This window comes from Sandaracinobacteroides hominis, from assembly GCF_016464365.1.
Taxonomy (GTDB): Bacteria; Pseudomonadota; Alphaproteobacteria; order Sphingomonadales; family Sphingomonadaceae; genus Sandaracinobacteroides; species Sandaracinobacteroides hominis.
Genome location: NZ_JADCUC010000003.1, coordinates 390,851 through 447,721, shown reverse-complemented (window position 1 = coordinate 447,721; position 56,871 = coordinate 390,851). Strand labels below are relative to the sequence as shown.

General features: G+C 67.2%; 50 protein-coding genes and 1 pseudogene (2 of these 51 only partly in view). 30 read left to right on the top strand and 21 right to left on the bottom strand.

Translation table 11 applies throughout. The annotated features are described in order from the left end of the window. A protein-coding gene (locus IM784_RS09465; RefSeq protein WP_199555050.1) for a TonB-dependent receptor crosses the window boundary here: on the bottom strand, positions 1-1,698 show its 5' portion. It extends 558 nt beyond the left edge of the window; 1,698 of the gene's 2,256 nt are visible here — the first part of the coding sequence; it begins with the start codon at positions 1,696-1,698; its stop codon lies off the left edge, out of view. A gap of 204 nt (positions 1,699-1,902) precedes the next feature. Between IM784_RS09465 and IM784_RS09460 the strand changes: the two genes are divergently transcribed. Then, positions 1,903-2,571: a TetR/AcrR family transcriptional regulator gene (locus tag IM784_RS09460; RefSeq protein WP_199555049.1), complete on the top strand. Its 669-nt coding sequence runs from the start codon at positions 1,903-1,905 to the stop codon at positions 2,569-2,571. Here the strand turns inward: IM784_RS09460 and IM784_RS09455 are convergent. Both IM784_RS09455 and IM784_RS09450 read right to left on the bottom strand, forming a co-directional pair. Then, positions 2,568-3,587, bottom strand: coding sequence for a LysR substrate-binding domain-containing protein (locus IM784_RS09455; RefSeq protein WP_199555048.1), 1,020 nt, complete (start codon positions 3,585-3,587; stop codon positions 2,568-2,570). The two genes, IM784_RS09460 and IM784_RS09455, sit on opposite strands and share 4 nt — an antisense overlap. Positions 3,588-3,966: 379 nt before the next feature. Continuing rightward, complete coding sequence (locus IM784_RS09450; protein ID WP_199555047.1) at positions 3,967-4,632, bottom strand: TetR/AcrR family transcriptional regulator; 666 nt, start codon at positions 4,630-4,632, stop codon at positions 3,967-3,969. A 135-nt stretch (positions 4,633-4,767) separates the two neighbouring features. Here IM784_RS09450 and ampH point away from each other — a divergent pair, with 135 nt between their 5' ends. Together ampH and IM784_RS09440 are read left to right on the top strand one after the other, a co-directional pair. Further along, complete coding sequence (gene ampH, locus IM784_RS09445) at positions 4,768-5,889, top strand: D-alanyl-D-alanine-carboxypeptidase/endopeptidase AmpH (RefSeq protein WP_199555046.1); 1,122 nt, start codon at positions 4,768-4,770, stop codon at positions 5,887-5,889. 16 nt (positions 5,890-5,905) lie between these two features. Next, positions 5,906-12,007, top strand: coding sequence for an autotransporter outer membrane beta-barrel domain-containing protein (locus tag IM784_RS09440; protein ID WP_199555045.1), 6,102 nt, complete (start codon positions 5,906-5,908; stop codon positions 12,005-12,007). Positions 12,008-12,033: 26 nt separating this feature from the next. Here the strand turns inward: IM784_RS09440 and IM784_RS09435 are convergent, their stop codons facing one another. The 3 genes from IM784_RS09435 to IM784_RS09425 are packed head-to-tail and all read right to left on the bottom strand — an operon-like array spanning position 12,034 to position 17,415. Next, positions 12,034-15,255 (bottom strand): error-prone DNA polymerase, encoded by a 3,222-nt coding sequence (locus tag IM784_RS09435; protein WP_199555044.1) that lies wholly within the window; start codon positions 15,253-15,255, stop codon positions 12,034-12,036. After that, positions 15,252-16,772 (bottom strand): DUF6504 family protein, encoded by a 1,521-nt coding sequence (locus tag IM784_RS09430; protein ID WP_199555043.1) that lies wholly within the window; start codon positions 16,770-16,772, stop codon positions 15,252-15,254. Before IM784_RS09430 ends, IM784_RS09435 begins: the two co-directional genes overlap by 4 nt. Beyond that, positions 16,684-17,415, bottom strand: a complete 732-nt coding sequence (locus IM784_RS09425; protein ID WP_408015289.1) for an ImuA family protein — start codon at positions 17,413-17,415, stop codon at positions 16,684-16,686. The genes IM784_RS09430 and IM784_RS09425 overlap by 89 nt, the downstream gene beginning before the upstream one ends. Before the next feature lie 323 nt (positions 17,416-17,738). Here IM784_RS09425 and IM784_RS09420 point away from each other — a divergent pair, with 323 nt between their 5' ends. The 4 genes from IM784_RS09420 (at position 17,739) to IM784_RS09405 (ending at position 20,803) form a co-directional block, all read left to right on the top strand. Then, positions 17,739-18,395 carry a PepSY-associated TM helix domain-containing protein gene (locus IM784_RS09420; RefSeq protein ID WP_199555041.1) on the top strand — a complete coding sequence of 219 codons (657 nt, stop codon included), beginning with the start codon at positions 17,739-17,741 and terminating at the stop codon, positions 18,393-18,395. 8 nt (positions 18,396-18,403) lie between these two features. Continuing rightward, positions 18,404-18,916 carry a DUF2271 domain-containing protein gene (locus IM784_RS09415; RefSeq protein ID WP_199555040.1) on the top strand — a complete coding sequence of 171 codons (513 nt, stop codon included), beginning with the start codon at positions 18,404-18,406 and terminating at the stop codon, positions 18,914-18,916. Positions 18,917-18,930: 14 nt separating this feature from the next. Then, positions 18,931-19,743 (top strand): DUF4198 domain-containing protein, encoded by an 813-nt coding sequence (locus IM784_RS09410; RefSeq protein WP_199555039.1) that lies wholly within the window; start codon positions 18,931-18,933, stop codon positions 19,741-19,743. A 97-nt stretch (positions 19,744-19,840) separates the two neighbouring features. Next, positions 19,841-20,803: an FAD:protein FMN transferase gene (locus IM784_RS09405; RefSeq protein WP_328799496.1), complete on the top strand. Its 963-nt coding sequence runs from the start codon at positions 19,841-19,843 to the stop codon at positions 20,801-20,803. On the opposite strand, the gene IM784_RS09400 is transcribed toward IM784_RS09405, so the two are convergent. The 5 genes from IM784_RS09400 to IM784_RS09380 form a co-directional block, all read right to left on the bottom strand. Then, complete coding sequence (locus IM784_RS09400) at positions 20,800-21,483, bottom strand: Fe2+-dependent dioxygenase (RefSeq protein WP_199555038.1); 684 nt, start codon at positions 21,481-21,483, stop codon at positions 20,800-20,802. The two genes, IM784_RS09405 and IM784_RS09400, sit on opposite strands and share 4 nt — an antisense overlap. A gap of 13 nt (positions 21,484-21,496) precedes the next feature. Further along, complete coding sequence (locus tag IM784_RS09395; protein ID WP_199555037.1) at positions 21,497-22,171, bottom strand: energy transducer TonB; 675 nt, start codon at positions 22,169-22,171, stop codon at positions 21,497-21,499. A 210-nt stretch (positions 22,172-22,381) separates the two neighbouring features. After that, positions 22,382-24,697 carry a TonB-dependent receptor gene (locus IM784_RS09390; protein WP_199555036.1) on the bottom strand — a complete coding sequence of 772 codons (2,316 nt, stop codon included), beginning with the start codon at positions 24,695-24,697 and terminating at the stop codon, positions 22,382-22,384. A gap of 122 nt (positions 24,698-24,819) precedes the next feature. Continuing rightward, positions 24,820-25,197 carry an FAD-dependent oxidoreductase gene (locus IM784_RS09385; protein WP_235976775.1) on the bottom strand — a complete coding sequence of 126 codons (378 nt, stop codon included), beginning with the start codon at positions 25,195-25,197 and terminating at the stop codon, positions 24,820-24,822. Beyond that, complete coding sequence (locus tag IM784_RS09380; RefSeq protein ID WP_199555035.1) at positions 25,172-25,408, bottom strand: hypothetical protein; 237 nt, start codon at positions 25,406-25,408, stop codon at positions 25,172-25,174. Before IM784_RS09380 ends, IM784_RS09385 begins: the two co-directional genes overlap by 26 nt. Before the next feature lie 56 nt (positions 25,409-25,464). Between IM784_RS09380 and IM784_RS09375 the strand changes: the two genes are divergently transcribed. Next, the gene (locus tag IM784_RS09375; protein WP_199555034.1) at positions 25,465-26,478 is read left to right on the top strand and encodes a DUF3089 domain-containing protein; all 1,014 of its coding nucleotides are present in this window, start codon (positions 25,465-25,467) and stop codon (positions 26,476-26,478) included. 96 nt (positions 26,479-26,574) lie between these two features. Next, positions 26,575-27,573 carry a DUF1838 family protein gene (locus IM784_RS09370; protein WP_199555033.1) on the top strand — a complete coding sequence of 333 codons (999 nt, stop codon included), beginning with the start codon at positions 26,575-26,577 and terminating at the stop codon, positions 27,571-27,573. An 82-nt stretch (positions 27,574-27,655) separates the two neighbouring features. Here the strand turns inward: IM784_RS09370 and IM784_RS09365 are convergent, their stop codons facing one another. From IM784_RS09365 to IM784_RS09355, 3 genes are read right to left on the bottom strand one after another with little or no spacing between them, the layout of a single operon-like run. Beyond that, complete coding sequence (locus tag IM784_RS09365) at positions 27,656-28,675, bottom strand: zinc-dependent alcohol dehydrogenase family protein (RefSeq protein ID WP_199555032.1); 1,020 nt, start codon at positions 28,673-28,675, stop codon at positions 27,656-27,658. A 16-nt stretch (positions 28,676-28,691) separates the two neighbouring features. Continuing rightward, on the bottom strand, positions 28,692-29,684 hold the full coding sequence (locus IM784_RS09360) for a zinc-binding dehydrogenase (RefSeq protein ID WP_328799495.1): 993 nt from the start codon (positions 29,682-29,684) through the stop codon (positions 28,692-28,694). Further along, positions 29,681-31,243 carry an FAD-binding oxidoreductase gene (locus tag IM784_RS09355; RefSeq protein ID WP_199555031.1) on the bottom strand — a complete coding sequence of 521 codons (1,563 nt, stop codon included), beginning with the start codon at positions 31,241-31,243 and terminating at the stop codon, positions 29,681-29,683. Before IM784_RS09355 ends, IM784_RS09360 begins: the two co-directional genes overlap by 4 nt. Before the next feature lie 163 nt (positions 31,244-31,406). On the opposite strand from IM784_RS09355, the gene IM784_RS09350 reads away from it, so the two are divergent. The 6 genes and pseudogenes from IM784_RS09350 (at position 31,407) to IM784_RS09325 (ending at position 36,086) form a co-directional block, all read left to right on the top strand. Further along, positions 31,407-31,829 (top strand): RrF2 family transcriptional regulator, encoded by a 423-nt coding sequence (locus IM784_RS09350; RefSeq protein WP_199555030.1) that lies wholly within the window; start codon positions 31,407-31,409, stop codon positions 31,827-31,829. 115 nt (positions 31,830-31,944) lie between these two features. After that, positions 31,945-32,655 carry an RBBP9/YdeN family alpha/beta hydrolase gene (locus IM784_RS09345; protein ID WP_199555029.1) on the top strand — a complete coding sequence of 237 codons (711 nt, stop codon included), beginning with the start codon at positions 31,945-31,947 and terminating at the stop codon, positions 32,653-32,655. Then, complete coding sequence (locus IM784_RS09340) at positions 32,652-32,831, top strand: YezD family protein (protein WP_199555028.1); 180 nt, start codon at positions 32,652-32,654, stop codon at positions 32,829-32,831. Before IM784_RS09345 ends, IM784_RS09340 begins: the two co-directional genes overlap by 4 nt. Before the next feature lie 16 nt (positions 32,832-32,847). Next, positions 32,848-32,910 (top strand): annotated as a pseudogene (locus IM784_RS17725) (hypothetical protein); the annotation flags it as partial. A 49-nt stretch (positions 32,911-32,959) separates the two neighbouring features. Further along, positions 32,960-35,305 carry a TonB-dependent receptor gene (locus tag IM784_RS09330; protein ID WP_199555027.1) on the top strand — a complete coding sequence of 782 codons (2,346 nt, stop codon included), beginning with the start codon at positions 32,960-32,962 and terminating at the stop codon, positions 35,303-35,305. Positions 35,306-35,360: 55 nt separating this feature from the next. After that, a complete protein-coding gene (locus IM784_RS09325) occupies positions 35,361-36,086 on the top strand; it encodes a type I pantothenate kinase (protein WP_199555026.1) in 726 nt (241 codons plus the stop codon). On the opposite strand, the gene IM784_RS09320 is transcribed toward IM784_RS09325, so the two are convergent. Beyond that, on the bottom strand, positions 36,076-38,004 hold the full coding sequence (locus IM784_RS09320) for an alkyl/aryl-sulfatase (protein ID WP_235976773.1): 1,929 nt from the start codon (positions 38,002-38,004) through the stop codon (positions 36,076-36,078). The genes IM784_RS09325 and IM784_RS09320 overlap by 11 nt on opposite strands. A 117-nt stretch (positions 38,005-38,121) precedes the next feature. On the opposite strand from IM784_RS09320, the gene IM784_RS09315 reads away from it, so the two are divergent. The 5 genes from IM784_RS09315 to IM784_RS09295 all read left to right on the top strand — a co-directional run bounded on the left by IM784_RS09315 (position 38,122) and on the right by IM784_RS09295 (position 42,044). Beyond that, positions 38,122-38,718, top strand: a complete 597-nt coding sequence (locus IM784_RS09315; protein WP_199555025.1) for a beta/gamma crystallin-related protein — start codon at positions 38,122-38,124, stop codon at positions 38,716-38,718. Positions 38,719-38,726: 8 nt separating this feature from the next. Further along, on the top strand, positions 38,727-39,098 hold the full coding sequence (locus IM784_RS09310; RefSeq protein ID WP_199555024.1) for a beta/gamma crystallin-related protein: 372 nt from the start codon (positions 38,727-38,729) through the stop codon (positions 39,096-39,098). 134 nt (positions 39,099-39,232) lie between these two features. After that, complete coding sequence (locus IM784_RS09305; RefSeq protein ID WP_199555023.1) at positions 39,233-40,270, top strand: phosphotransferase family protein; 1,038 nt, start codon at positions 39,233-39,235, stop codon at positions 40,268-40,270. Continuing rightward, positions 40,267-41,505 (top strand): acyl-CoA dehydrogenase family protein, encoded by a 1,239-nt coding sequence (locus tag IM784_RS09300; RefSeq protein WP_199555022.1) that lies wholly within the window; start codon positions 40,267-40,269, stop codon positions 41,503-41,505. Before IM784_RS09305 ends, IM784_RS09300 begins: the two co-directional genes overlap by 4 nt. Then, positions 41,502-42,044: an NUDIX hydrolase gene (locus IM784_RS09295; protein WP_328799494.1), complete on the top strand. Its 543-nt coding sequence runs from the start codon at positions 41,502-41,504 to the stop codon at positions 42,042-42,044. The genes IM784_RS09300 and IM784_RS09295 overlap by 4 nt, the downstream gene beginning before the upstream one ends. Here the strand turns inward: IM784_RS09295 and IM784_RS09290 are convergent. From IM784_RS09290 to IM784_RS09265, 6 genes are all read right to left on the bottom strand, one after another. Further along, positions 42,022-42,273, bottom strand: coding sequence for a ribbon-helix-helix domain-containing protein (locus IM784_RS09290; RefSeq protein WP_235976765.1), 252 nt, complete (start codon positions 42,271-42,273; stop codon positions 42,022-42,024). The genes IM784_RS09295 and IM784_RS09290 overlap by 23 nt on opposite strands. Positions 42,274-42,494: 221 nt before the next feature. Then, positions 42,495-43,217 (bottom strand): acetoacetyl-CoA reductase, encoded by a 723-nt coding sequence (gene phbB, locus IM784_RS09285; RefSeq protein WP_199555090.1) that lies wholly within the window; start codon positions 43,215-43,217, stop codon positions 42,495-42,497. Positions 43,218-43,245: 28 nt separating this feature from the next. Then, on the bottom strand, positions 43,246-44,268 hold the full coding sequence (gene hemH, locus IM784_RS09280) for a ferrochelatase (protein ID WP_199555021.1): 1,023 nt from the start codon (positions 44,266-44,268) through the stop codon (positions 43,246-43,248). After that, a complete protein-coding gene (locus tag IM784_RS09275; RefSeq protein ID WP_199555020.1) occupies positions 44,268-46,517 on the bottom strand; it encodes a xanthine dehydrogenase family protein molybdopterin-binding subunit in 2,250 nt (749 codons plus the stop codon). The genes hemH and IM784_RS09275 overlap by 1 nt, the downstream gene beginning before the upstream one ends. A gap of 36 nt (positions 46,518-46,553) precedes the next feature. Continuing rightward, on the bottom strand, positions 46,554-47,048 hold the full coding sequence (locus IM784_RS09270) for a glycosyltransferase (RefSeq protein ID WP_199555019.1): 495 nt from the start codon (positions 47,046-47,048) through the stop codon (positions 46,554-46,556). Continuing rightward, positions 47,045-47,518, bottom strand: a complete 474-nt coding sequence (locus IM784_RS09265; protein WP_199555018.1) for a glycosyltransferase family protein — start codon at positions 47,516-47,518, stop codon at positions 47,045-47,047. The genes IM784_RS09270 and IM784_RS09265 overlap by 4 nt, the downstream gene beginning before the upstream one ends. A 116-nt stretch (positions 47,519-47,634) precedes the next feature. Here IM784_RS09265 and IM784_RS09260 point away from each other — a divergent pair, with 116 nt between their 5' ends. The 10 genes from IM784_RS09260 to IM784_RS09215 form a co-directional block, all read left to right on the top strand. Beyond that, positions 47,635-48,843 (top strand): multidrug effflux MFS transporter, encoded by a 1,209-nt coding sequence (locus tag IM784_RS09260; protein WP_199555017.1) that lies wholly within the window; start codon positions 47,635-47,637, stop codon positions 48,841-48,843. Further along, positions 48,831-49,280, top strand: coding sequence for an alternative ribosome rescue aminoacyl-tRNA hydrolase ArfB (arfB, locus tag IM784_RS09255; protein WP_199555016.1), 450 nt, complete (start codon positions 48,831-48,833; stop codon positions 49,278-49,280). Before IM784_RS09260 ends, arfB begins: the two co-directional genes overlap by 13 nt. A gap of 249 nt (positions 49,281-49,529) precedes the next feature. After that, positions 49,530-50,528 (top strand): sigma-54 interaction domain-containing protein, encoded by a 999-nt coding sequence (locus tag IM784_RS09250; protein ID WP_235976763.1) that lies wholly within the window; start codon positions 49,530-49,532, stop codon positions 50,526-50,528. After that, positions 50,525-50,869: a flagellar hook-basal body complex protein FliE gene (locus IM784_RS09245; protein ID WP_235976761.1), complete on the top strand. Its 345-nt coding sequence runs from the start codon at positions 50,525-50,527 to the stop codon at positions 50,867-50,869. Before IM784_RS09250 ends, IM784_RS09245 begins: the two co-directional genes overlap by 4 nt. Positions 50,870-50,872: 3 nt before the next feature. Next, positions 50,873-52,444 (top strand): flagellar basal-body MS-ring/collar protein FliF, encoded by a 1,572-nt coding sequence (gene fliF, locus IM784_RS09240; RefSeq protein WP_199555014.1) that lies wholly within the window; start codon positions 50,873-50,875, stop codon positions 52,442-52,444. After that, positions 52,444-53,430: a flagellar motor switch protein FliG gene (locus tag IM784_RS09235; protein ID WP_199555013.1), complete on the top strand. Its 987-nt coding sequence runs from the start codon at positions 52,444-52,446 to the stop codon at positions 53,428-53,430. Before fliF ends, IM784_RS09235 begins: the two co-directional genes overlap by 1 nt. Beyond that, positions 53,423-53,995: a FliH/SctL family protein gene (locus tag IM784_RS09230; protein WP_199555012.1), complete on the top strand. Its 573-nt coding sequence runs from the start codon at positions 53,423-53,425 to the stop codon at positions 53,993-53,995. The genes IM784_RS09235 and IM784_RS09230 overlap by 8 nt, the downstream gene beginning before the upstream one ends. Continuing rightward, positions 53,992-55,302, top strand: coding sequence for a FliI/YscN family ATPase (locus IM784_RS09225; RefSeq protein ID WP_199555011.1), 1,311 nt, complete (start codon positions 53,992-53,994; stop codon positions 55,300-55,302). Before IM784_RS09230 ends, IM784_RS09225 begins: the two co-directional genes overlap by 4 nt. Then, positions 55,299-55,706, top strand: coding sequence for a hypothetical protein (locus IM784_RS09220; RefSeq protein ID WP_199555010.1), 408 nt, complete (start codon positions 55,299-55,301; stop codon positions 55,704-55,706). Before IM784_RS09225 ends, IM784_RS09220 begins: the two co-directional genes overlap by 4 nt. Next, positions 55,703-56,871: the 5' portion of a hypothetical protein gene (locus IM784_RS09215; RefSeq protein WP_199555009.1), read on the top strand. 106 nt of this gene lie beyond the right edge of the window; the window shows 1,169 of its 1,275 coding nt (coding positions 1-1,169); its start codon is at positions 55,703-55,705; its stop codon lies off the right edge, out of view. The genes IM784_RS09220 and IM784_RS09215 overlap by 4 nt, the downstream gene beginning before the upstream one ends.

The window sequence follows — 56,871 nt, the reverse complement described above, 5'->3', positions numbered from 1 at the left end:
GCCCCGGATCTCGGCAGCGGCGATATTGGTGGTGATATTCTCTGCCCGAACCGCGCCCATCTTCGTCACCGCGCCTTGCAGGTCGCGATACTTGTTGATGAAGCCGGCGGCGTTCAGGCGCAGCATGCGGTCGAACAGGTCGGTCTTGGCGCCGATTTCATAGGCGTCCACATACTCCGGGTTAAACGGCCCGACATTCTCCGCAATCGTCCCGCGCGAGTTGAAGCCGCCCGCCTTGTAGCCCTCGGAATAGGTCGCATAGACCATCGCCGCCGGGGAGAAGCGATATTCGACGGTAAAGCGCGGCGTCAGTTCGGCCCAGCTCGCTTCCAGATCGGCCGTGAACGAGGAGGCAAGGCGGCCGTTCACCAGCGCCTGCGAGCCGATGTTGTAGTTCTTCTTGTCGTAGCTGTAGCGGGCGCCGACCGATAGCGTCAGCCCGTCCAGCGGACGCGCGTTTGCCATCACGAAGACGGCGTAGCTCTGCGTCTTCTGGTGCAGCTGCGACAATGTCGTGGTGGTGGGGTTCGCCAGAACGGTATTGTCCTGGCTCCAGGTGTCGGACTGGAAGTAGAGCCCGGCGACGAAATCGACCGGCTGGTCGGCGGGCGAGACATAGCGCAACTCGCCGCTGGTCGATTCACCGGAGAAGTCGCGGGTTACGTCCAGCTGCGGGGCGGGGGTGATAAGCCCGTCGAAGTCACCGCGCGTCAGGTAGGTGAGGTGGCGATAGCCGAGCACGGCCGCCACCGAGCCAAAGCCGACGTCGAGGTTGGTCGTCCACGAACCGCCATAGGTTTCGGTGTTGGCGATCGGATCGAACAGCACGGCCGACTTGCGAATGTCGGTCTTCACCACATCCGGCAGCCGGTCCCAGTTGGGGTCGCCATTGTCGAGCACATGCGGGGCGGGTCCGGTGGTATCCTGCTTCAGCCAGTCTACCACCAAGGTCGAATCGAGCGCGCCGCCGCGATCGAAGTTCAGCGCGCCGCGCACGGCGCGCACGCTGGTGCCGTTCAGCTTGTTGCCGGTGATGACGTTCTCGCTGTAGCCGCCATATTCGCGGATGTTCACCATCAGCTTGGCGGCGATGGCGTCGCCGATGCGGCCGCTGTTGATGCGGCCGCGGAACTGCCGTGCGCCAAAGGAGCCGACGGTGCCGCGCGCGTCGATGCCGAAATCCTCGGTGGGGCGCGCGGTGATCACGTTGATGGTACCGGCGAGGTTGTTCTTGCCGAACAGCACGCCCTGCGGGCCCTTCAGGATTTCCACCCGCTCGACGTCGAACATGTCCAGCATGGTGCTGGAAACAAAGGGGATATAGACGCCGTCGATGATCGTGCTCACCTTCGGGTCGGCATTCGGGTCAGGGTCGGCGCTGCTCATGCCGCGGATGGAGATCATCGGCACATTGGCGACCAGCCCCTGCGTCTGCAGCACCACGTTGGGCACCAATCCGTTCAGGCTGGTGATGTTGGTGTTGCCGCTGGCGGCGACTGTCGCCTCGTTCAGCACCGCGATGGAGATCGGCACGTCCTGCACGCTTTCCTGCCGGCGCTGTGCGGTAACGACGATGTCGGCAAAGGGATCGCCGGTTTCGGCAACTGCCGCGTCTGCCGGTGCATCTGCTTCCTGCGCATAAAGCGGCGAAGCGAACGCCAGCATTGCCGCCGAACAGAGCCAGATGTGTTTGTGCATATATCCTCCCACCGCTTCTTGGCGCCCGGCGTTTCCCCGCCTTGGGCTTTGGCCGGAGGATAGGCCGGGAGGCGGTGCAGGTAACGTCGCGATTGGCGAAGCGAGGCTTATCGATTGGGCAATCCGAACATCTCGCCTATTGGGCGGCGGACGGGCAATCTGTGCGCTGATCCAGGGCAGTTGCCCGATCGAGGAACGGGTAGAATGCGTATGACAGGCGAACAGGCAAAGGCCGGGGCAACGGCATCGCCGGAAGCCAGGCGCGGTCGGGAACGGGATGGGCGCAAGCGCATCCTGGCGGCTGCGGCGGAGCTGTTCGCCGAGCATGGCTTCGATTCCGTTTCCACGGCGGAGATCGCCAGGGCGGCAGGCAGCTCGCAATCGGTCGTGCTCTATCATTTCGAGACCAAGGACGAGCTGTGGCGTCAGGCGATGCGCGACCTGATTGGCCGCATCGACACCCGCCACACCCTGAACATGGATGAGTATAGCGACCTGCCGCTGGAAGCGCGCTTCAAGGTGCTGCTGCGCCGCTATGTGATTTCCTCGGCCAAGGTGCCGCAGCTGGGGCGGGTGATGTTCCGCGAGGGGCTATCCGGCGGCGAGCGGCTGAAGTGGCTGTTGCGCGAGCTGGGCAGCCCGCAATACAGCCCGCTGCGCCAGCTCATCAGCCAGCTGCAGGAACAGGGCAGGCTGAAGGAATGGGATCCCGTGGCGCTGACACTTTCGATCCACGGGGCAGGGGCGATGATCTACAACTCCCATCATATGATGCAGCAGATGGCGCATCGCGACCCCTTCAGCGACGAAGCCGTGCGGCAGCATGCCGACATGCTGGTCGCGGCCTTCGGCAGCCTGCTCGACAGGGATTAGCAGGCCAGCAGGCGGATGCGCGGCTCGGCTTGCGCCAGTTCGCTGTGCCGGATCAGATGCTGCACGAAAAGTCGCGCCGGCGATGTCATCCGGCCGTTGTTGCGCACGCACAGCTTCAGCGAGCGCCGCGCCCAGGGATCGCTCAGCTTGCGCACTTCCAGCGCTTCCTCGCGGGCAAAGGGATAAGCGGTGTTGGCGGGCAGGATCGACACCCCCAGCCCGGCACGCACGCACGACCGGACACCGCCGAAGCTCATCATATAGGCGCAGCTGTGCAGCGTGCGGTCGATGGCCGCCGCCTGCGTGCGAAACAGGTTAGTCAGGGCGCCATCGCGGCGGACGCTGATGAACGGATGGTCCAGCAAATCGGCAAAGCAGAGCTCCGGCTTCTGCGCCAGCGGCAGGTCCTGCGGCAGCACCGCCACCAGCTCGTCCTCCTGCCAGGGGATCAGCTCCAGCCCGCGCGCGTCGACATTGCCGGAAACCACGCCGATCTCGCAGGCGCCGGAGCTGACGGCGCTGACGATGTCGATGCTGGTGCATTCGTCCAGTTCCACCTCGATGCGCGGATGCGCGCGGCGGAATTCGGCGATCCGCATCGGCAGCGAAGCCGAGATCGAGGACGACATGTTGGACTGGATACGCACCAGCCCGGCGGCGCCGTCGCGTCGCTCCAGCAGCTCGTCGGCCACCGCTTCCAGCTGGTCGAGGATGGTGCGGATGCGTTGCAGCATCTGCGCCCCGTCGGGCGAGGGAAGGACGCCGCGATCGTGGCGGTCGAACATCTGCACGCCATAGCGCGCCTCGAAATCGGAAATACGGCGGCTGACCGCCGATGTCGCGATGTTATGCCGTTCGGAGACGCGGGCAAGGTTCCCCTCCTCCGCCGCGCAAACCAGCAGGCGAAGCGTCAGGATATCGAAACCGTTGAGCGACCGACCCAGCCGGCGGCCGCCTTCTCCGAGCCGGAGCGTGGGCTTTTCTACGGCCCGGATGCAACTTGCCTGCAGGTTCATCCCTTCCCCTCCCTCGTCGAACAGCGCCCGCATCGCGGCTTCGTGGAGACAGTCAGATTGTAGATAGTTAGTATTTTATCTATTAAACGATCAGGTAAACTGATTTCACGTTCTGCACAAGTGTTCGCATAAGTGTTCGTACAGGGGTTCGTCAGCGGATGGTTTCGCGGCGGGACAGATGGCGAACGTCGTTCGCCGGCCTGCGGGCGGGGGCACTGTGCGGCATGGCCGTTCGATCTCGCGCGATCGCAGATTCGTTCAGGCAGCACTGTCTGCAAATGAGCGCAAGGGCCTGGCGCCCGCCCCGGATCGGGGCGTTTCACCCAATTGGGTAGATCAGCGAAGTCCCTATCGTTGGGGGCGCAAGGATGCGGGCGGTCTAGGAGGCGGTAGCGAAGACCTTGCTCAGCCCGTCTATCAACTGCTCGTCGGAATAGAGAAGCGGATCGCCGAGCGATTCAACGAGCCCCTTCATGGTGAGTACCCCCAGGGCCGATACAAAGGCCAGGAAGCCCAGCAGGCGAGGTTCGACAACCCCGGGGCGATCGCTTTCGGAGAGCTTGGCGGTCGCTTCGCTCAGGATGAGGTTGTTGAGCGGGCGGATGCGCTCAAACTGTTCCTGAGAGACCTGGAGACCCGAGGGGCCGGAAATCTGGCTGACAAGGAAGGCGAGGCGGAAATCATCCATCTGCGGTGCGAAGCGCTCAACCGTGTTGCGGATGACTGCGGACAGGGCTTCCTGGCCGGTCTCGACAGCGTCGACGGCGCAACTGACGCGCTCGCCATGGCTTTGCCAGACGGCGAAGACCAGCTCGAAAACCAGCGCCTCCTTTGAGGCAAAATAATAATAGAGCCCGGTTTTCGACATGCCGGCCTCCCGCGAGACGGCATCGAGCGTGACCGCGCCGATGCCGTCGCGGAGCATCACCACACGGGCAGCCGCCAGAATATCCTCGCGGGATTGATCCCGGCGACGCTGCTGTCGGGCACGCCGTGCCAGCGTTGGATCAGGGAGCGGTTTCGAGCTGTTTTCTTTCTGCGACATTCGGTTGGACGATACCGACTATTAAAAAAAAGTCTATAGGTTGACAAATTTGAACATTGGTCGAAAAAGAGCACTCTATTTCCATTTGATGGATTCGATCCGACTCCGGGGGGCAGGCAATTGGACGAGGGGCAGATGGGTTTTCGCAGGTTTGCGCTGGGTGCGGCACTTCTGGCTGGTGCGCTTTCGGTTGGAACGGCGGCAGCGGCGGCCGCCGATCCTGTCGTTGGGGCAGCCGAGTTCGCCGGGGAGGTGCTGTTCCTGGAATCCGGCGCGCCGGGCATGGTCATGGTGGTCGTCCGCAACGGCCAGTCGACCGTCTATGGCTTTGGCGAAACCGCCAAGGGCAGCGGCAGGAAGCCGGACGGAAAATCGCTACTCCGGCTCAATTCCATCACCAAGGTTTTCGTCAGCGAAGTTGCTGCCTCGCTCGCCGCCGACGGCAAGCTGCGCCTCACCGACCCGCTGCAGATGTATGGCGGCGGCGCGAAAGTCCCCGCCTCCGGCCAGCGCCAGATCACGCTGCTCGATCTTGCCACCCATTCCGCCGCCATGCCGCGCGAAATGCCCGGCGCCCCCGATGGGGTGAACCCGCGCGCCTGGCCGGCGCGTGCCGACCGTTGGAAATGGCTCCCCGCGCAGGCGCTCCCATGGGCGCCCGGCAGCATCGCTTCCTATTCGAATGTCGGCTTCGATCTTTTGACCGACGCCACTGAAACTGCCGGCGGCATGCCCTATTCCGAGCTGCTGAAGGCGCGGATCACCCAGCCGCTCGGCATGCCGGACACGACGCTGAACCCGACCGCCGAGCAATGCGCCAGGCTGATGACCGGCTCCGGGCTCGGCGGCACTTTCCCTTGTGGTGACACCCGCGCAACCGGCGGCAGCGGCGGCCTCTACAGCACCGGCGACGACATGGCGCGCTGGATGATCCACAGCCTTGCCGACCCGGACGGAAGGCTTGGCATCGCCCACGCCGTCTATCGCGCGCGGCAGGGGCTCGATGCCGCCATCGGCTTCGATGAAGGCGCCTCCATGGCCGGGCTGGGCATGGGTTGGGTCTCGGTCGCTGCCGACGGCATCAAGCCGATGCTGCTTACCAAGAGCGGCGCCGGCCTCGGCTTCATGAGCTACGTGGCGATGGCTCCGGGGCGCGATGTCGCCGTGCTGGTCGTCGTCAACCGCGCCGATTTCGCCATGTTTGGCGACATCACCAGGACTGTGAACGGGCTGATCGCAAGTCTCGCGACCAGATAGGCATCGGGGGGAGCCCATGAACGAGATCGTTGAAACGCAGAGGCTTTCGGCCATGGATCGCCGCGCTCTGAAACCCTGTCTGCTGGCGCTGGGCGGCTTTGCCCTCGCAATGCTGGTCCCGACAACTGCACGCGCGGCGTGCAGCGAAGACCCCGCCGCCAGGCCGGGCGTTACCGCCAACTATGCCAACCAGAGCTTTGCTCCCGGTACGCCCTACGCCATCGCCAACAACGGCGCGCCCGGCTGCCGCGGGGCCGACGGCGGTCTCGACGACGATGGTTCGCCGGGTCTGCCCGGGCAAGGCGCGGGCGGCATCCACAGCGCAGGTACGAACGTCACCATCGCCGGCGCCTCCGATGGCAGCAACGCCTTGACCCTGCTCGCGAGAGGCGGGCGCGGCGGCGATGGCGGCGACGGGGGCATGCCGTTGTTCAACTATGTGACGGGCGGCGCCGGCGGCGCGGGCGGCGCATCCGCCGGCATCGATCTGGCTTTCACTGGCAGCATGGGTGTCGATTCCGGCGGCAACTACGCTACTTCTGGGATCGTCGCCGACGCCATCGGCGGCCGCGGCGGCGAAGGCGGCAGCACCTATCCCGGTTCCACCTTCGAGAAGGTAGGCGGCATCGGTGGCCTGGGCGGCCTGGGCGGCAGCATCGTCGTTACCGGCGCCGGCAATCTGACGGTCGGCTCGTTCGGCATCACCGCGCAGGCAGACGGCGGCGGTGGCGGCGGTGGTGGCTTCGTCACCACCGACCTTGAGATCAATGGTCTGACCGGCGGCCAGGGCGGCGACGGCGGCGACGGCGGCAGCGTCTCGATCCGCTGGGACAGCGGCCTCGTCTGGGCGGGCGGCAACGGCTGGTTCGCCACTGCATCCGGGGGCGCCGGAGGCAACGGCGGCGGCACCGGCTACTACACCAACACCAACCAGGGCGGCGATGCCGGCCACGGCGGCGACGCAGGCGCCGCCACGGCGCTGCTGGGTGGCGGCGGCATCCGGGTTTCAGGCGTCGAGCAGTCGCTTGACGGCGGCATGGTCGTGCTTGCGGTCGGCGGATCCGGCGGCACGGGCGGTACGCCCGGCGGCGGCATCAGCCAGCAGGGCGGCAAGGGCGGCAACGGGGGGGACGGCGGCACCGCCAGCGCAACCGTGTTGGGCAACATCGACATGACGAGCCGAGGCCTTGCGCCCTCTGCCTCCGTTTATGTGAACGCCAATGGCGGGGCAGGGGGCGTTGGCGGCAATGCCGATGCGCTGGAGGGCAGCGCCGGGGCCGGCGGCAAGGCCGGCGCTGGCGGCTCTGCGTCGCTTACCGTCGGAAATGCGGATCTTCTCGGCGAGTTGAAGGCCACGGGCGAGCTGGCCAGCGCGGCACTGGTGCAGAGCATCGGCGGGGGTGGCGGCAACGGTGGCCAGGCGGAATTCAACGCCCAAGGAGGGCGCGGCTCTGCGGGCGGCAATGCCGGCGCGGTCACGGCCGACATCGTCAACGGCCACCTGATCGCAAACGACGCCTATGGCAGCGCACTGGTCGCCCAGAGCATCGGCGGCAGCGGCGGGGTTGGCGGCAACGCAACGGGCGGCGGCGGCATCCTTGCCATCCGTATTGGCGGCGACGGAGCAACGGGGGGCGATGGCGGCACCGTGGATTTGAACCTGCTGCGCTCCAGCATCCTTGGATCACTCAATGCGCTGGGCAATGGCGGCGTGCTGGCGCAGAGCATCGGTGGCGCTGGCGGCGCCGGCGGCAGCGCCACCGTTGTCGGCGATGCGCTGTTTGCGATGGCAGTCGGCGGCAAAGGCGGCAGCGGCGGACTTGGCGGCAAGGTGAACGTCACCAGCGCCGCCCTCATCGGCAGCTATGGCGATCATGCGGCGGGCATCCAGGCGCAATCCATCGGCGGCGGCGGTGGTAAAGGTGGCGCGGCGACGATCTTCGGTCTCGGCCCCGTGCCGTCGGTTTCGGTGGCGGTTGGTGGCAATGGCGGGGTCGGCGGTGTCGGCGGCGATGTCAGCATCGTCAATTCCGGCGGGGTCAGCACCTTTGGCGCCGATGCCATCGGGCTGAAGGCGCAGTCCATCGGCGGCGGCGGCGGGAGCGGCGGCGCCGCAGTCGCCCGCACCCTCTCGCTCACGGTGGAGCCGATACCGGCCGTGTCGATCTCGGTTGCAATCGGCGGCAGCGGTGGGGCCGGCAACAGCGCCGGCCGCGCCTCCATCTCCAACTCCGGCCTCAGCGCCAACATCATGACCGCCAACCACGGTTCGCACGCGCTGCTGGCGCAATCCATCGGCGGCGGCGGCGGCGTTGGCGGAGACAGCACGGCTGCCTCCTATTCAGCGGGCGATCAGGGCGATCTCACCATTTCCGTATCCGTCGCCGTCGGCGGAAACGGCGGTGACGGTGGCCATGCGGGCGAGGCCGACGTCCTGAACAGTGGCCTGCTGGTGACGATGGGCGCCGATGCCTATGGCCTGGCAGTGCAGAGCATCGGCGGCGGTGGCGGCTTCGGCGGCGCGGGCGACGCGACGGCGACGGCAGGGACGGCCAAGGGCAGCTTCGGCGCCGATGTGGCCGTGGGCGGCAAGGGCCACGCCGGCGGCCATGGCTATCTGGCGCGCGGCGACAACGAGGGCGGCATCACCACCGGCGGCGACGGCTCCGACGGGATGTTCGTGCAGAGCGTGGGCGGCGGCGGCGGCGCGGGCGGCGGCGGCGTCGGTACCGCCAGCGGCGACAATCTTTCCATCAGCGTCGGTGTCGGCGGCAGCGGCGGCGCCGGCGGCGACGGGGGCGAGGCAACGGCCGTGAATGGCGGCGCCATCGTGACGCGCGGCACCGATGCGGCGGGGCTGTTTGCGCAGAGCATAGGCGGCGGCGGCGGAAAAGCCGGGAAAGCGGGTGCGACGTCCGGCGGCAACACCGAAGTCGATCTGGTCAAATCGCTGGTCGAGGCACTGGCGGGGGGGCTCAACCTCGATGTCTCCTCCAGCGAGGAATATGACATCATTTTCGAGATCGCCGGCATTTCGGAGGACATGCTTTCGTCGATCGAGGAAATGGAAAAGATCCTGAAGCAGCTGAAAGCCGGCCCGCCCTACAAGATCGGCCAGGTCGATAACCTCAGTGTCGGGGTAGCTGTGGGCGGCAACGGCGGCGCAGCCGGAGAGGGCGGACATACCATCGCCATCAACAACGGCGAAATCTCCACCTGGGGCGCCCAGTCCGATGGGATGTTCGTGCAGAGCGTGGGTGGCGGCGGCGGCAAGGGCGGTGCAGCCTCCTCTACCGGAAGCTCCAGCGACGATGCCAGCAACCAGAGCGCCATCGCCGTTGGGGGCAGCGGCGGCGCAGCCGGCGACGGCGGCGATGTCGATGCGAAGAACGCCGCAGGCGCGCAGATCCGCACATTTGGCGTGCTCGGCTTCGGGATCGCGGCGCAGTCGGTCGGCGGCGGCGGCGGCTCGGGCGGGATGGCCGGCGACGTCTCCGGATCGCTGTTCAGCCTGTCGGTCGGCGTCGGAGGCAGTGGCGGCACACAAGGGCATGGCGGCGGCGTGCTGGTGGAGAATGACGGGCGGATTTCCACCGGTGGCAAGCATGGTATCGGCATCCTGGCGCAATCGATCGGCGGCGGCGGCGGGCTTGTCCGCACGATGACGACGGACCAGACATTCGATCCGAATGACCTGGTCGAGAACCCGCAGGGCCGCGTGGCCGACATCCACGGCGTTTCCATCAACATAGGCGGCAGAAACAGCCCTGCCGGCGATGGCGGCGCGGTGCAGGTGAATGTCTCGGCGCGCATCGACACCTCGGGCCGCACAGCCCACGCCATCGTCGCGCAATCGATCGGCGGCGGCGGCGGCGCCGCCTTTGGTGGCCAACTGGTGGAGCTGCCGTCCGGCGCCGAAGGTGGTACGGGCATCGGCGGCGCGGTCGGCGTCCGCTTGACGAGAGGTGCCGTCGTCTCGACCATCGGTAACGGCTCCTATGCGATCCTCGCCCAGTCGATCGGGGGCGGCGGCGGCATCGCAGGCGATCTCGCCAGCGTAGAGGACGGCGAGATCGGCATCCTGAACGGCAATATCGTCCGCGGCACCGGCGACGGGGGCAAGGTCAGCGTCGATCTCTCCGGGGCGCGTGTCGGCACGTCCGGCGCATTCTCGCCCGCCATTTTCGCGCAGTCCATCGGCGGCGGCGGCGGCCTGCTTGGCCTCAACGACAAGCTGCTCTTCGGCAGTGCCGGCGGGGATGGCGCGGCCGGCGAAAGCATCACGATCCACATCGTCGACAGCTTCATCGCCACCACCGGCCCCCGCTCGCCCGCTGTCATGGCGCAGAATGACGGCGTGCTCAGCGGCACGACCATCCTCACCATCGACGCAACGAGCAGCGTGAAGGGCGGCCTGAACGACAGCGACACGGCCCCAACGATGACGGGCGCCATCCACATCCTGGGCGGCCGCAGCAACAGCATCACCAACGCCGGCCTGATCAGCGGCGTCGACGGCGACCATGAGACAATCGCCATCCATGTGATCGGCGGTTACACCGAAATCAACAACAGCGGCACCATCGTCGGCAGCGTCATCACCAGCCATCCGTTGAACAATTTCTACAACCAGCAGGGCGGCGTCGTGGAAGCGCACGAGCGGATCGAGCTGGGCGCAGAAGGGAACTTCCATAATTCCGGAACACTGGAGGTCGGCGGCGCGCTTCGCACCGGGACCACGGCCATGATCGGGAATCTCACCCAGGACGACAGCGGCCGGCTGCTGTTCGACGTCGATTTCACCGGCACCTCGGACCAGCTGACCGTTGACGGGCACGCCGATATCGGCGGCACGGTGGTGGTGCGGCCGAGCCGCATCAGCAACCGCACCGTCACCCTGCTGACGGCACAGCAGGGCGTGGTCCTGCATCCGTCCGGCGTTGCCACCGCCGGGGACTTTGCGCTCTATGACCTGCCTGTGAAGGTCAGCGGCAACTCGCTGCAGATCACTCCGGAGGCCCGGTTCGTGCAGCAGGCGGAATCGCTGGGCGCCGGCCATCGGTCGGTGGCGGGCAGCCTGCAGGCCTTGTTTGAAAGCGGCGCCAGTGCCGACGAAGCCTTCAACCGGCTTGCCGGCGTCTCCAGTGCTGCGTCCTACCAGTCGGCGCTGGAGCAGATTTCCGGCAAGGCGCTTGGATCGTTCGGATCGTTCCGCTTCAACAGCAGCCGCACCTTCGCCGCCAGCCTTTTCGGCGGATGTGGACAGACAGAGCCCGAGGAGAAGTCTGTCGATCGCTGCGCCTGGGCACGCGCGCTGGCGAATACGGCGACGCAGGACGCAGAGGCCGACGTGCTGGGCTATTCGGCAGACGCGACGGCGCTGCAGATGGGCGGACAGCTGCCGCTGTCGGATACGCTCGCGCTGATCGGCTCGCTCGCCTATGAAAGCTCGAAGTTTCGCGACGACGATGCGAGGATCACGGGCGACGCCGTGGTGGGCGGCCTTGGCCTCCTTTACACGCAGGAGCGGCTGGAACTCTCTGCCGGGATCGACCTTGCCTATGGCTGGTACAAGTCCCGGCGCACCATCACGCTGGGTGGCTTCGACGACGACGCAACCGCCCGACCGGAGCAGTCGCAGATGGGCGCCCATGTGCGGGCCGCCTACAACCTCATCGACTCAGGAGACGCTTTCGTCCGCCCGTTTGTGGAAGGCCATGCCATCCATGTCTCCAACAAGGCCTTCGCAGAGCACAGCGCGTCGCCGTTCCGGCTGGCGGTGGATGGCCAGTCGGACACGGCATGGATTGGCGTGGCCGGGCTGGAGCTGGGCACAAGAGTGGCGCTTTCAGACAGGCTGGCACTTCGCCCGTTCGCCAGCGGCGCCATCGAGCTCGATCAGGATCGCAGCTGGACGACGACGGCAAGGCTTGCCGGGCAGCCGCAGAGCGACAGTTTTCAGCAGACCACGGCCGGCCCCGGAACGCTTGGCCGCTTTTCCATCGGCGCCGATCTGCTGGGCTCGAATAACATCGCCTTTTCGGTTCAGTATGCGCCGGAATTCGGCAAGGGATACAGTTCCCATTCGGGAACGGCAAAGCTCACGATCCTGTTCTGACCAGCGCCAGGCTTCGCAAGGCTTGGCTAATGAAAGTCGCGCGAGTTTGGCAGCACGCGCACATTTCGCGGGTGGCGGGCGCGTTCCGGCGGGCGCGGCTCGGCCTGCGATTCCTCCAGCAGCCCCAGCATCGGCGTCAGATCCTCCACCCGATCGGTCATCAGGTGGACCACGCCCTCCACGCTGCGCTGCAGGATGCCTTCGGCCAGCATCAGCCGGGCCGACATCACCGGGCGGCGCATGCGTTCGAACAGGCGCGCCCAGATTAGGAGGTTGGTGACGCCCGTCTCGTCCTCCAGCGTCACGAAGATGGCGTTGCCCTTGCCGGGGCGCTGGCGGATCAGCACCACGCCCGCCACCTGCACGCGGCGGCCGGGCTTCGCGGCGGCAGCCTCCGCACTGGAAGATATGCCCCGCGCCCGCAGCTCGCCACGCAGGAACTGCATCGGATGCTGCCGCAGCGACAGGCGGATGGTCTGGTAATCCGTCACCACTTCCTCGCTTTCGGGCATGGCGGGCAGCGCCATGTCGGCTTCCTCGCCCAGTTCACGGGCGCAGGCGGCGGCGAACAGCGGCAGCTCCCCGGCAGGCGTCCGGCGCGTCTGCCACAGGGCTTCGCGGCGCGGCATGGCGAGCGACTGGAAGGCGTCCGCATCCGCCAATAGCTGCAGCGCCCGCGCCGGCAGACGGGCGCGGCGGGCCAGCTCCTCAACCCCTGAAAAACCGCCTCCTGCGCGGGCCGCCTGCAGCTTCAGGGCCCATTCCTCGCGAAAGCCATCGATCTGGCAGAGGCCCAGCCGCAGCGCCGGGGCGCCTTTGGCATCGCGCTCCAGGCTGTTGTCCCAGTCGCTCGCATTCACGTCCATGTGGCGCACCTCCACCCCATGCTCGCGCGCATCGCGGACGATCTGCGCCGGGGCGTAAAAGCCCATCGGCTGGCTGTTCAGCAGGGCGCAGGCAAAGACCGCCGGCTGGTGGCATTTGATCCAGGCAGAGACATAGACGAGCTTCGCAAAGGCAAGCGCATGGCTTTCGGGAAAGCCATAGCTGCCGAAGCCCTTGATCTGGTCATAGCAACGCTGCGCGAACGCCCGCTCATAGCCGCGAGCCGCCATGCCTTCGATCATCTTCGCTTCGAACTCGTGAATGGTGCCGACGTTGCGGAAAGTGGCCATGGCCTTGCGCAGCTGGTTCGCCTCGCCGGGGGTGAAGCCGGCGGCGACGATGGCGAGCTTCATCGCCTGTTCCTGAAACAGCGGGACGCCGAAGGTCTTGCCCAGAAGACCCTTCAACTCGTCCGGATCGTGCGGCGGGCCGGGGGACGGATACGCCACCTTCTCCAGCCCGCTCCGTCGTCTGAGATAGGGGTGCACCATATCCCCCTCGATCGGGCCGGGGCGGACGATCGCCACCTGGATCGTCAGATCATAGATCGTGCGCGGCTTCAGCCGTGGCAGCATGTTGATCTGCGCCCGGCTTTCCACCTGAAACAAGCCGATGCTGTCGCCCGTGCAGAGCATGTCATAGACGGCCGTGTCCTCGGTGGTGCCGTCCAGCTCCAGGTCGTGATCGCCAAGGCCGTGTTGGCGCATCAGCTCGAAGGATTTGCGGATGCAGGTCAGCATCCCCAGCGCCAGCACATCCACTTTCATCAGGTTCAGCGCATCGATATCGTCCTTGTCCCACTCGATGAAGGTGCGGTCTTCCATTGCCGCATTGTGGATCGGCACCGTCTCGTCCAGCCGGTCCTCGGTCAGCACGAAGCCGCCGACATGCTGCGAGAGGTGCCGCGGAAAGTGCAGCAGCCGGTTCACCAGCATCGCCAGCCGGGCGATTTCGGGGTTGGCCGGGTCGACGCCCGCCTCCCGATAGCGCTCTTCCTCCATCTCGCTGGAGAAGCTGCCCCAGACGGTCGAGGAAAGCCGGCTCGTCACATCCTCGGACAGCCCCAGCACCTTGCCCACGTCGCGCACGGCGCTGCGCGGGCGATAATGGATGACGGTGGCCGCAATCCCCGCCCGCTCGCGGCCATAGCGGCGATAGACATATTGCATCACCTCTTCGCGCCGCTCGTGTTCGAAATCGACATCGATGTCGGGCGGCTCGGCGCGATCGTCGGAGACGAAGCGGGAAAACAGCAGATCGTGTTTTTCCGGATCGACCGACGTCACGCCCAGCAGGAAGCAGACGATGGAATTGGCCGCAGACCCGCGCCCCTGGCAGAGGATCGGCGGCTCCTGTGCACGGGCGAACAGCACGAGATCGTGCACGGTCAGGAAATAGCAGGCGTAGTTTCGCCGCTCGATCAGGTCGAATTCCTCGTCGAGCCGTTTCACCACGCCGGGTGGCAGTTCGGCGCCATAGCGATCGTGTGCCGCCTGCAGCACGAGGTGCTTCAGCCAGCCCAGCGGCTCCCAGCCGTCGGGCACCGGCTCGTGCGGATATTCATAGCTCAGCTGATCCAGCGAGAAGCGGATGCGGGCGAGGAGGTTGAGGCTCTCCGCCACCGCCTCGGGGCAGCTTTCGAACAGCCGCGCCATTTCGGCGGGCGATTTCAGATGCCGCTCCGCATTCGCTTCCAGCCGCCGCCCGGCCGTGTGGATCGTCACCTTCTCGCGGATGCAGCTGAGCACGTCGTGCAGCGGGCGGTCTTGGGGCACGGCATAGAGCGCGTCGTTGGTGGCGATGAGCGGGATGAACAGGTCGCGCCCCAATCGCCGCAACCGCTCCAGTTGGCGCTGGTCGTCTCCCTTGCGGGGCATGGTGGCGGCGAGCCACAGATGACGGGGGAACGCTTCCCGAAGCAGCCGCAGTGCCTCCGCATCCGCTTGCCGGGCAAAGGCGATCAGCAGCAACCCTTCGCCATGCGCCAGCAGATCGTCGAGATGCAGTTCGCACGCGCCTTTTTTCGTGCGGCGGTTGCCCAGCGACAGCAGACGGGTCAGCCGCCCCCAGGCCATCCGATCCGTGGGATAGGCGACGATTTCCGGCGTGCCGTCGGCAAACACCAGCCGCGCCCCCACCACCAGCCGGAAGGGGGGCAAGTTGAGCCCGGCCGCCACAGCCTTGTCGGTTGCCTGCCGCAGCGCCACATGTGCCCGCACAACGCCCGCCACCGTGTTCCGATCGGCGATGCCGATGCCGGCCATCCCCAACGCCAGCGCCTCGGCGACCATCTCGTGCGGGTGGCTGGCGCCGCGCAGGAAACTGTAGTTGCTGGCAGCCGCCAGCTCGGCAAATCCGCTCATGCGAACAGGCCGTGCAGGTACCAGCTCGGATGCGCTGCCTCGCGCCCGGTCAGCCCCCGGCGGAACAGCCAGAAGCGGCGCCCGGCCTCGTCCTCCACCCGGTAGTAATCTCGTGTCGGCCGCCCCTCGCTTGCCTTCTGCCACCAGGGCGCGGCGATCCGCTCGGGCCCTTCAGCGCGGACGACAATATGGTTCACACCGCGCCAGATGAAGCGGCGCGGCGGCGCATCAGGCACCTCGGCCATCACGATGATCGGCTGCGGCGGATCGAACAGGCAGATCGGGCGCAGCGGCGGCTCGCCAGTGGGCGGAGGCGGCCATTCCGCCCGCGCCTCGCCCAGCGCCGGCACCGACCGCACCGCGCGTTCCGGCACATGGCTTTCCACCGGCAGCAGGCGGCGGATGCGCTCGCGCCCGTGCCGCACGCTCAGCCGGTCGACCAGCGCGGACAGCGCCTCCCCCTGCCGGCCCCGCGCCTCCAGATCGGCCTGCAATAGTCCCAGCGGCTCCGTGGCCGGCACGGCAAAGCGGATGAGGTCAAAGCCGAAGCCCGGGTCCAGCGGATCGGCCAGAGCCTCCACCCGTTCCCGCAGCAGCCGCGCCAGCAATGCCGGATCGCGCGTCGGCCGGCCGGTTTCGATGGTCAGGTCGCGCAGCTCTCCGTCGCTGCGATACAGCCGGATGGCAAAGCTGCGCCCGCCCTGATGGCGCTGCTCCAGCACGCGTGACGCCTTTGCCGCCAGCCCGTCCACGGCGCCCAGTACGCTGTCGACATGGGCGATCGGCTCGGCAAAGCGCCGGGCGAAGTGCAGCGCCGGCAAAGGCCTTCGCGGCGAAAGCCGGCTGTCGGCGCGCCCCAGAAGCCTGTCCAGCGCATGGGTCGCCTGCTTTCCGAAACGCGCCGACAAGGGCATCGTCGGCCTGTCCGCCAGATCGCCCACATGCTTCAGCCCGGCCCGGCGCAGCGCCGTCTCCGCCTCGACGGGGAGCCTCAGCGCCGCCACCGGTAACCGGCGGATCGCCTGCATCTCGCAGGAGGCCTGCACCGGAAAACGCGCCAGCGCATGGGCGGCCGACGGCGTGGAGGCAAAGGCGTGGCGCACGGCCAGATTCCGGCCCAGCAACGCCACTGCATCGGCGGCAAGGGCCGCTTCGCTGCCAAACAGATGCGTGCAGCCGGCTATGTCGATCAGCAACCCATCGGGCGGATCGGGCTGGACGATGGGCGACCAGCGCAGGGCAAGGTCAGAGAGATGCAGCAACAGCCGCGCGTCGGCCGCCGGATCTGCCTCCTCCACGCAAAGGTCCGGCACGCGGGCCAGCGCGTCGGCCAGGGTCATCCCCGCCGCCAGGCCCAGTTTCAGCGCCTGCGGGCAGGCCGCCGTCAGCCGCCGGGCATTGCGCTCGGTCGCCACCAGCACAAGTGGCTCATCCGGCTTTCCGGAATGGCACGACATCCGCCACCGCTCGGTCGGCAGGAACGGAAACCACAGCGCCAGGAAGCGCCGCGTGGTCATGGGTGTGTTGGAGGTCGCGGAAGGAGGCGGAGTCACGATCCCACTCCAGCCGCCAGCTCCCCCGCCCGCCACCGCGATGCTTCAGCAGCTCCAGCTCGAAGGCCGGGCGCCCCGGCGCATTGCCCTCCAGCGCCCGCGAGGCAATGGAGCGTACCGACCAGCGCGTGGCAGCCGCGCTGGCACTGGGCTCGGCCTCCATGCGCAGCAGCAACGCCGTAACGCCGGAGGCTTCCGCCGCCAGCTGGAAGCGGCGCGTGGCGGTGAGGCCAAGGTTGCGGGGATTGCGCCACAGCTCGATCACCGCCACGCCCACGTCGGGGCAGCGCAGGACATCGGCCCCCGCGCGCAGCACGGCATCGGCATCGGGGAGAACGCCCAGCAGCAGATTTTCCGGATCGAGACCGATGCCCGAAAGCCCCGGCCCGAACAGCTGCAACTGCCGCTCCGCCTTCGCCTCCCGCAGCCAGACGCAGGTTCCGCCCAGCCGCCGGCACAGCATGGCGGCAAAACCCGCCGCGCCCGCCGGATCGTCGGCGCTTGCCGGGAACAGCTCGTGCAGCTGCCCCCGCTCCAGCGCGCCCGATGCCGCATCGATACCGGCATGTCCGAACCCGGCGCCGGCTGACCGCTCGCGCAAGGGCACGGCACCGGCAAGCCGGAGCAAATGGCGAATCCGTTCGCGCGGATCATCGGTTTCAGCATGCATATGTTCACTATATGTTCTTATCTGGATTCGACTCGGCCCCTGTCAACCGTCTTGCATGGAAGGGGAGCCGCTCCGCGCGCCGCTCCCCTGACTTGCGCCGGCTTCAGGATGTGGATTTGCTTCATCGTCGCATCGAATGCCGCGCCTTGTCTGGTTGATCGGCCGCACAGATGGGGTGAAGAGATGTCGCAGATGGCAAATGCCCTTTTCATTGTTGCGAATGAGTTGCATTCGTTGGCTGGTGGCGATAGCAGGCGGCGATGCACGGCACCGCTGCCCCTCCCGCAAAGCAGACGCAAAAGGCGAAGCGCGCCTTCTGGCTGAAGCAGCTGCACAGCTGGCACTGGATCAGCTCGGCTGTCAGCCTTGTCGGGCTGCTGCTGTTCACCGTCACCGGCTTCACGCTGAATCATGCCGGCCAGATCGAGGGGAAGCCAGTCACCATCGAGCGCGAGGCGCAATTGCCACCGTCGCTGTTGAAGCTGGTGCAGCCCGGCCCGGCGGAAACCGATGAGAAGCAGGAACGGCCGCTGCCGACCGAGCTGTCGAAGTGGATCGCCGGCGAGCTCTCGATGGAGCCTCGCGCGACGGCGGAATGGTCGGCCGATGAAATTTATCTGGCGCTGCCGCGGCCCGGTGGGGACGGCTGGGTCTCCATCGATCGCGCCACCGGCGAAGTGCTCGCGGAAAGCAGCTCACGCGGGGCGATTTCCTATCTGAACGACCTGCACAAGGGCCGTAACACCGGCACCGCCTGGAGCTGGTTCATCGACATCTTCGCCTTTGCCTCGCTGGTGTTTGCCATCACCGGGCTGGTGCTGCTGTGGCTGCATTCGCATCGCCGGCCGTCCACCTGGCCGCTGGTCGGGCTGGGGCTGCTGATCCCCGTCATCCTCGCCATCTTCTTCATTCACTAGGGATTTCCATGCGCAAAGACCTCCTTGCCGCTCCTGTCCTGCTGCTTTCCGCTGCCCCGGCACTGGCGGCGGGCATCGATGTCTCGCTCACCATCCCGACGCTGAAGGTGGCGGAATATCACCGCCCCTATGTGGCGATCTGGATCGAGCCCGCCGGCGGCGAGGCGAAGACGCTGGCGGTCTGGTACGACACCAAGCTGAAGGACAAGGAAGGCGAGAAGTGGCTGCGCGATATCCGCACCTGGTGGCGGAAATCCGGCCGCACGCTGAGCTTTCCCGTCGATGGCGTTTCGGGTGCCACCAAGGCTCCCGGCACTCAGAAGGTCAGCTTTACGGAAGGGCAGGGCGCGCTCGGCCGCCTGGCGCCCGGCAAATATGAGCTGGTGGTCGAGGCCGCCCGCGAAGTCGGCGGGCGCGAGCTTGTCCGCCTGCCGTTCCAGTGGCCGCCCAAGGGCGGAGAGGTGGTGAAGGCCGCCGGCACTGCCGAGCTGGGCGCCGTCACCGCCACGCTGAAAAAGTAACAGGGAGAATATCGATGTTCCGCAAAATCGCCATCGCCGCGCTCCTCGCCGGCCTTGCCGCCGCGCCGTCGCTGGCGCACCGCCAGTGGCTGCATCCGTCGACGACCGTCGTTTCCGGTGAGAAGGCCTGGGTGACGGTGGATGCCGCCGTTTCCAACGATCTCTTCTATTTCGATCACATGCCGATGCGGCTGGACAATGTGAAGGTGTGGCGGCCCGACGGCACCGAAGGCAAGCTGCAGAACGGCTCCACCGGCCGCTATCGCAGCGTCTTCGACGTGCAGCTGGACGCGCAGGGCACCTGGAAGATCGGCACTTCCAATCAGGGCATCATGGGCAGCTACAAGCAGGGCGGCGAGCAGAAGCGCCTGCCGCGCGGGGCAGCAGCCGCCGATCTCGCCAAACTGATCCCCGCTGACGCGACCGACGTGCAGATCAGCGAGAACAGCAGCCGCAACGAGATTTTCGTGACCGCCGGCGCGCCGACCACCACCGTGCTGAAGCCCATGGGCAAAGGGCTGGAGGTGGAGTGGCTGACGCACCCGAATGATCTGGTGTCAGGTGAAGCGGCAAAGCTGCGCTTCCTTGCCGACGGAAAGCCCGCCGCCGGCATCGAGGTAGAAGTCGTGCCGGGCGGCGTGCGTTATCGCGACAAGCCGAACGACCGCACGCTGAACACCGACGCCAACGGGGTGCTGACCGTCGATTTCCCGACGCCGGGCATGTATTGGATGGAAGCCCAGCTGCAGGACAAGAACACGACGGTTCCAGGCGCGACGCAGCGCAGGCTGGTCTACATCACGACGCTGGAAGTGCTCGCCCCCTGATTTCGTTGGCCTTCGGCGCCGGGTTCCGCCGGGCTCCGCGCACTTGCGCGGGCGGCCGGTCGGCCTTGCGGGTTGACGCCCGGTTGAGGCGGTTCCCGTGACGTCTTGGGAGCCGCGCGTCGCCATCCCGCGCGACCTTTCGCCAGACCTGTTCGCAGGCGTGGCGAAGGGCGCGCAGGTGCGGCGGATGGGCGGCGCGACGATGGGCACGGAATGGTCGTTGTCGCTGGTTGGTGGCGGTGCGGAAGTCCGCCCTCTGGTCGAAGCCGTGCTGGCCGAGGTCATCGCCGAATCCAGCCTTTGGGAGTCGGATTCCGAAATCTCCCGCTTCAACCGGGCCAAGGCAGGCGAGCGGATTGCATTGTCGCCCGGCTTCGATGCCGTCATCGGCTGCGCGCTGCAACTTGCCGCGGAAAGCGGCGGTGCCTTTGACCCGTGCATCGGCAGGCTGTCTGCGCATTGGGGCTTCGGCCCGGATGGCGCTCAGGCCAGCCCGCCGCCTGCTGCCGCTGCGTCGCTTGAGCTGGTCGACGGCGCCCTCACCCAACCGGGTGGCGTCTGGCTCGATCTCAACGGCATCGCCAAGGGACAGGCGGTCGACCGCGCCGCTGAAGCGCTGCTGGCATCCGGCATCCGGCAATTTCTGATCGGCATCGGCGGTGAATATCGCGGAGAAGGCGTCCGGCCGGACGGCCAGCCCTGGTGGGTGGAGATCGAGCAGCCGCCGGGCGCTGCCCTGCGCCCGCTTCGCACCGCGCTGTCCGGTTTCAGCATTGCAACGTCTGGCGACTATCGTCGCGCCTTTCACCGGGACGGCCGCCGACTTTCGCACAGCATCGATCCGCACACGGGCGAGCCCATCCCGGAAGGCATCGCCTCGGTCGCCGTGCTGGGCAAATCCTGCATGCTCGCCGATGGCGAAGCCACCGCCATCACCGTGCTCGGCGCGGAGGAGGGGCTGCGCTGGGCGACCGGCCGGAACCTCGCTGCGCAGATTCTTATCCGCGAAGGGCAACGCTTCCGCGAAATCCTGACCCCGGCGCTGCTCGAAATGCTTTAGGCGTCGGCCCAGCGGCGCAGCAGATTGTGGTAGATGCCGGTCAGTGAGACGACCTCCGGGTCGCCGAGCCCGAGCCGGCCGGCCAGCTTCTGGATCGAGACGTCCAGTTCGTAGAGCGATCGCCGCGCGCGATCGTCGCGCACCATCGACTGTATCCACATGAAGCTCGCCAGTCGCTCGCCGCGCGTGACCGGCGTCACCCGGTGCAGGCTGGAGGCGGGATAGAGGATCATGTGCCCGGCCGGCAGCTTTACCTGCTTCTCGCCGAACTCGCCCTCGATAGTCAGTTCGCCGCCGTCATATTCATCCGGGTCGGAGAGGAAGAGCGTTGCCGACAGATCGGTGCGGATACGGAACTCCGTCCCAGCCTGCATACGGATCGCATTGTCCACATGTGTCCCGAACGTCTCGCCCACCCGGTAGCGGTTGAACAGCGGCGGAAACACCTTGGCGGGCAGCGCCGCCGCTATGAACGTCGGCGTCCGTCCCAGCGCTGCCAGCACCCGCTGCGACAGCTCGCGCGCGGCCGGGCCATCCTCGGGCAGCTGCAGGTTGACCTTCGCCAGCGCAGATTGCGGGCCAGAGGTGATGTTGCCATCCACCCATTCGGCCGTCGCCATCGCCGCACGGAAATGGCGAACCTCGTCGGCGGACAGCACGTCTGGTATGGCGATCAGCATGAGCGGGGAAGCATCAGTGGTGGGGGGCAAGAACGAAGGGGATCTCGACCAGGCCGCGTACGGCAACCGGCGTGCCGTTGCGCACGGTCGGCGACCAGCGCCATTTGCGCACGGCGTTCAGCGCCGCCTGGTCCAGCCGATTCGAACCGCTGCTTGTGCGCACCAGGATCCGCTCCACTCGGCCATCCAGCCCCAGCAGCAGCTCCAGCACGACGGTGCCCTGTTCCTTCAGCCGGCGTGATTCCAGCGGGTAGCGCGGGGGAGCCGCCTCGATCATAGACGAGGAAAGATCCGCGGCGACGGCAGGTGCGGGCGCGGCAGGCGGCGCCGGCGGGCTTTCGGCCTTCACGACCGGCGCCACCGGGGCGGGCGGCGGGGGAGTTTCCATCACCACGGCGGTGATGGAGGGCGGCCGGTTCTCGATCTCGACCACCGGCGGCGGAATGACGACCGGCGCAATGTCGGGGATTTCGGGCGGTGCCTGCTGCTCGGGCGGGCGGGGAGCCGCAATATCCAGAAGCACCAGCGCCTCGGGCGGCTTTTCGACGTTCACGACATGCCGATAGGTCAGCAGGGCGAGCAGGACGGCGGCGTGCATACAGGCCACGAGGATGGCAGCCCAGATTTTGGACGAAAAGCGCAGCTCGCGCGGAGTGGTTTCGGCAGGCGCAGACACGGGTTCGGGCAAGCGCCGGGCAACAGCCCGTTCACCGGCAAGCGCAAAACTGTTTATCGCCTGAGTCGCCACCTGTATCCAATCCTTCGCAGGGCCATAGCTGTCTCCGTATTGAGAGGCAATTGCAGATGGCGGCTTGGCAGCCGCGCATTCGATCACCGGAACGAAAAACCCCGGCCGCGCCAGGCGCGGCCGGGGCTGACGAAGTTCGTTTGTAGAAGGCTAGAAGTGCACGGCCAGCGTAGCCGTCGCCAACCGGCCGGGAGCCTGATTGACAAAGTGCGTGGTGTAGGTGCGGTCGAAATAGCGCTTGTCGAACAGGTTCTGCACATTCACCCGCAGATCGATATTTTCGGTGATCTGCGCCGAGCCATTGAGGTCGAACCGCCAGTAGGACGGGGCATAGCGCGAGACGCCACCGATGCCGAAGCTGCCATATTGCTTGTCGTTATAGATTGCGCCTCCGCCGATGTTGAAGCGCTCGGCAAAGGTGAAGTCCGTCTGTGCCGTGAAGCTGTTCTTCGGCGTGTTGGGGAACGGCTTGCCCAGCGTCGCGATCTGCGCCGCCGTCGGGTTGTCGCCCAGCGCCACCACTTCGCTGTCCATATAGGAATAGCCGGCATAGAGGTTCCAGAATTCCACCGGACGCCCGGTGGCGCTCAGCTCGAAGCCGCGCACCCGCCTCTGGCCGACATATTCCAGCAGGCCGTTGGCGTTCGTGGTCCGCGCATTCTTGGTCTCCGTCTGGAAGATCGCGCCCGTCAGCGACAGCGCGCCGCCGACCAGATCCCATTTCGTGCCCAGCTCATAGGATTTGGTCGTCTCCGGCTTCAGGTCGTCGAGCGTGATCACCGGCGAAACGCCGATTGCGTTTCCTTCCGAACCCTCGCCCACGAAGCTGCCCGGCGGCGTCACCGACGATCCCGTCGAGATATAGATGCTGCCGTTCTCTGTCGGCTTGAACACGAAACCGACCTGATAGCTGAAGAAGCTGTCACGATAGTCGAGGTCGGCGGTAGCCAGCCCGGTGATGGCCGAACGGGTGATCGCCCGCTGTCGATAATTGTCGTAGCGGCCGCCCAGGTTCAGCAGCAACTTGTCGGTGAAGCTGATCGTATCAAATGCATAGAGCGACCAGGTTTCTGCCCGGTTGTCGCCGGTGATCGGGCTCTGCACGATGTCTGTCGGCACATTGTTGATGAGGTTCACCCATGGATCATAAGGGTTGGGCGTGAACAGGCTGGTGCAGTTATAGAGGGCGATGCCCTCGGGCGTGCAGCGCGGCGAGGTGTTGATCGCCACATTGCCGGTCTTGCTCACATAGCTGCCGCGCTTCGAGGTTTCCGCGCTCCACTCGCCGCCCGCCGAGAAGCTGTGCGAGATCGAGCCGGTGTCGAAGGTGCCGGTGAAGCCCTGCTGCAGCACGAAGGCGTCGACGTCGGCCCAGCGGCTGTTGACGCGGCGCCAGACCAGCCCCTTCTGCACATTGCCCTGGCTGTCGTCTGGCTGGGAGATGATATAGGATTGCGCAACATTGGAATATTTTGCGTTGAACTCGGCGCGGACGTTGTCGCTGATCTCGTGCGAGAAGCGGATGTGGAATTCATCGACATTGGTGATGCGGAAGTCGCGGTCGGCGAGGCCATAAAAGACCCCACGCGGCACATCCTGCCCGTTTACGTTCAGCGCCGGGCCGATGGCCTTGTTGCCCGAAGCCACTGCCTGCGCCTGCGTGCGCTCGAACGGGATGCCGGGATCCGGCAGGTCGTCGCTTTCCAGGTGATACCAGCCCAGCGACATTTCGGTGGGCGTGCCCAGGCCATAGCTGACTGTGGGGGCAATGCCCCAGCGGCTGTACGACATGGCATCGCGGCCGGAGACATCCTGATCGTGCCACATGCCGTTCACGCGGATGGCAGCCATGTCGCCGATCTGGTAGTTCAGGTCGGCCGTCAGGCGCTTGTAACTGTCGTTGCCGAGCGTTCCTTCAACCCGGGCGTCGGTGCCTGGATGTGCGCGCTTGGAGATCAGATTGATGCTGCCGCCGGCGCTGCCACGGCCAGCGAACGAGGAATCGCTGCCCTTGGTGACTTCGACCTGCTCGATCGCGAAGATTTCCCGCGACTGGCCGCCGACGCTGCGGATGCCGTCGATGAAGGTGCTGCCCTGCGCGTCGAAGCCGCGGATGAAGGGACGGTCGCCCTGCGGGTTGCCGCCTTCGCCGGCGCCCAGGGTGATGCCTGGAACAAGCCGAAGCGCTTCCGACAGACTGGTGACACCGGTGCGGCGCATCAGGTCGCCATTGACGATGGTGACGGAGCGCGGTGTATCCAGCAGCGGCTCGGTGAAAGCACGCGAGGGAGCTGCTTCCGTGCGATAGCTTTCGGCTTCGATCTCGGTGTCGGTGACAACCACGCGGCCCAATGTTTCCGGCTGCTTCGCCTCTTGCGCCAACGCCGGCTGGGCAGATGCGATGAAGCCGATGCAACCCATCGCCAGGAAGGCAGGTATAGTTGCGCTTTTGTCAGTCACTTGCATTAGCAATCCCCTTTGAATTGGTCGGGGGCTATTGCAAGTGAATTGCAAAGTCAACGCATGCTTCGGTGCAGGGCTGCCCTGCGCAACCGAACGCCCGCGGAGCCTGCAAAATCTTTCAGCCGTCAGCCCCGCGCGAGGATTTCCAGCACCGCGCGCTCGCCGCTTTCCATCGCTGATTCCATGCCGAAATCGGTGCGGCGGGTATGCTCGCCGGCGAAGTGCATGGTCTTCCACGGCTCCGGCATGGTGCGCGCAAATCGGTTCACCTGCCCCGGCGCCAGGCTGAAGCCGCAGCCGCGTTGCAGCGGATCATAGGCCCAGTCCTTGTAGGTCTTCATCCGCACCTTGCCCACGGACGCCGGGCGCAGCCGGTGCAGTTCGGAAAGCAGGAACTCCGCGCCGCCTGCACCGCGCCTGGTGATGGCCATGGCGCTCGGCCCGGTCCGCACGATCATCGCCCGGTTGCTGGGGCCGTCATAGTTGCGGATCGCCCAGAACATGCCGATCGGACCATCGGTCTGGAAGGAAGGGGGCAGCCCGTCCTTCTCCCAGAAGGGGTTCCTTCAGATGCAGATACAGGCGCGCGGTGTTCGCATAGGGCATGTGGGCGATGGCATCTGCCGAGGAACCGCCATTGCCGCCGTCGATCTTCACCTCGCGGAAGACCGAGTTTTCTGTCCGTTGCTTTTCTCCGACCGGCGACCATTCCATTTGCTGTGGCTGGCGTGGCTCGCCACTCGGACGTTTGGCTGTCGGTGGAGGTTGATATGCGGAAGATCGCGCTGACATTCGGATTGCTGCGGGCGGCCCCGGCTCTGGCCGAGCCGCCTGCGCCGGACTATGCCAGCGCCGCCAATTGGTCGCAGGCCGCATCTGCGTTGCCGGCCGGCGCCACCCCTGCCGCAAAGAAGCCGAAGGTGGACGTGTTCTTCATCCACCCCACCACCTATCGCGGCGAGACCGAGCTCAACCAGGACGTGTCGGACGCCACGGCAAACCAGTGGGCGGATGCCAGCAGCATCGCCCGGCAGGCCAGCGCCTTCACCGGCTGCTGCCGGGTGTTCGCGCCGCGCTATCGGCAGGCGTCCATCCCGGCGCTGCGCGGCACGCCGGAGCAGCGCGACGCCGCTTATGCGCTGGCCTATTCCGATATCGAACGCGCCTTCGATGTGTTTCTGACGCATACCAAGGGGCGCCCCTTCCTCCTCGCCGGGCACAGCCAGGGCGGGCTGCACGTGGCAACTCTGCTGGAAAAGCGCATCGACGGCACCCCGCTGCAAAAGCGGCTGGTCGCCGCCTATGCCATCGGCTTCAATCTTGCCGAGGGCGATTTCGGCCGCACGTACAAGTCGCTGAAACCCTGTGCCACCCGCACCGACACAGGCTGCGTGCTGCAATGGAACGCCGTGCTGCCGGAAACCGATCTCGATGCCGGCGCCACCCGCTCGCAGGCCGGATTTGTCGCCAAATACGGCGACGTGCCGGGCAAGCAGACGCTATGCATGAACCCCGTCAGCTTCGAAGCTGCACGCCCGGAAACGCCGCGTGGCGAGGCGTTGGGCGCCATCCCCGGCGATCCCGGCGCAGGTCCGCTGCAAGCGCTGGTTGCGGGCGCAGTCGCGGCCAAGTGCGACCGCGGTTTTCTGGTCGTCGCGCCAGACGCAGCGCTTGCGCTGAAGCCGCTTCCGGGCGGCAGCCTGCACTATCATGATTTCGGCCTGTTCTGGGCGGATATCCGCGCCGATGCCGTTCGTCGCGCACAGGCTTTCGGCAAGCGCTGAGGCGCTCTATCCGCAAGGCGGCCAAACACCGCTCCGCGCGTGACGCCCGCCTGCGCGCGCAACAGGTTGCAACGTCAAAATCTCAGGGAGCCGAGAATGGATAACGGAATCACCCGCCGGCAAGGGTTGCAGTTCGCCGGGCTGGCGGCCGCCACCGCCGCTACCGTCGCCGCACCGGCAATGGCCGCCACCGGCGCGCCGCCGTTCGTGACGAAGATCGATTTCAAGGACCCGATCTGGAACCGCGATACCTATGCGCGGATGGACGGCGACCTGAACCCCAACAACGAGAAGATCGGCTGGATCAAGGGCAAGGCCTTCGGCGTTCGCCCGAACGAAACCGTTCGCACCCTGTTCGAAGTCGATGGCTTCAGCTTCGTTCGCATCAAGCAGCTGCCCAACGGCGACTGGCGCCGGATGCTGCGCGAGATCGTCTTCTATCGCGATCCCGAAACCAGGGAGATCCTGAAGACCTGGCGCAACCCCTACACCAATGAGGATGTGCGCGTTGTGCCGATCGCCAACGATCCGTTCAACTTCACGCACAGCGCCTGGATCCAGGGCGGCCCCTCCTATGGTGGCCTGCGCGACGACAAGGCGCCGCCGAAGAAGCCGTTCCTGCTCAACTGGTTTGAGGGTCCGGACGATACGCTCGTCTGCCAGACCGGCATCGACATGATGTATCCGAACGCGCTGCAGCCGGATAAATGGGTGCGCGAAAGTTCGGGCAGGATGAACCGCGTCTCCGAGCATTTCATCTACACGGTGAAGAAGGCAGATGTCCTGAACCCGAAGATGACGCACCTGAAGCATATCGGTGCCTGGTCGCGCATCACGCCCTGGCTGCCGTGGATGCTGATGGGGCAGGCCGAAGGCCATATCAGCTATTTCACCCATTTCGCCACCGCCAACAGTATCAAGGAGCTGCCGGCCGACATCGTCGCCGCCGCCGCCGCGATGGACAAGAAGTGGCTGAGCGCCCCCACCGAGGATTATGGCCCGTCGCTCTCCAGCCTGGAGAATTTCGCCCGCGAACAGACCCCGGCCCCGGTACCGGCCGGCTGGACCCCGCCAAAGCCACCGCAACCGCGCTAGGCTGAGGCAAGTGGATCAGGAGGGGCCGGTCGAAAGACCGTCCCTTTCCTTGTTACTCCGCTCCAGAAGAGGTGATGGGCGCTCAGCCGACTTCGATCATCACCTTGCCGATGTGCGCGCCTGAGTGGAGATGCGCGTAGGCGGCCTTCGCTTCGTTGAACGGAAAGGCGCGGTCGATCACCGGCTCCAGTCCGTTTGCCGCCACTGCCGCCACGAAGCGGCCGAACATTGCCTGACTACCCGCCGCGATGCCCTTCAGCAGCAGGTTCTTGCCGATGATCGAGGGGAAATTCGGGATGGATTCGCCCGCAGGCCCCGCCAGCGCGCCGATGATGGCGATGCGGCCGTTGACGGCGGCGGCGGCGATCGACTGCGCCAGCGCCGCCTGTCCGCCCATTTCCAGCACGATGTCGGCGCCGTGCCCGCCGGTCGCCGCCATCAGCGCGCCCGGCCAATCCGGCGTGGTGCGATAGTTGAGGGTGATGTCCGCCCCCAGCTTGCGGGCGATCTCCAGCTTCTCGTCGGAGGAGGAGGTGACGACGACGCGGGCGCCGGCCATCTTGGCGATCTGCAAGGCGAAGATGGAAACGCCGCCTGTGCCGGGGGCGAGCACGATATCGCCGGGCTTCACGCCGCCGAATTCTACAACGGCGTGCCAGGCGGTGAGGCCTGCGGCGGCGAGGGGGGCTGCGGATTCGTCGGAAATGCTCGCCGGAATCTTCTGCAGGGCTGCTGCCGGCACCCGCACATATTCCGCCAGCCAGCCGTCGCGGCTGACACCCAGGTCGGCACCGAAGATGGATTGCGAGAAGGCGCCATCCAGCCAGGTGACGAAATGCCCGCAGCTCACGCGGTCGCCTATGGCAAGGTCCGAAACGCCCTCGCCCACCGCCGCCACTTCGCCCACACCGTCCGAGCAGGGGATGCGGTTTTCCGGGCGCGTCGGGCCATATTTTCCGGAAACGATCAGCAGGTCGCGGTGGTTCAGGCACACCCGCTTCACCTTCACCAGCACTTCGCCGGCGCCCGGCACTGGCGTTGTGACGTCTGCGCGGTTCAGCGAAGCGATGCCCTGCTGCGGGCCGATCTGATAGGCAAACATCTGGAAAAACTCCGGTTCAGGGGCGGAGGTCGACAACGACCTTGCCCGAGGAATGTCTGGAAAGCAGCCGCTCGACGGCATCATAAACGCCCTCAAGCCCGGCAAAACCCGGCTGATCGAAGCGGATGTCGAGCTTGCCTGCCCGATAAAGATCGAACAGCGCCGCGCGCGCCGCCGGCCATTTCGCTGTCAGCAGCCCGTTCATGAAGCCGCGCACGGACACGCCGCGATAATAGATGCTGTGGGCGATGCGAGGCCCGGTGACGATCTCGGGCTTGCCCTCCAGATCGGCAGCTGCGCCCGCCACCACCAGCCGGCCATGATCGGCCATATTGGCCAGCATCGCGTCGAACACCGCGCCGCTGACGGTATCGATGGCGACATCGATCTTTCGCCCGGCCAAAGCCTCGCCGATGGGCACGGCGTGGTAGTCGATCACGTCGTCGGCGCCCAGTTCGCGCACCATCGCGCCCTTTTCCGCACCGCCGGCAATGCCGATCACCTGGCAGCCGCGCAGTTTCGCCAGCTGCACCAGCAGATGCCCAAGGCCGCCGGCCGCCGCCGAGATCGCCACCGTCTCGCCCGCCTTCGCCTCGCCATGGTCCAGCGCCAGCAGCGCCGAAACGCCGGTGGATGCCAGCGCCAGCCACTCCCGCTCAGGCCCCGGAACGGGCACGAAGCGACCCGCAGAGGCGACGTTGCGTTCGCGATAGCCGCCGCCGAACCGCGTCGTCACCACATGGTCGCCGACAGCAAAGCCGGCAACGCCGTCGCCCACGGCCTCCACGACACCCATTGCCTCGACGCCGGTGAAGGTCGGCAGGTCGACCTTTACATAGTCCACAGCGTTGCGGGCGATCTGCGTGTCGAACACGCCGTTCACGCCGCACCAGCTGTTGCGCACCGCGATCTCGCCGACTGCAGGCGGCAATTCCTCCAGCGTCACGATATCGGCGGCCTCGCGGAAGCTCGCCGCGAAGCGCTCCATCCGGATCGCCCGGCTGCTCACAGCCCCAGGATTCCCCGGTTCACCACATGGTCCGGATCGACGCTGTCCTTCACCGCCTGCAGCAGCGCGACGGAGGCTTCGTCCCGGCTTTCCAGATAGGGATAGCTGCGGCCGATCTGGAAATGTGCGCAGCCATAGCGGCGGGCGATTTCGATGACGGCCTTGCGCGCGGAAGCCACCACGGCGGTAGCCTCGGGATTGTCGTTGAACTTGGTCAGCCGTTGCAGGTGCGCCGGCTCCACCATGGAGGCGTGGACGGGCCGATAGCCGGTGGGCCAGTAGAACACCGGCTCGATCGTCAGCGCATTGGTCGCAAGGCTGGTGAACAGGAAGCCGGTCGAAACCCCCGCCGCCTCGAACTCCGCCGCGCGGGCCTCGAACATCGCCAGTATCTCGCCGAACATCGCCGGCGCGTTCGACAGCGACACATGCCCGTGCACCGGTGCCCAGGCCTCGCCCCGCGGTCCCAGCATCGAATTGGGCGGCGGGAAGGGCATGGAGCGGATCACCTTGGCGATGGTGTTCTCGATCTCCTCGCCGCCAAAGCGCGCTGCAATCGCCCGCGCTTCCGCCATGTCGTGCGCGACGCCCGCTTCGCTGCGCCCTTCGGCGATCACATGCAAAGGATAGCTGTCTTCCTCGATGAACTTGCGGCCGGCCAGCGCGATCTTCGCCGCCGCCATCAGCCCCTTGCCCAGCGATTTCTGGCTCGAGATGACCGAGCCCAAGGTCTTCACGTCGCTGGTGAGCGAGGCGCGTGCCATCCGCACCTTGGTGAGGCCGGGATCGAAGGCGCACATCTCGCAGGCGATCCCCGCCCGCGCCATTTCCGCCATCGCCTGCAGCAGCTCCTGGCCGGTTCCGAACTGGAACGAAGCCTGATCCTCATGGGCTGGCCGGCGGATCAGCCGCAGCGTGACCTCGGCCTTGATCCCGAACACGCCGCTGTCGCCCATGAACAACCCGGCGAGATCCGGCCCGAAATTGCGATAGAAGGGCGTTTCGCCATCCGGCCCGCGGGCCCCGGTCTTCAGCACCCGCCCGTCGCCCAGCACCATCGTCAGCGCGATCACGCTCTCGCTGGAGGTGCCATAATGCCCGGCCCCGAACATCGCATTCAGCTGCGAAAGCCCGCCGCCGATTGTGGAGTAAATCCCCGACATCGGCCCCCAGAAGGGCGTGCGCAGGCCCAATGGCTTCAGCGCGTCGTTCAGCGTCGCCCAGCTGCAACCGGCTTCGACGGTAACGGTCATGTCCTCGGGGCTGATGCGCAGCACCCGGTTCATGGCGGTAAGGTCCAGCGCCACCCCGGTGTCGCTTTCGGGCAGGTAGGAGCCGGTATAGCTCATGCCCGCGCCGCGCAGCGAAAGCGGTACGCCCGCCACGCTTGCCGCCTTGGCGATGGCGGAAATCTCTGCCACCGAACGCGGCACCGCCACCAGCGCTGCGACATGGCCGCCACGCTGCCAGATATCCTCGCTGAACAGCTCCCGCCGTGCCAGGTCGTCGCTCACACCGGCCGCGCCGACGATGTCTTCCAGTTGCTGCTTCAGCGTCATATGTCCGTCTCGCTCCAGAGGCGAAATGATAGGCGGTTCTGCAGCCGCCGGCCGCTTTGCAGCCACACTATCCGCATGGTGGATGCTTTCGCTGCGGGAGGAGGGCCGCAAAGTCTGCCAAAAGGGTTGATAAAATCGCCCTTGAGGCGCATGCGCGCGGGCAATGCTGAACATGAAATCGCGCTACGCCATGCGAGCGCTCCTCTATCTTGCCCAACGCCACGGCGATGGCCCCATCCAGATCGGCGAAATCGCCGACACGCAGCGCATCCCGCGCAAGTTCCTTACCGTCATCCTCTCGGAACTCTCGCGGGAGGGGGTCGTCGGCACCAAGCGTGGGCGGCTGGGCGGCTATTGGCTGGAACGCGAGCCCTCCAGCGTCAGCCTCGGCGATATCGTCCGCATCACGCGCGGCTCGCTGGCGCTGGTGCCCTGTGCTGCCCGCCTTGCCTATGAGCCGTGCGAAAATTGCGTGCCAGAGAATGAATGTTACCTGCGGCCCATCATGCTCGCCGTGCGGGATGCGACGGCGGAGGTTCTCGACAAGTTCACGCTGGCCGACTCCCCTGGCGAAGTCCTGCTTTAGCGCGGCCAAGCCACGCTTCGGCGGAATCGGGCTTGTCTATCACTTAAGTTGAGTTAGACTCATGTCTCCAAGCTGAAAGGAGACGGATGTCTCCGGGCAAGAAGGGAGACGCGGGATGACGACAACCAATCGATTTGCCGATCGCACACCTCTCTCTGCGCTGAACCGGCAGGGATCGGGGCAGCCGCCGATCCTGAACGTGCCAGGCCTTGGCAACAGCGGCCCGGCCCATTGGCAGAGCCGGTGGGAGGATCGCTATCCCTGGTTTCAGCGGGTGTCGCTGGGCCTGTGGGACTCGCCCGATCGCAATGTCTGGGTGCAGCGGCTGGACGAAGCCATCCGCCGCGCCTCGCAGCCGGTGATCCTCGTCGCGCACAGCCTTGGCTGCCTTGCGGTTTCCTGGTGGGCCAGCATGTGCGGCCAGAGCTATCGCGACCCCGTCGCCGGCGCCTTGCTGGTGGCGCCGGCCGATCCCGAACATCCGCTGGCCTGCGCCAATGTCTCGCAGTTCGGGCCAACACCCTTCCACCCGCTGCCTTTCCCGTCGGTGCTCGTCGCCAGCCGCAACGATCCCTATGCCAGCTTCGAACGGTCGGCGGAATTTGCCGGCCGCTGGGGCAGCCATCTCGTCGATGCCGGCCACAGTGGCCACATCAACGCCGAAAGTGGTCTGGGCGACTGGCCGCTGGGGCTTTCGCTGGTCGACCGGCTGGTCGATGCGGCGAGCCTGCGGGCGGATGCCGACCGCAGCCTTGCCAAGGCGGCGCGCTTCCTCTCCATCGGTTCCGAGGGCGCGCTCGGTCTTGGCCGGGGGCTTCCGGCATGAGCGCGCTGGGCCATGACCGGCCGGTGCACCTGCCCGTGCAGCCGACGGAAGCCGCGCTCGCCATCGTTGCCGAGGCGCTGGGCCGGGTCCGCTTCGGCGACATCCGCCTCACCGTGCACGAAGGGCGCCTCGTGCAGATCGACGTGACCGAGAAAACACGACTTCCCCAAAGCTGATTTCACAGAAGCTGATTTCACGGGGGCTGATTCCACAGGGGCTGAACTGACCTCCAGCCCTGATTTCACTCCGTGGTGACCGGACAACCGGAGCCATGCCTCTCTCCAGACCTCTGCCGGAGGATTGCATGCGCCTGACCATCTACCACCTCTCCACCGCCCTCGCGACCATCGTCGGCAGCACGGGCGCGCTCGCCCAGACGCCGCAGATCGATCTGGCCGCCGCCGACGCGGCGGATGCCTCGAACGACATCATCATCACCGCCCGCCGCAGATCCGAAGATCTGCAGGACGTGCCGATCGCCGTCTCGGTCGTCACCGGCGAGACGCTGGAGCGGCAGGGCGCCTTCAACGTCGCCCGGCTGGTGCAGCTGCAGCCTTCGGTGCAGTTCATCACGTCCAACCCGCGCAACTCGGCAATCAACATCCGCGGCCTCGGCGCGCCGTTCGGCCTTACCAACGACGGTATCGAGCAGGGAGTCGGTCTCTATGTCGATCAGGTCTATTACGCCCGCATCGGCTCGGCGACGCTGGACTTCGTCGATGTGGAATCGATCGAAGTGCTGCGCGGCCCGCAAGGCACGCTCTATGGCAAGAATACCACCGCCGGCGCCGTCAGCATCACCACCCGCAAGCCCAGCTTCGATTTCGAGGGCCGGGCCGAGCTGAGCTATGGCAATTATGATTTCATCCAGGCCAAGGCATCGCTCTCTGGCCCCATCGTCGCAAACAAGCTGGCCGCCCGCATCAGCACCTCGTTCACGCGGCGCGACGGGATGCTGTATAACAGCATCACCGAGCGCGACGTGAACGGGCTCGACAATATCGGTGTGCGCGGACAGCTGCTGTGGGAGCCGACCGACACAGTCGATATTACGCTGAGCGCCGACTGGAACCAGCAGAATCCGGAAGGCTTCGCGCAGAACTATGTGAGGGTGGTGCCGACGCTCCGCTCCGCAAATCGCCAGTATGCAAATCTTGCGCGGCTATCGAACTATGCGCCGGCCAGCACCGATCCGTTTGACCGGCTGGTCGACAACGATGCGCAGCTTCGGGCCAAGCAGACGATCTTCGGCGGCTCCATCCTTGCCAACTGGGATCTGGGGGCCGCGACGCTGACCTCGATCACCGCCTATCGGGATTGGGATTGGCGGCCCGCGAACGACCGGGATTTCACCGGCCTGCCGATCACCACGCTGTCGATGAACCCCTCGCAGCAGGAACAGTTCAGCCAGGAACTGCGGCTGGCGTCCAACGGCTCCAACCGCTTCGACTATGTGGTGGGGCTCTATTACTTCCACCAGGAGATCAACACGCAGGGCGTGCAGGAGCAGGGCAGCGCCGCCTCGCTGTGGCTGCTGGGGCCGACGAACGGCTCCAATCCGGCGCTGCTCGACGGCCTGCGCTCCGACAACGACATCCACTATCGCAACACCAGTGCCGCGCTTTACGGCAAGCTGACGTGGAATATCTCCGACCAGTTCAGCATCTCGCCCGGCGTGCGCGTGAACTACGACAAGAAATGGGGAAGCTATGATGCGGTGGTGACGGGCGGCCTCGCCAACCCGACTCCAGCCCAGCAGGCGCTGAAGAACGGTGTGCTGCAGAACCAGCAATATGAAGCCGACTTCTCCGACTGGAACATTTCGGGCGACATTACCGGCTCGTGGAAGCCGACCGACAGGCTGCTGGTCTATGCAACCTATGCCCGCAGCTTCAAATCGGGCGGCATCAACCTTTCCGGCCTGCCGACGCTGGCGGATGGCGTCACCCCGGCGCTGGAAACGGCGACGGTGAAGCCCGAGGAGGTGAACCACTATGAGTTCGGCGTGAAATCGACGCTGTTCGAGAACACGGCGACGCTCAACATTGCTGCCTTCCGCACCGACATCAAGGACTATCAGGCGACCGTCGTGAACGGCTCGGTCGGCGTGATCCGCGGCTATCTCGCCAATGTGCCCAAGGTGCGGACGCAGGGGTTTGAAGTCGATTTCAGCGCCCGTCCGACCCCGCGCCTCAACGCCTATCTGAACTTCGCCTATACCGACGCATCCTATGTCTCCTTTCCCGGCGCGCCGCCGCCGATCGAGCGGTCGGGTGGCTCGGTGCAGATGGTCGACGCCTCCGGTGGGCGGCTGCCCGGCGTGTCGGAATATGCGTTGAGCTACGGTGGGGAATATCGCCTGCCGGCGGGCGGCGGCGACGCCTATGTCGGCATCGACGGCTCGCTCCGGTCGGACTTCTCCTCCAGCCCGACGCCGTCACGCTACCAGAATGTCGAAGGCTATGTGCTCACCAACCTGCGCGCCGGCTATCGTTCCGAAAAGGGATGGGAAGTCTATGGCTGGGTGCGCAACGCCTTCGACACCGAATATTTCGATTTCCTCACCGCCGCGCCCGGCTCCACCGGCCTGATCGTCGGCCAGCTCGGCGATCCGCGCACCTATGGCGTCACCGGCACGATCCGTTTCTGACGCCAGCCGGCCGGCGCCGCTTGAGGCGCCGGCCGAACCGCGCCATTCTCGCCCTATGCCGGGCCTGCCCATCACCGCTGAAACGCTGGCCGCCCGCATCGCCGCGCGGCTGCAGCCGGGCCGCCCCACCATTCTTGGCATCACCGGTTCGGTGGCGGCGGGCAAATCGACGCTGGCCGGGCAGATCGCCGAAACGCTCGCCTCGACACGCCGGGTGGAGATCATCTCCACCGACGGCTTCCTGTTCCCCAATGCCATTCTCGATCCGCGCGGCCTCACCATGCGCAAGGGCTTCCCCGAAACCTACGACATCTCCCGCCTTGCCGAAACGCTCGCCGCCGCGCGCCAAGGCCCGGTTGCCGTCCCCGGCTATTCGCACAGCCTCTACGATATAGATCCGGCGCTCACCCGCTGCATCGACCGCCCCGATCTGCTGCTGGTCGAAGGCCTCGGCTTCGCGCCGGCGGACGAGGACAGCAGCGTGGCTGACGCCCTCGACAGCCTGATCTATCTGGACGCCAGCGAAGGCGATCTGGAGCACTGGTTCCTCAGCCGCTTCATGGCCCTGTGGCACGCCGCGCAGACGGACGCCGCCAGCTTCTATGCCCGCTTTCTGCCGCTGGGGGAGGAAGGTGCGCGGGAGTTCGCCCGGACGGTGGTGTGGGAAGGGATCAACCTCCCCAACCTGCGAGAGAACATCATCCACTCGCGCCCGCTTGCCGACACCGTTGTCGGCAAGGCGCGCGACCATGCCCTGACGCTCATCCGTCCTAAGGCGTAACGATCGGGAAATCGGCCTTCGGCGTCTCGAACAGCCCCAGGAATACCGGCAGCAGCTCGCGCTTCCCCTCGATCCGGGGCGGGTTGCCGCCCGGCACCCCGCCCAGCGCCCGCAGGAAATCCCCGCGCGACATCGTCACCGTCACGTCGGCCGCATCGTCGACGCCGGCCTCATGCACCAGCACCCCATTGCCCACTCGAATGAAGTGCCGCTCCTTCGCATCCGGCAGCACCAGCGCCAGTGTGAAGGGTTGCGCGGGCACCCGCTCCGGCACCAGCCGCACGGCCAGCAGGTCCAGCATCATCGAGGTCGGGATGAAGCGCGCCATGGCAGCGCCGCCGACGCTGGGCGGTGCCGGGGTGACGCCCTTCTCCAGTTCCTGCGCCGCCACCAGATACATGTTGCGCCACAGCGAGCCTTCGGCGGCAAAGCCCATCTGCCGATAGCTTTCCGCCAACTGCGCTTTCGCCGCGGAATCCGCCTGTCCGGAGAAGACGAGGTTGTCGAGCAGCGTCGCCGCCCAGCGATGGTCGCCGGAAGCCGCCGCATTCGCTGCCAGCGCCTTCACCCGCTCCGGTCCGCCCAGTGCCTCCACATAGCGCTTGCCCAGCGCCTCGGGCGGATGCCGGTTCAGCGCGGCCGGATTGGCCGAATACCAGCCCAGATAGCGCTGATAGACTGCCTTGGAGTTGTGGTTCATCGTCCCGTAGTAGCCGCGGTTGAACCAGCGGTTCGCCAGCACGGGCGGCAGCGCGATCTCCTCGGCCACCTCGTCCATCGTCAGCCCCTTGTTCATCAGCCGGACGCTCTGGTCGTGCAGATATTTATAGGCGTCGCGGTGCGAGCTGATGAAGTCGGTGACGACCTCGTGGCCGAAACGCGGCCAGCCGTGGCTTGTCACCATCGTGTCGGTGTCCTTGCCATAGAGCCTCAGCGCCGCCGTCAGATAGTCGGCCCAGCTCTTGCTGTCGCGCACCAGCGCCCCGCGCGGGGTCAGCACATTGTGCATGGTGACATTGGCATTCTCGGCCAGGCACAGGATGCGGAAATCCGGCAGGAAGAAGTTCATTTCCGCCGGCGCCTCGGTGTTGGGCGTCAGCTGGAAGACGAAGCGCACGCCGTCGAGGGTGCGGGCGTCGCCCGTCGCCTTGATGACGTCGTTGGGCGGCAGCAGCGAAATGGTGCCGGTGGAAAGGGCAGGCCCGATCCCGGAGCTTATCCTGCCCGTCGGCCCGAACGGCAGGGGCGAGCCGAACTGGTAGAGCGCGCGCCGGCCCATGGCGTTCCCGGCGATCAGGTTCTCGGAAACGGCATGCTCCAGGAAACCGTCGGGCGCGAGGATCGCGACCTTGCCGGCGGCCGCATCGGCCTCGCTCACCACCCCCAGCGCGCCGCCGAAATGGTCGCCGTGGCTGTGGGTATAGATCAGCGCCTTCACCGGCTTGTCGCCCAGCTTCTGCTTCACCAGCGTAAGGGCTGCGCGCGCGGTTTCCGTCGCCGTCAGCGGATCGACAAGGATATAGCCGGTGTCGCCCACGATCACCGTCATCACCGAGATATCGAAACCGCGCACCTGATAGACGCGGGGCGCCACCTGAAACAGGCCGTGCTTCGCCAGCAGCTTCGAATGCCGCCACAGCGACGGGTTCACCGTATCGGGCGCATCGCCCTTCACGGCGTCCAGCACGGCGAAATCCCAGGCCGGGCCCGTGCCGTCGTCGCGCATGATCTGCTTTTCCGGCCAGGTGCCCAGGAAGCCGCGCGCGGCAAACTCCGCATCCTGCCCGTCGTCCCTGGGAAGCGCCGCCGCTGCCGCTGCATTGGCCGCACGGGTCGCACTGTTCGCGCCCTGCGCCAAAGCTGCACCCGGCGCTGCAATCACCGCCAGCATCCCCGCCAGCAGAGCCGCCCTTTGCATGTCATCCTCCCTCGATTTTTGCGGAACCTAGGGAGTCTCCGAGCCGGAGTCTGCACCCGATTGGGCCTTTCCAAGTCGCTGTCTGAAGGGCTAGCATCGACGCAGGAGGGCAGGGGCATGATCCGTTCGTTAGTCATCTTGGCCGCAACGGCATGGGCGTTATCCACAGCGCTTCCCGCGTGGGCGCAGGCCGAAGAAGCCACCATCTATCGCGACACCAACTTCCGTGGCCCCGCCGTTGCCGTGAGCCGGCCGAACCCGAACATGCAGCTAAATTTCCAGGTCTTCTCGCTGCGGGTTTCCCGCACCCCGTGGGAGCTTTGTTCGCAGCCGAATTTCCGCGGCACCTGCATAACGATCCGCCAAAGCACCGCCGATCTGCGGCGCAGCTACAACTGGCCCGGGCCGCTGCAATCGATGCGCCCCGCCGACGGTGGCTGGGGTGGTGGGGGAGGTGGCGGCCCCACCCCGCAACAGTCGCTGCGCGGCATGGCATCGGAATTCTTCCCTGCCCCGCGCGAAGGCCGCGGCTCCAGCGCCCAGCGCGTGCTCGCCTGCACCGGCGCCGGCAACTCGACCGCAAATTGCGCCGCGCAGACGGCGGATCGCTTCTGCCGCAGCAACGGTTGGGCCGGCTCTGCCCGCGAGCTGATGGAAACCGTCAACCGCCGCGTCTACCTTGCCGACGTCCTTTGCGTCCGCTCCGGCTATTAGGGAAAAGCATGCGTAACCTGTTGCTCACTCTCCTGGTTGTCTCCGCTCCCGCCAGCGCGGGCATCACGCTGTTCAACCAGCCCGGCTTCACCGGCAACCAGCATGCACTCACGCGCGCCAGCAACAATATGAGCTTCACCCCTCGCTCGGTGAAGGTCGATGGCGAGGCCTGGGAGCTGTGCCCAAGGCCCTTCTTCGGCGGCACCTGCCTGCGGGTGGACGCAGACCGCACCAACCTGAACCTGCCGCGCGCCTTCTCCGGCACGGTCCGCTCTGCGAGGCCGGCCGAAAAGGCAAAGGCCGAAGCTGCAGGCGAAGTGAAGGACGACGCAACGGGCGACGCAACAGCCGACAAGGACAAGCCCAAGCCAAAGGAATGATTCGCGCCGCCAGGGTAAAAGCTCCTTCTCGCGATGGGTGAGGGTGGGCGTGCCGATTCGCTGGGCGAATTCCTGAAAGCTGAGAGAGATGCGGGTTTCGATCCCGTCCGCAGGGTGGCAATGCTCCGCCCGACATGAGCTTCAAGCAACAGGGACTTCCGCAGGATTGGCCGGCGCTCGCCGGCTGGCTCGCCGCGCAGGGGCATGCGCTGGAAACCGATCCGGCCCCGCGCCAGTTCGCCGGCGGCCTTGCCAACCTGAACTACCGCGTGCTGCTGGATGGCGCGCCCGCGGTGTTCCGCCGCCCGCCCGGCGGCGAGCTTGCCCATGGTGCGTCCGACATGGCGCGCGAGGCGAAGGTGCTCACCGGCCTCAACCGCTGCTTTCCGCTGGCGCCGGGCCTGATCGCCTTCTGCGATGACCGGTCGGTGCTGGGCGTTCCGTTCCAGATCCTCGAGTTCCGCCCGGGCGCGGCAATCGGCGGCGAGCTGCCCACGGGATTCACCGTCGCGGACGCCGGCTGGCTGCTGGATGCGCTTTCGGGCGCGATGGCGGCGCTCCACGCCATCGATCCGGCCGCTGCCGGCCTTGCCGATCTGGGCAAGCCCACAGGTTTCGCCGAACGCCAGCTGCGTGGCTGGACAAAGCGCGCCGCCGCTGCCTTCGCCGAGGAAGCCCCGCCGCAGCTCGCAGCGCTGCTGGCCCGGATGGAGGCAGGCCTGCCGCCCGACCCCCCGGCCGGCCTTCTCCACATGGACCCGAAGTTCGACAATCTGCTGGTGGACGCCGAAACCCGCAGCGCCACCGCTCTCATCGACTGGGATATGGCAACGCTCGGCCCGCCGGCCTTCGATCTGGCCGTGCTCCTCTCCTACTGGATCGAGCCGGGCGACCCGCAGGCGACGCACAGCCTCAGCGCCGTCCCCTCGCTCGCCCCCGACTGGCCCGGGCGCGATGCCGTGATCCAATCCTATGCCCGCGCATCGGGCGGCATACCGCCGCACCTCGGCTGGCATCTGGCGCTTGCCCGCCTACGCCTCGCCACCGCCTGGATGCAACTCTATCGCTTGTGGCAGCAGGGGTCGCTCGAAGGCACGCGCTATGCGGGCTTCGCACATCTTGCCTCCGCCATATTGGCGCACGCACTCGACAGCTTCGGAGACACCCCATGATCGACTTTTCCATTACGCCGGAGCTTGCCGCTCTCGCGAAGCGCGTCCGCCAGTTCGTCATCGATGAGATCGTCCCCTATGAGCGCGACCCCCGCCTCACCCAGCACGGCCCCAATGACGAGATGCGGCAGGAAATGGTGGAAAAGGCCCGGGCAGCCGGCCTTCTCTCCGTCCAATGCGCCAAGACCTATGGCGGCATGGGGCTTTCGCATGTCGAGGCTGCCGTGGTGCTGGAGGCCGCGGGCTGGTCCACGCTGGGCCCCGTCGCCATGAACTGCGCCGCGCCCGACGAGGGCAATATGTATATCCTCGGCAAGATCTGCCGCCCCGATCAGGCCGAGCGCTTCCTGAAGCCGGTGGTGCAGGGCCACCAGCGCAGCGTCTTCGCCATGACCGAGCCGGAGGGCGCCGGCTCTGACCCCGGCCAGCTTCTCACCGAGGCGACCTTCGACGGCACCCACTTCACCATCAACGGCCTGAAGTGGCTGATCACCGGGGCCAATGGCGCGAAGACCTGGATCATCATGGCAAAGCTGGCGCCAAACCCGCACCTGCCCGAAGGCCCGACGCTGTTCCTCTGCGAAGGCGACACGCCCGGCATCGAGATCCAGCGGATCATGAACTCGATGGACCGCAACTATGTGGAGGGCCACGGCGTCGTTCGCTTCAACAATCTGAAGCTGCCGGCAGACGCGTTGCTGGGCGAGGCAGGCGAAGCCTTCCGCTATGCGCAGATGCGTCTGGCGCCGGCGCGGATGACGCACTGCATGCGCTGGATCGGCGCGGCCGCCCGCGCACAGGCCGTCGCCATCGATCATGCCCGCACCCGCACCGCTTTCGGCAAGCCGATCATCGACCATCAGGGCGTGTCGTTCCAGCTCGCCCAGAACGAGATCGACCTGAAGGTCTGCCGCCTGCTGACGTGGCAGACCTCGTGGATGATGGACAATGGCGTGAAGGGCCGCCACGAAAGCTCGATCGCAAAGGCGGAAATCTCCGAGAGGCTGTTCCAGGTGACCGACCGCTGCGTGCAGGTGCTGGGCGGCATCGGCATCACCGACGAGACCATCGTCGAAATGATCTATCGCGATATGCGCGCCTTCCGCCTCTATGACGGCCCGACCGAAGTGCACAAGTTCGCCATCGGCCGCCAGCTGGCGCGCGCGGGCAGCGAGTTTACACCCACTCCCACTGCGGATGGCCTGCCAGCGCCCTATGTAAAGGCCGCCGAGTGAGCGAGACGGTGGGGCCCGACGGCGAAGGCCGTCCCGTATGGCAGGGCAAGTTCCTGCAGGTACAGGTCGTCCCGTGGGGGGATGGCGGGCAGTGGGAGTTCGTGAAGCGGGCGCGCGGAATACAGGCGGCCGTGATCCTTGCCCTAACCGACGCGCACGAAATCGTGCTGGTGGAACAGTATCGTCCGGCATTGTCGGCCCAATGCATCGAACTGCCCGCCGGGCTGGTGGGCGACGTGACGCACGGCGAGGAGGTGTTCGCCTCTGCCCGGCGCGAGCTGATGGAGGAAACCGGCTTCGAGGCGGCGCATTGGGAGCCGTTCGGGGAGTTTGCGTCTTCTCCCGGAATGGTCGGGGAGATCTTTCACTTCTACCGGGCGACAGGCCTGAAGCGCGTGGGGCCGGGTGGGGGCGTCGATAACGAGGGGATCGTCGTGCACGTCGTGCCGGTTTCCGGGCTGTGGGACTTCATCGCCGCGGCACGGGCGCGGGGCTGCGTGATCGATACCCGGCTGCTTATCGCGCTTTCGCTCGTTTGAGCAGCTCTACACGGATCGCGCTCGCCAGCGGGGTGGTGCGGGCTTCGTCGAGGGTGGCGACCCATTGGGCTGGGTAGGTGTTGTCCTGCGCGACTGCTTCGTCGAAGGCTTTCCAGAATTCGGGTTCCAGCGCGACGGAGGTGCGGTGGCCCTGGATGGTGAAGCTGCGTTTTACGAGCATCGGGGGGGTATAGCGGCCGGCAGCAAAGCTGCCGAGTCCGCGCAACAAAGCCCCTTCCGTTCAGCCTTTGGCCGACCTTCGGTTCCCAGGAGGCGTTCGGGTGGCAGCGCGGCGCAAAGGGCAAGGAGAGGGGAACAGGGAAAGAAAGAAGAAGCGCAGGCAAAGCCTGCGCCGTCGGACGGGCCGCGGCTGGAGAGCCGCGACTCCGCCGGCCGAACGCTGCGGCGAGTCCGCGAGTTAGGGCTGCGCCCTAATCGCGGCCGCCTCCGCTAGTACATATGTTGCCCGCCATTCACGCTCATCGTGCTCCCGGTCACAAACCCTGCATCCTCGGAGCACAGGAATACCACCGCCCTGGCAATCTCCTCGGCATGGCCCAGCCGGCCCACCGGGATCTTCGCGACGATTTTCTCGAGCACGTCCGCCGGCACCGCCGCCACCATGTCGGTGTCGATATAGCCCGGCGCGATGGCGTTCACCGTCACCCCGAACTTCGCCCCTTCCTGCGCCAGTGCCTTGGTGAAGCCGTGGATGCCGCTTTTTGCGGCGGCATAGTTCACCTGCCCATATTGCCCGGCCTGGCCGTTGATGCTGCCGATGTTCACGATCCGGCCCCAGCCCCGCTGGCGCATCCCCGGAAAGGTCGCCTTGGCGGTGTTGAAGCAGCCGCCCAGGTTCACGTCCATCACCTCTTTCCAGGCTTCATAGGTCATCTTCAGCAGCGTGCCGTCGCGGGTGATGCCGGCGTTGTTCACCACCACGTCCACCGGCCCCAGCTCCGCCTCGATCGAGGCGACATTATCCAGCGTCGCCTGATGGTCGGCGACGTTCCACTTCCACGTCCGCATGCCGGTCCGTTCGGAGAAGTCCTTCGCCCGGTCGTCGGACCCGACATAGTTTGCCGCAACCGTGAAGCCCGCCGCCTGCAGACCTTTGCAGATGGCTTCCCCGATACCCCTGGTGCCGCCCGTGACCAAAGCAACCCGCGCCATCATCCTCTCCCCTCGTTGAACTCGGAAGCTAGTCTGCCCCTACCCACCCGGCAAGGCTCTCCCGCAGCAAAATCTGCAGCATTTCCATCCCTTCGTCGCTGTCGTTCAGGCAGGGCAGCGCCGCGAAATGCGTTCCGCCCGCCGCCAGAAACGCCTCCCGCGCCTCGACTGCAATCTCTTCCAGCGTCTCCACACAGTCCGCAGAAAATCCCGGCATCAGCACTGCCACCCGTCTGAAGCCGCTGCCCGCCATCTCTTCCAGTAGCGGCAGGGTATAGGGCTTCAGCCACTCCGCCCGCCCGAACAGCGACTGGAAGCCGATCGGCATCTCCGCCTCGCTGCGCCCGGTGGATTCCCGCAGCAGACGCGCTGTCTTCTGGCATTGGCAGTGATAGGGGTCGCCCAGCTCCAGCGTCCGCTTCGGCATGCCGTGGAAGCTCAGCAGGATACGGTCCGGCACGAAATCCAGCTTGGCCAGCCCCCGTTCCAGGCCGGTTTTCAGCGCGGCAATGTGCGCGGGATGATCGTGATAGGGCGGCATCGTGCGGAGGGCGGGCATCCACCGCTCGCCGCGCAGCACATCGAAGACCTCGTCCAGCACGCTCCCCGTCGTCGCGCCGGAATATTGCGGATAGAGCGGCGCCACGCAGATCCGGTCGCAGCCCTGCGCCCGCAGCGCCGCCAGTCGCTCGCCGATCGCGGGGCTGCCATAGCGCATCGCATGATCCACGATCACCTCAGGCCCGAATGCCCCCTGCAGGGCTTCCGATTGTAGCCTGGTGATCAGCTTCAAGGGGCTTTCATTGGCCTCCCGGTCCCAGATCTTCGCATAGTTCGCGGCCGAAACCTTTGGCCGTCGGGTCAGCACGAACAGCTTCAGGATCGGCTGCCAGATGATCCGCGGGATCTCCACGACGCGCGGATCAGACAGGAACTGATCCAGATAGCGCCGCACCGAAGGCGCATCCGGCGAATCGGGAGAACCCAGGTTCACCAACAGCAAACCCACCCGCCCGGCAGGAGCCGGCGGGTGCCCCGGCGGCCGCGCCATCAGGCCGTGTAGACCTGCGCCAGCGGCAGGCTCCGCGCCCGCTTGCCCGTAGCCTTGGCCAGCGCATTCGCCAGCGCGGGGGCCGCGCACGGCAGCCCCGGCTCGCCGACGCCGCCAAGCTCCGCGCCGGAATCCAGGATCACCGTCACCAGCCGCACCGGCGTGTCTGCCATCTGCAGCACCGGATACATGTGGAAATTGCGCTGCTGCGCCTCGCCATCCTCAAACGTCACGGCTTCTCCGATGGCGGCCGAAAGGCCCATGATCGCCGCGCCCTCCAGCTGCGCGCGCACGCTGTCCGGCGCGATTGCCCGGCCGCAATCGATGGCGGTCGCCACTTCCAGCACCTTCACCTTCCCCTCGACGAGGCCGGCCAGGACCACCATCGCCGCGATGGAGCCGAAACTCTCGTGCAGGGCGATGCCGCGGGCAAAGCCCCTGGGTGCCGGGTCGTTCCACCGCCCGGCGTCCGCAGCCGCCTTCAGCACGGCAGCATGGCGAGGCTTGTCCTTCAGCAGCTCCAGTCGGAAGTTCAGCGGATCGGCACCCGCCGCTGCTGCCAGTTCGTCGGCAAAGCTCTCCACCACGAAACCGGAGAAGCTGTGGCCGACCGAACGCCAGTATCCCAGCGGCACCGGCTGTTCGATGGGGATATGCGCCACGCGGAAGGACTCGGTCGCATAGGGGATTTCCGCCAACCCCTCGATCGCCGGCGCCGACGGGCCGGGCTTGTCCTTCGCCATCATCGGCATGTTGCGGCTCATGAAGCTGTTGCCGACGTCGGGCACTGCCACCCGCGCATCCCAGGCTGCAATGCCGCGCTCGGGCGTCACCGCGCCACGCATCCGCGCATGCACCGGCGGCCGATATCGGCCGGAGCCCATATCCTCCTCGCGGCTCCAGATCAGCTGCACCGGCTTGCCCACCGCCCTGGCGATCAGCGCTGCCTCCACCATGGCGTCGGCCTCGGCTTTCCGGCCGAAGCCGCCGCCGATGATGGTTGGGTGGATGACCACCGCGTCGGTTTCCAGCCCCAGCGCGTCGGCCACCTGCATATGGCCGATGGTGAGCGACTGGATCGGCCCCCACACCTCCGCCTGCCCGCCGGTGACGCGCGCGGTCGCCGTCATCGGCTCCATCGTCGCGTGCGACAGGAAGGGAAGGCTGTATTCCGCCGTCACCGGGACGCTGCCCAGCCGGGGCTCTACATCCCCTTCCTCGGCCACCACGCCGCCGCCGTCGCCGCTGGCCGCCTTGGCAAGTTCCTCGGCGATCCATGGCCCGGCCTTGCGCCCCTCGACCGAAAAGCTCGCCTCCACGGATTCCAGCATGCGCCGCGCATCCCAGGTCGTGGCGCCGACGGTCGCAACCCAGCTCGGGCCTTTCACCAGAGTCACGCCGGCGGGCGCCTTGGCGCTTACCAGCTTCGAAGCACCCACCGGCCCATGCCGGATTGCCGCATAGACCATCCCCGGCAGGCGCACATCGCCGCCATAGCGCGCGCTCCCGTCCACCTTGGGCGGCAGGTCGATCCGCGGCAGCGCCTTGCCCGCAAGCTTCTGCGCCGAGGGCGCGCGCAGCTTCGCCTCCGGCACATCGGCAGTCGCGTCCACCAGCTTCACCGCATCGGCAAAGGCCATGCGGTTCGCCTTGTAGACGACGAAATTGTCGGCGGTGTCGACATCGCCTGCAGAGACACCCCATTCCTTCGCGGCCGCCGCCACCAGACGCTGCCTTGCCTCTGCCGCCGCGCCCCGCAGCTGGTCATGATAGCTCTTGATGGAGGTGCTGCCGCCGGTCAGGTGCAGGTTCATCCGCCGGATGACTTCCACGCCGATGCGGCTGCCAAGCCCGCGTACCATCGGCGGCAGCGACTTGGTGCCCAGATACGCCATGCCCACATTGGCATAGTCGGGGTGCCAGGGGGCCGGCTCCACGGCCATCATTTTCCACGCCGCACCCAGCTCGTCGGCGACGATCTGGGCAAAGCCGCTCATCACGCCCTGGCCCATTTCGGCCTGCGGCACCGGCACCGTGACCCGGCCATCAGGGCCGATCTTCACCCACGGGCCCAGCAGCGTCTCGCCTTCGTCCGCGGTCCAGCCGCCTGGATAGGTGCGCGGCCACAACGCATAGCCCACCACCAATCCGACGGTGGCGCCGGTTCCGATCAGGAATCCGCGCCGCGAAGGCAGGAAACGGGTTGCGCCGGGCTTGTTCTCAGGCGTCTCGGGGGAACGTTGCAGCATGGCCTTTCCTAGCACGCCGCTGCCCCGGCTGAACAGTCAGCCCAGCTTGTGGATGAAGTTCCGGAGCGTGGCGATGAGATCGGGGGAAGCTTCCGCCGAAAGCGCGTCTCCGGCGTTCGCCTCGGCCGCCAGCAGTTCATCGATCATCGGCCCCACATCCATTTCGCCCGAGGCGACGTGGATGCCTGCCCGTTCGCGGAATTTCTCCGCCGTCGCCCGCTGATGCTCGTTGCGATGCTCCCCCATGGTTGCCCGCCGCGCCATCATCAGCAGCGGCTTGCCCCAGGTCAGCGCCGAGATGATCGAGCCCATCCCGGCATGCGCCACCAGCAGCCGGCAGCCTTCCAGCTTTGCCTGATACTCATCGGCGGAGATAAACTCCCGCCATTCGAAATGGGTCGGGCGATAGCTGTCCGGCTTCAGCGCCCCCAGCTGGCCGAACACCGGCTCGTCATGGGTTGCAGCCCATGCGTCCACTGCCTTGGTCAGCCGGTCGAAGGGCTCCTGCGTGCCCACGGTAAGGAAGATCAAAGCACGGCACCCTTGTAATGCGGCCCGTTCTCGCGGGCTATTTCCGGCCACTGCGTCAACCAGAGATCGGCGTGCGGGCCGGCCTTGGCCCCCGAAAGCGACAGCTCCTGCGCGTTGGCGATACTGTCCAGCCAGCAGACGCGCGCCCCCAGCAGCTTGCCGAAGCGGATGGCGAAATATCCGGCAGACGCGCCGGTGGTAATGATGACGTCGGGCCGCACCCTGGCGATCAGCGACCCGACCTCCAGCATCTGCTTCACCAGCTTCATCTTCGCCCAGCGGTTGGCGTCGGTGATGGCGTGATATCCGGCCACCGGCGTTCCCCGCGCATCCGCCAGCGCCCGCACGCGGGCTTCATGGTCGGGCGAGGTGCAGGCGTAATGCACTTCGCAATCGTCCCAGGCGGGCATCAGCCGCAGCAGCTGCACCCAGTGGCCGCCAGTCGACGAGATTGCGAGCACCTTCACCATAGGCCCTTCCCCTTGCCGCCAATCTGCAGCTCTGCGCTGGATAGCTTCCGCCTGCATGGGTGCCAAGCGGCTGTGGCAGGTGCCAGTTGCCGCAGGTCGTGTTAGGGGGCCGTAAAATGCATGCACCTGCCAAACCCGCGCGCCCGTCCGTAGGCCTGGTCATCCTGCTCGGCGCGCTCACGGCGTTCGGGGCGATCTCGATCGATCTCTACCTGCCGGCGCTGCCCACCATTGCCCGCCATTTTCACGCCCCGGTTGCGGCGGCGCAGATTACCATGTCGGCCTTTTTAGCCGGGATGGCCCTGGGCCAGCTGGTGTTCGGGCCGCTCTCCGATCGAATTGGCCGCCGCATCCCGCTGATCGCCGGGGCGCTTATCTACACGTTCGCGTCGCTGGCATTGGCGCTTGCCCCCTCCATCGAAATGCTTGCGGTCGGCCGCTTCGTGCAGGCGCTCGGCGCTTGCGCCGGGGTGGTGATCGCCCGCGCTGTCGTGCGCGACAAGTTCGACACCACCGAGTCCGCGCGCCTCTTCTCGCTGATGTTCCTGGTGCTCAGTGTTGCACCTATGCTGGCGCCCAGCCTTGGCGCGCTGCTGCTGGAAATAAGTGGCTGGCAATCGATCTTTCTGGTGCTTTCCGCCTTCGGCCTGATCTCGGCCGCCGCCATCTGGTTTGGCCTGCCCGAGAGCCGCAGCGTGGAAACCGCGCTGCACGCCGCCAGCGAATCTCCGCTGCAAAGCTATCGGGCGGCGCTGCAGAATCGCCGGGTGCTGGGAACCGTACTGGCAGGGGCACTGAACGGCGCCGCACTCTTCACCTATATCGGCACGTCGCCCGCGCTGTTCATGGAATATTTCGGCCAGAACCCGCATGCCTTCGGCTGGATTTTCGCCGTCAACGCCGGCGGTCTGGTGATCGCCAGCCAGATCAACCGCTACCTGCTGCTGCGCTATACGCCGGCGCGCATCGCCCACTTCGCCGTGCTGGCGGCCACCTTTTTCGCGGCGGTGCTGCTGCTGCTCTCGATCCTTGGGCTGGCGACAATGCCTGTCACCATCGCCTTGCTGTTCCTTGGCCTCGGCAGTTTCGGCTTCGTGGGTGGCAACACCTCGGCGCTGGCGCTGGGTGCCATGCCGATCCGTGCAGGCGCGATTTCGGCGCTGATCGGCGCGGCCTCCTTCGCCGTTGGCGCGGTGGCCAGCGCGATCACGGCGCCTTTTGCCAGCAACGGACCGACCGCGATGGCCGCGGGCATCCTCGCCGGTTTCGCAGGTTCGGCCTATTCACTTATCCGCATCGCCGGCATCCACAAATGGACGAGCTGACCCCGCCTCCGACCGGCCTGATCCGCATCGCCCCCGGCCTCGCCATCCACGCAGACGAGGTGGAGCTGCGCTTCGTCCGCGCGTCGGGTCCGGGCGGGCAGAACGTCAACAAGGTTTCGACGGCGGTGCAGCTGCGGTTCGACCTGTTGAACACCCCTTCGCTGCCCTGGCCGGTGAAGAACCGGGCCGCCCGGCTGGCAGGCAATCGGCTGACGGACGAAGGCGTGATCGTGCTCTCGGCAGACCGGTTTCGCACCCAGCTTGCCAACCGAAAGGACGCCATCCAGCGCCTCGTCGAGCTGCTCGCCGAGGCGGTCGTACCGCCCAAGCCACGCCGCCCGACCAAGCCGACAATGGGCTCCAAGACGCGCCGCCTCGATTCCAAGAAGCGCCGCAGCGACGTGAAATCAGGACGTGGAAAACCCACCGGCGATTGAGCGTCAAAAGCTTGACGCCACAAGCGTCCCAACCGCCAATCAATTGACGCCCCAGACGTAAATCCTCCTCCGCCACCTAGGGCGCGCGGGTTGGCACGGCTTTTGCTCCTTCCCCCCATGAACGGCCGGAAACCGGATTGCTTGCCTATCCCTCGCAAGCAGCTGGCCGAAGCGCCCGCCGGGAGATGCGACCCCCCGGCGGGCGCCCTCCCGGAAAACAGTCGCAACGCTCGCAAAGGGGACATGGGCATGGTCGAAATTGAAACAGGGCAGGGGCCGCTTTCCGCAAGGTTCGCCAAACTGCGCGCACAGCCGCAAACCGGCCCGGTCGCCGCCGATCCCGCCAGCCTCGAACTACTCCGCGTCGCCGCGCGCGCTGCTGCGACCGACGCCACCATTCTCGTCACCGGCCCGTCCGGCGCCGGCAAGGAAGTGATGGCCCGCCACATCCACGACAGCAGCCCCCGCGCCGGCAGCGCTTTCATCGCCGTCAACTGCGCTGCGCTGCCCGAAGCGATGCTCGAATCCCTGCTCTTCGGCCACCAGCGCGGCGCCTTTACCGGCGCCGAACGCGAGGCGTCCGGTCTGTTCCGCGCTGCCCATGGCGGCACGCTGTTCCTCGACGAACTGGGCGAACTGCCGCTGGCGCTGCAGTCCAAATTGCTGCGCGCGATCGAGCAGGGCGAAGTCCTGCCGCTGGGCGCCACCACGCCTGTGCCGGTAGATGTCCGCCTTGTCGCCGCCACCAACCGCGATCTCCCCGCCGAAGTCGCCGCCGGCCGCTTCCGCGCCGATCTCTACTGGCGGCTCGCCGTCTTCCCCCTCGCGCTGCTGCCGCTCGCTGCACGCCCCGCCGATATCCTGCCGCTTGCGGCCGCACTGGAAGCCCGCGCCGGCCGCACCGTTTCCTTCAGCGAAGATGCCCTCGCCCGCCTCGTCGCCCACGAGTGGCCCGGCAATGTCCGCGAGCTGGCGAACGTGCTGCAGCGGGCCAGCATTCTTGCCGATGCAGGCCGGGTGGAAGCTGGGCACATCTGCTTCGATGTCGGTGCCCCCGGCACCGCTGCCCTTCCGCAAACGCTGCGCCAGCACGAAACCAGCCTCGTCCGCCGCGCACTCGCCGAAAGCGATGGCCGCCGCCGCGAAGCCGCCCGACGCCTCGGCATCTCCGAACGCGCGCTGCGCTACAAGCTCGCCGCCGAAGCCGGCCGGCCACGCGCAGCCTCCCGCACGGCGATGCTGCAATGACCGCCATCGGCCCCGGCCTCGGCATGCAGGGCGTCCTCGCGCTGCGCAACGAGATCCTCCAGCGCAGCCAGGCGTTGCAACCGACGACCACGGCCCAGCCCACCCCCGCCCCCACACCGGCTGGTGGCTTCGGCAACGCCATGTCGGAAGCACTGAAGGCGGTGAACGGGCTGCAATCCGAAAGCAGCGCGCAGGGCGCCGCCTGGGAACGCGGCGAAACGCACGACATCGCCTCGGTGATGCTGAGCCGGCAAAAGGCGAGCATCGCCTTCGAAGCGACGCTGCAGGGCCGAAACCGCCTGCTCTCCGCCTACCGCGACATCATGAACATGCCGGTGTAAGCGATGGCTGAAGGCAACGTCCCCGCCCCCTTCGCACTTCCCGCCGCCTTTGCGGGCCCGCTGGAGCGGCTGCGCGCGAATCCGCTCGCCGCCCGCGCTGCGCTTCCGGTCGGCGTTGGTCTCATCGCCGCAATCGCTCTGCTCAGCTGGCTCTTCTTCTCCGAACCCTCGCGCGCGCCGCTCTATGGCCAGCTCCCGGAATCGGACAAGGCCGCCGTCATGGCCGCGCTCGAAGAGGCCGGTCTGCCGGTCGCGCTCGATCCCCGTTCCGGCGCCGTCATGCTCCCGCCGGAGGAGCACGCCCGCGCCCGCATGCTGCTGGCGGGGCAGGGCCTTCCCCGCGCCGCGCCCGCCGGCTCCGAGCTCATCCCCGACATGCCGCTGGGCACCAGCCGCGCCATGGAGAGTGCCCGTCTGAAGGCCGCGCAGGAGCGCGAACTGGCCGCGTCCATCGAGGTGCTGGACGGCATAGAGTCCGCCCGCGTCCTCATCGCCCGTCCGGAAGCGTCGCCCTTCGTCCGCGATCAGGCCCCCGTCACCGCCTCCATCACGGTCACCCTCGCGCCCGGTCGCTCGCTCTCGGAATCGCAATCGCGTGCCATCATCCACCTCGTCGCCGGCGCTGTCCCGGGCCTCTCGCCCGACAATGTCGCCATCGCCGATCAGGGCGGCCGCCTGCTGGCCGGCGAACCGGGGGCAGGGCGGATGTCGCAGGCAGAGGACCAGCGCCTGCGTACCCGCGCCGAAATGGAAGCCCGCGCGCGGCAGGCGATCCTCACCCTGCTCGGGCCGATGGTCGGCCCGGAGAACGTCACCGCGCAGGTCGCCATCGAACTAGACAACGCCTCGCGCGAGGCGGCGCAGGAACGCTATGACCGGGAAGGCGCGCTCCGCTCCGAACAGCTGAGCCGCACCACCGCCTCCGAGCCGCGCGCCATCGGCATCCCCGGTGCGCTCAGCAACACCATTCCCGCCGCGCCCACCGTCACCGCCAACGCCCCGCCAGCCGTTACCGGCCCCACCGTGCAAACCACAGGCACCGAGGCCTCCACCCGCAATTATGAACTGGGCCGATCGGTCGAAGTGACGCGCCGCAGCGGAGGCGACGTCCGCCGCCTGACCGCCGCCGTCGCCATCCGCGCCGAAGCGCTGGGGCCCCCCGCCGGCCGCGCCCGCGTACTGGCCGACATCCGCTCGCTGGTGGAGGGCGCCGTCGGCTATGACCAGGCGCGCGGAGACAAGATCGCGGTCGCCGCCCGCAGCTTTGCACCGCCGGCCGAAACCCAGGTGCCGCTGTGGAAGGAGCCGGTGCTGGTCGAAAGCTCCAAGTGGCTTTCGGCCGCGCTGGTCGCCATTGCCCTCCTGGCCTTCGTTATCCGCCCGGCAATGAAGCGGATCATCCCGCCGCCTGCCGAGCGTGCCGAAGGCGCGGCCGCGTTCGGCGAGGTCACGCCACCTCCGGCCCTCCCCGACTATTCGCAGAAACTTGCCGAAGCCCGGCTGCTCGCCGCATCGGACAGTGCCCGCGCCACCGCGGTCGCCCGCCGCCTGCTCGCCGAACCGCAGGCCGGCTGATGCTGAACGGTGCCGAAAAAACCGCGCTGATGCTGCTCCTGCTGGAAGAACCGGAGGCGGCAGGCCTGCTCGCCCGCCTCGAGCCCGGCGAAGTCGAAACCGTCGGCCGTGCCATGCTCTCGGTCGCGGAGGCGACGCCCGAAACTATCGACTGCCTGCTGGACGAAGTGCTGAGCATCGCCCGCGAAACCGTCCCCGTAGGCGACGGCCCGCCCACGACGCGCGACCTCCTCGTCCGCTCGCTGGGGGACGAGCGCGCCGGCGGTATCATCGAGCGCCTCGGTGAAGAAGCCCGCCCGCCGCTGTTCGAGCGGATGCGTTGGCTGGAACCCTATGCACTGGCAAGCCTGCTGGAGGGCGAGCATCCTCAGGCGCAGGCCTTTGTGCTCGCCCAGTTGCCCAGTGCACGCGCCGCGCAGGTGCTGGCCCGCCTGCCCATCGCCCGCCAGCCCGATCTTGTCCGGCGCGTCGCCACGATCGGCGCCGTCACCCCCCATTCCGCAGAAGCGCTGGACTTCTCGCTGTCGGACCGGATCACTGCTGCCCGCCCGCGCCAGCCGATCACCGACCACGGCGGCATGCGCCGCGCGGCCGATCTCATCACCCTATCCGGGATCGATGCCGAAGCCGCACTGGAAGCGCTCAGCCAGGTGGATCCGACGGCGGCTTCGGTCCTCTCCGAAACCATGTTCACCTTCGCCGACCTCGCCCGCCTCGATCCGCGCGGCCTGCAGACGCTTGTCCGCAGCCTCGACGCCGAATTGCTGGTGCCTGCGCTCCGCGCTGCGCCGGACGAGCTGGCCGCAAAGCTGTTGGCGGCGATGCCCCAGCGCGCCGCCGAAGCGCTGAAGGACGAGATGGACAGCCGTGGCCCGGTGAAGCTCGACGAAGCCCTGAATGCGCAGAAGCAGATTGCTGCCGCCGCCCGCCAGCTGGGCGCCGACGGCACCATCAGCCTGCCCGGCAAGGGAGGTGGATTTGTCTGAACCAGTCTCTGCATCCGTTCGGACCATACGCCTCTCGGCGCTGCTAAATCCCGGGCCGCCGCCGCGTGTCGCAGAGGCCATGCGGCAGGCCGAGACGGCTGCACTTCAAGCGCAGGGCAGGGCGGATGCGGAGGCCGAACTTCTCCCCCGCATCGCCGCTCTCGAAGAGCGCCTGGCAAGCGAACAGCGCGGGCATCAGGCGCAGCTCGCAGATATCCGCATGGCGCAGGAAACCGCCTTGCAGGCGCTGCAATCCGCCTATGCCGAAAGCATCGCCACCCTCGCGCTGGAAGTCACCGCCGCCATTCTGGCGACCGAACCGGCGCTGGCCCCCGACACCGTCGCCTCCCTGATCGCCGAGGCTCTCTCTACCGCCCGGCCAGGCGACGTCGGCACGCTCCGCCTTCATCCCGCCCTTGCCGCCTGCGCACCCGAACTTCCCGCCGGCTGGACGCTCGTGACCGATCCCGACATCGACCCGACCACGGCCATCGCCGAAGCCGGCCCCTCCATCGCGCTCGCCAGCCTCGCCCACCGCCTCGAACAGGCGCGCACCCAGCTATGAACGCGCTCGACTTCCATCCCAGGCCCTTCCGCCCCAGACCTTACCATCCCAGAATCGGCGGCCGCATCCTCTCCTGCGAGGGGCTGCTGCTGAGCTGCGAGGGGCTTGAAGCGCCTGTCGGCTCCCTCGTCGAGGTCGATGCGCAGGAGGGGCCGCTCGCCGCTGAAGTCGTGGGTTTCCGCCAACACCAGTTGCTGCTGATGGCGCTGGGGCGCGGTGCCGTGTCACCCGGCGCCCGCGTCTGGCTTGGCAGCGCAGCGGACAGCGTCGCCACCGGCCCGGCCCTGCTCGGTCGCGTCAGCGATGCGCTCGGCGCGCCCGTCGACAGCCTCGGCCCGCTCCGTGCCACCACCCACTGGCCGCTTGCCGGCCGCCCGCTCCCGCCGCTCGACCGCGCCGACGTCCACCAGGCCCTTCCCACCGGCGTCCGCCCCATCGACGCGCTCCTCACCCTTGGGCGCGGCCAGCGCATGGGGCTGATTGCGGGTTCCGGCGTCGGCAAATCGGTGCTGATGCAGCAACTGGTGCAGGGCTGCGCAGCAGACGCCGTGGTCGTCGGCCTGATCGGCGAACGCGGCCGCGAAATTGCCGGCTTCCTCGCTGATCTCTCCCCCGCCGCCCGCGCCCGCAGCCATGTCGTCGCCGTCCCCGCCGATCAGGCCGGGCCGCTGCGCGTGCGCGGCGCCATGCGCGCCTTCGCCATCGCCGAATGGCTCCGCGCCGAGGGCAAGCAGGTGCTGCTCCTGCTCGACAGCCTCACCCGTGTCGCCCACGCCCAGCGCGAAACCGGCCTCGCCACCGGCGAACCGCCGGGCCTGCGCGGCTATCCCCCCTCGGCGCTCGGCCTCATCCCGCGCCTCGTCGAGCGCGCCGGCAACGATGCCGCCAGCGGCGGCTCCATCACCGCGATTTTCACGGTGCTGGCCGACGGCGACGACACCGTTTCCGACCCCGTGGCCGACACTGCGCGCGGCGTGCTGGATGGCCATATCATCCTCGATCGCCAGATTGCCGCACGCGGCCGCTACCCCGCCATCGACCTCGGCGTCTCCATCAGCCGCACCATGCCCGCCTGCGTCCCCCCCGCCCAGCTCGCCGCCGCCACCGCACTCCGCCGCGACGCCGCCCTGATCGACAGCAATCGCGATCTGATCGCCATGGGTGCCTACAGCCGCGGACAAGACGCCGATCTGGATCGCGCGCTCGATCGCCGCCCGGCCCTCGAAGCCTTCCTGTCGCAGCCACGCGGCGAGCGCAGCGACTTCGCCGCTTCGGCTGAAACCCTCATCGCCGGATGGACCGCATGAGCCGGATCCTTACCCGCCTCCTCGCCTTCGCCGAAATCGAGCGCAAGGCCGCCCGCCAGCGGCTGGCCGAGGCCTTGTCGAAACGGCAGGCGGCCGAAACGCAGGCCCGTCGCGCCGAACTGCTGATCCTGGAGGGTGGCGCATCGACGGGAACCACCGACCCCTCCAGACTCTCCGCCGCCGCGAGCCTGCGCGCCTTGCTGCAACAGGCGCAGGACGCCGCAAGCCATCGCGCCGGAACGGCATCTGAAGCCGCCGGAACCGCCCGCGCCGCCCTGCTTGCAGCCGAGGCCCGCCATGGCCGCCTGCAGCAAATGCAGGCCGACGCCCGCCGTCTGCAGGAGCGCCAGGCGGAAGTGAAGGCCGCCGACGATCGGCCCCACCGCGCAAGGAATTCCCGATGAGCGCCAGTATCGCCGCCTCCGGCAACGGTGCTTCCGACCCCGCGAACCTCCGGGCCGCCGGCCGCGCAGGCAAGGGATCGCGCCCCCACTTGCCGCCCTTCCTGCTGGCGGACACGCCCGAGCCGGCCGTCGCCGAAGTCCCGGCAAAGGCGGGCCCGAAAGCCGAGGACGAGCCACTTCCGTCCGACCCTTCATCGCAGCCGATCCTCGCCTTGCTGCCGGATATGCAGCCCCCCGCCGTGCCGCCGATGCCGGCCGAGACGCCAGCCGGCACGCCTGCGTCCACCCCACTTGGGCCGGGAATTGCGGTGCCGGACATCGTCGCGTCCAGCGACGCTGCTCCCCACCCGGAACTGCCTGCGCCTGCCCCGATGCCGGACACCGATCTTCCCGACGCTATCGCAACCGATGCTGCCGGCGATGCGCCCGCTCTACCGCCTACAGCCCGGCCCTCGACGCCTCCGCTCCCGGCACAGCCGCCGCAAGCCCCCGTCAGCGCGCCATCTGTCAGCCCCCCGGTACCGGCACCTTCCACCGAAGCTCTCGCAAAAGCGCCGGCACCGGCTGCAACCAGCCTTCCCGCTGTCAGCCCGCCAGCCTCCAATGCAGTCGCCGTTGGCCTGGCCGTGCCGCGCGCCTCCATCCCCCGCGATTCGGGTGGCGACAGCCGTTCCTCCGGCGGCGAATCCCGCTCTGCCCCGGCAAAAGCCGCCGCCGCCTCGGCCCAGATGGCACCATTCCGGCTGGAATTCGGCGCTGACGCGCCGCAGCTCTTCACCGACGCGGCCGTATCCGGTGAAGTGGAAATCCCGTCATCGCCCACCGCATCCGAAGCCGGCCCAGCCGCGCTCCCCGAAGCGCCGGCAGATGTCATCATCAGCCTCTCCGACACGCAAGCGCTCGATGTGACCATCGCCGCCGCCGACGCCGCCATTCGTGACCGGCTGGAAGCCTCGCGGAGCGAACTGGACCACGACCTTACGGCAATAGGTGCCGAAGTGGAGGCGATCCGGGTGGAACTGCGCCCCGGCTCGGAGCCAGGTTCCCCGCCAGGCGCCCAATCAAGGGGCGAGACAATGGCCGACCCCCGTTCCGCTGCCGGCAGAGAGGGTGACAGCAGGGCGGGCGACGGCAGAGCGGGGCAATCACCGATGCAGCAGCGCGA

Excerpts from the sequence above, each read along its gene's own strand:
- IM784_RS09460 (WP_199555049.1), top strand. The coding sequence starts at position 1,903 with ATGCGTATGACAGGCGAACAGGCAAAGGCCGGGGCAACGGCATCGCCG.
- IM784_RS09455 (WP_199555048.1), bottom strand. The coding sequence starts at position 3,587 with ATGAACCTGCAGGCAAGTTGCATCCGGGCCGTAGAAAAGCCCACGCTC.
- IM784_RS09450 (WP_199555047.1), bottom strand. The coding sequence starts at position 4,632 with ATGTCGCAGAAAGAAAACAGCTCGAAACCGCTCCCTGATCCAACGCTG.
- ampH (WP_199555046.1), top strand. The coding sequence starts at position 4,768 with ATGGGTTTTCGCAGGTTTGCGCTGGGTGCGGCACTTCTGGCTGGTGCG.
- IM784_RS09440 (WP_199555045.1), top strand. The coding sequence starts at position 5,906 with ATGAACGAGATCGTTGAAACGCAGAGGCTTTCGGCCATGGATCGCCGC.
- IM784_RS09435 (WP_199555044.1), bottom strand. The coding sequence starts at position 15,255 with ATGAGCGGATTTGCCGAGCTGGCGGCTGCCAGCAACTACAGTTTCCTG.
- IM784_RS09430 (WP_199555043.1), bottom strand. The coding sequence starts at position 16,772 with ATGACCACGCGGCGCTTCCTGGCGCTGTGGTTTCCGTTCCTGCCGACC.
- IM784_RS09420 (WP_199555041.1), top strand. The coding sequence starts at position 17,739 with ATGCACGGCACCGCTGCCCCTCCCGCAAAGCAGACGCAAAAGGCGAAG.
- IM784_RS09415 (WP_199555040.1), top strand. The coding sequence starts at position 18,404 with ATGCGCAAAGACCTCCTTGCCGCTCCTGTCCTGCTGCTTTCCGCTGCC.
- IM784_RS09410 (WP_199555039.1), top strand. The coding sequence starts at position 18,931 with ATGTTCCGCAAAATCGCCATCGCCGCGCTCCTCGCCGGCCTTGCCGCC.
- IM784_RS09400 (WP_199555038.1), bottom strand. The coding sequence starts at position 21,483 with ATGCTGATCGCCATACCAGACGTGCTGTCCGCCGACGAGGTTCGCCAT.
- IM784_RS09390 (WP_199555036.1), bottom strand. The coding sequence starts at position 24,697 with ATGCAAGTGACTGACAAAAGCGCAACTATACCTGCCTTCCTGGCGATG.
- IM784_RS09385 (WP_235976775.1), bottom strand. The coding sequence starts at position 25,197 with ATGTTCTGGGCGATCCGCAACTATGACGGCCCCAGCAACCGGGCGATG.
- IM784_RS09380 (WP_199555035.1), bottom strand. The coding sequence starts at position 25,408 with ATGGAATGGTCGCCGGTCGGAGAAAAGCAACGGACAGAAAACTCGGTC.
- IM784_RS09375 (WP_199555034.1), top strand. The coding sequence starts at position 25,465 with ATGCGGAAGATCGCGCTGACATTCGGATTGCTGCGGGCGGCCCCGGCT.
- IM784_RS09370 (WP_199555033.1), top strand. The coding sequence starts at position 26,575 with ATGGATAACGGAATCACCCGCCGGCAAGGGTTGCAGTTCGCCGGGCTG.
- IM784_RS09365 (WP_199555032.1), bottom strand. The coding sequence starts at position 28,675 with ATGTTTGCCTATCAGATCGGCCCGCAGCAGGGCATCGCTTCGCTGAAC.
- IM784_RS09355 (WP_199555031.1), bottom strand. The coding sequence starts at position 31,243 with ATGACGCTGAAGCAGCAACTGGAAGACATCGTCGGCGCGGCCGGTGTG.
- IM784_RS09350 (WP_199555030.1), top strand. The coding sequence starts at position 31,407 with ATGCTGAACATGAAATCGCGCTACGCCATGCGAGCGCTCCTCTATCTT.
- IM784_RS09345 (WP_199555029.1), top strand. The coding sequence starts at position 31,945 with ATGACGACAACCAATCGATTTGCCGATCGCACACCTCTCTCTGCGCTG.
- IM784_RS09340 (WP_199555028.1), top strand. The coding sequence starts at position 32,652 with ATGAGCGCGCTGGGCCATGACCGGCCGGTGCACCTGCCCGTGCAGCCG.
- IM784_RS09330 (WP_199555027.1), top strand. The coding sequence starts at position 32,960 with ATGCGCCTGACCATCTACCACCTCTCCACCGCCCTCGCGACCATCGTC.
- IM784_RS09325 (WP_199555026.1), top strand. The coding sequence starts at position 35,361 with ATGCCGGGCCTGCCCATCACCGCTGAAACGCTGGCCGCCCGCATCGCC.
- IM784_RS09320 (WP_235976773.1), bottom strand. The coding sequence starts at position 38,004 with ATGCAAAGGGCGGCTCTGCTGGCGGGGATGCTGGCGGTGATTGCAGCG.
- IM784_RS09315 (WP_199555025.1), top strand. The coding sequence starts at position 38,122 with ATGATCCGTTCGTTAGTCATCTTGGCCGCAACGGCATGGGCGTTATCC.
- IM784_RS09310 (WP_199555024.1), top strand. The coding sequence starts at position 38,727 with ATGCGTAACCTGTTGCTCACTCTCCTGGTTGTCTCCGCTCCCGCCAGC.
- IM784_RS09305 (WP_199555023.1), top strand. The coding sequence starts at position 39,233 with ATGAGCTTCAAGCAACAGGGACTTCCGCAGGATTGGCCGGCGCTCGCC.
- IM784_RS09300 (WP_199555022.1), top strand. The coding sequence starts at position 40,267 with ATGATCGACTTTTCCATTACGCCGGAGCTTGCCGCTCTCGCGAAGCGC.
- phbB (WP_199555090.1), bottom strand. The coding sequence starts at position 43,217 with ATGGCGCGGGTTGCTTTGGTCACGGGCGGCACCAGGGGTATCGGGGAA.
- hemH (WP_199555021.1), bottom strand. The coding sequence starts at position 44,268 with ATGGCGCGGCCGCCGGGGCACCCGCCGGCTCCTGCCGGGCGGGTGGGT.
- IM784_RS09275 (WP_199555020.1), bottom strand. The coding sequence starts at position 46,517 with ATGCTGCAACGTTCCCCCGAGACGCCTGAGAACAAGCCCGGCGCAACC.
- IM784_RS09265 (WP_199555018.1), bottom strand. The coding sequence starts at position 47,518 with ATGGTGAAGGTGCTCGCAATCTCGTCGACTGGCGGCCACTGGGTGCAG.
- IM784_RS09260 (WP_199555017.1), top strand. The coding sequence starts at position 47,635 with ATGCATGCACCTGCCAAACCCGCGCGCCCGTCCGTAGGCCTGGTCATC.
- arfB (WP_199555016.1), top strand. The coding sequence starts at position 48,831 with ATGGACGAGCTGACCCCGCCTCCGACCGGCCTGATCCGCATCGCCCCC.
- IM784_RS09250 (WP_235976763.1), top strand. The coding sequence starts at position 49,530 with ATGGTCGAAATTGAAACAGGGCAGGGGCCGCTTTCCGCAAGGTTCGCC.
- IM784_RS09245 (WP_235976761.1), top strand. The coding sequence starts at position 50,525 with ATGACCGCCATCGGCCCCGGCCTCGGCATGCAGGGCGTCCTCGCGCTG.
- fliF (WP_199555014.1), top strand. The coding sequence starts at position 50,873 with ATGGCTGAAGGCAACGTCCCCGCCCCCTTCGCACTTCCCGCCGCCTTT.
- IM784_RS09235 (WP_199555013.1), top strand. The coding sequence starts at position 52,444 with ATGCTGAACGGTGCCGAAAAAACCGCGCTGATGCTGCTCCTGCTGGAA.
- IM784_RS09225 (WP_199555011.1), top strand. The coding sequence starts at position 53,992 with ATGAACGCGCTCGACTTCCATCCCAGGCCCTTCCGCCCCAGACCTTAC.
- IM784_RS09220 (WP_199555010.1), top strand. The coding sequence starts at position 55,299 with ATGAGCCGGATCCTTACCCGCCTCCTCGCCTTCGCCGAAATCGAGCGC.